The organism is Butyricimonas sp. Marseille-P3923 (assembly GCF_900184685.1).
Classification (GTDB): domain Bacteria; phylum Bacteroidota; class Bacteroidia; order Bacteroidales; family Marinifilaceae; genus Butyricimonas; species Butyricimonas muris.
Map to the genome: position 1 here is coordinate 1211100 of NZ_FXXL01000006.1, position 57671 is coordinate 1268770.

Sequence of the window (57671 nt, forward strand, 5' to 3'; positions counted from 1 at the left end):
CCACTTTGACGACCTTGTTCAGCGACAAGGCTAATGTTAAATTTAATATCACAAATTTATGAAAAAAAGGACGAAACCAAAAGTCTTTTCGGGACTTTTATGCACGTGCAAGAGATCGTTTAGTGTTTTTTCACTTTTCGTGACGGTGCTACTTCTCGGTTCTGCCTCGCTTTTGGCGCAGCAGGCAAATCAGAAAACCATTTCAATTGACTTCAAGGATTTCAGCGTGTTGCGGGCACTGCATGAAATCAACCAACTCGGGGGAAACGTAGTCACCTTCCGGGAAGAGGTCGTGATGAAAGAGGCGAAAAAGATTACTTTGAAACGGGAAAAGATCACCGTGTTCGAGGCGGTAAAGGCTTGTTTGGAAGGGACGGGATTAATTTGTTCACAGCAAAAGAATGGTAAAATTCTTGTGGGGCCAAAAGAGGAGTCGCAAGTGATGACCGTGAAAGGTAAAGTCGTGGATGAGAAAGGGACTCCATTAGCCGGGGCGACAATCGTAATACAAGGAACAACACAAGGTGTGGCAACGGATGCGGATGGTAAATTTTCTCTTCCCGTGCGTCCCAATGACGTGTTGGTAGTTTCTTTTATCGGTTACAAGAACGAGTCTGTGCTAGTGAAGGACAAAACGAATGTTAATGTCCGGATGAAACCCTCGGAAGAGAGTTTGGAAGAAGTGGCAGTTGTCGCCTTCGGGGAACAAAAGAAAGAGAGTGTGGTTTCTGCGATCACGACCGTTCGCCCCATGGATTTGAAATCTTCCAATAGTGATTTAACTACCAGTTTTGCCGGAAAGATAGCCGGTATCGTGGGGTGGCAGACAGGAGGAGCTCCGGGTGCGTTAACTGAAGAGGAGATGAATACCAAATTTTATGTCAGGGGTATTACCTCTTTTCAGTCCGGGGCAAATATAGATCCATTGATTCTCTTGGACGGGGTGGAAGTTTCCAAAGTAGATCTGGCACGTATTGCCCCGGAGGATATCGAGACATTCAGCGTGATGAAGGATGCTTCGGCGACAGCCATGTATGGCGCCCGTGGAGCTAACGGTGTGATTCTGGTGACCACGAAAAAGGGAGAAGAAGGAAGTGTGTATGCTTCCGTGCGTTACGAGGCGATTGCTAGTATGCCTACCAGTAATATTGACGTGGTTGGTCCGAAAACTTACATGAAGATGTACAATCAGGCTTTGTTGAGCCGGGACCCGTATGCCGCTCCGGCGTATTCGGAAGAACGCATCAATCGTACGGGTTCGAGTAAGTATCCCTCTTGGGTATATCCCGCGAATGATTGGTATAAAATCATGTTCAAGGATTATAATGTGAATCATCACTTGGGGTTAAATATCCGGGGAGGTTCTAACGTGATGCAGTATTACGCTTCCGTGAATTACAATTTAGATTACGGTATGTTGAAAACAGACAAATTGAATGATTTTGATTGTAATATAAAAAATGGAACGTTAGGACTTCGTGTAAATTTGAATATAGATTTGGCTGCAGGAATCCGTTTATTGCTTAATTCCAGTGTGACCGTGGACGATTACAATGGTCCAATGATTAATGCGAATAATGCTTATGCGATAGCATTTAACGCTTCTCCCGTGGATTTTGCGGCGGTTTATCCGGCGGATGATACTTATACTTGGGAACATATACGTTTTGGTACGACTGCCAGTAAGAAAAGAAATCCTTACAAAGCATTGCAACAAGGTTATCAAGACCGTAGCCGTTACGCGTTTATCAATAAAGTAGAATATATTCACAATCTTTCTTCTTTACTGAAGGGGTTGGAATTGCGTGCTAGTGTGTCATATGTGAAACAAGGTAATGAAGATAAGGCTTTTAAAACGGATCCATACGAGTATTCTTTAGAAAAATATGACCATGAAACGGGTAAACACCAGTTACAGGCAATGAATCTGGAGGCTGCAAATACGTCTTTATCTTTAGCTAGTTCTAAAGAATCCTCTAAAAAACAAATGACTTACGAACTACGTGCCTTGCATACGGCTGCATGGAACGATCACCAGACAAGTTTGACGGCAGTTTTTAATGCATTGGAAGGAGCGGATACCCCAACCAGTACGGTTTTGCAGTCCATGCCTCATCGTAATTTGGGTTTTTCCATGCGTGGAACTTATGGATTTAAAGACCGTTATTTTGTCGAGGCTAGTTTCGGGTACAACGGTTCCGAGCGTTTTGCCAAGAAGCATAAAATGGGCTTTTTTCCGGCTACCGGTGCAGCGTGGATCGTTTCGAAGGAAAACTTTATGCAATCTGTTTCCGGTTGGTTGCCATTCTTGAAATTACGGGCATCTTGGGGTAAAGTTGGTAATGACGGTATTATCAATATACCCCGTTTCGTGTACTTGGAAGAAATAATTAAACAGACTTCACAAGGTTTTTCTCTGAAACCGGCGGAGAATTCCGGGTCATTTTATATTATTAGTAGTTATGGTAACGAGGATGTGGAATGGGAAATTGCCGAGCAAATAAATTTAGGATTAGAAACAAAATTGTTTGATGGTATCGTGGAGTTTACACTGGATGCTTATCAGGAGATCCGTCATAATATTCTTGCTTTTAGGACCGTTATTCCCAAGGCGGTAGGATTTGAGACTCTACAACAGGATAATATCGGGAAAGCCAGATCCCGTGGTATAGATTTTTCCGGAAAAATTCAGCATGCTTTTTCGTCTGATTTTTGGGTGATTTTGAATGGTACGTTCACTTATAACAAAGCCACTTATATGGAATTGGAAGAAGCTAATGATAAACCCCAATGGCAGCGGAAAGTGGGGCACGAGCTTTCGCAGCGTGTGGGATATATAGCCGAGGGGCTTTTCCGGGATCAAGCGGAGATTGATAATGCACCGACTCAAGGTGGAGATTTAATGCCGGGAGATATTCGTTATCGTGACGTGAATGGTGATGGGAAAATTACTCTCGAAGATGCCGTGCATATCGGTTTTCCGGAAACGCCGCGTGTTACTTACGGGTTTAGCGGTTATTTGAATTATAAGAATTGGGAATTTAATTTTGCTTTCCAAGGGTCGGGTAAACGCGGGTTCTTCATTGAGCCGGCGGCAATTTCTCCTTTCGTTCAGGATAATGCCATGTTGACGGAAATATATAAAAGCCATTGGTCCACGGATAACATGGACAATCGCCCTTTCTGGCCTCGGTTATCCACGAAGAGTATAACGGAACACAACCCGCAGGAGGATTGGAATTCAACAACAAGCGATACGTATCGCAGTACTTATTTTATGCGGGAGTGCCGTTTCTTGCGTTGCACGGCGTTAGAATTGGCATATAATTTACCGGACAGGTTGAAAAACAAGTTGAGAATGAAAAACGTGAAATTTTACGTGCGGGCGAATAATCCTTTCTTGATTTCTAATTTTAAAGTGTGGGATGTTGAATTAGGGGGGGACGGATTCAATTATCCGATTCAAAAGACCTATTCTGTAGGATTGAATTTTAGTTTTTAATGAAAATATATGAGGTATGAAGTTGATTCAGAATATATTGTTGTCTATGGTATTCCTGTTTGGAGGATGTGATTATCTGGATATGGTGCCGGAAGGGGATATCGAAACCACGGATGCTATTTTCACGAATCGGAAGAAAGCCGATACGTGGTTGTATACCGCTCACACGAGTCTCATGTTTTTGCCTAAATTGAACCAAAATCCCGCGTATCTTGGGGCGGACGAGTACACGACGGGTAATTATATGCGAAATAGTTTTCTTGAAGCCAATACCTATAGCGGTTTGTATATCGGTGACGGATTACAGATGTCGCAGGAGCCTTATGGGGATGCATGGAACGGGTATGCTTATTATTCGAGAATACGCTATTGTAATACATTCTTGCAAAAGATATGGAATGTTTACGATATGGAAGAACCGGAAAAGAAACAATGGGCGGCAGAGGTGAAAGCCCTGAAAGCGTTTTATTACTTCGATTTGGTACGCCATTACGGGCCGATCGTGTTGGTGCCGGAGAATATTGCGACGGAAGCATCTATAGAGGAAATGAAAATGCCTCGTGTGCACGTGGATACTTGTTTTAAAGAAATCGTGCGTTTGCTGGATGAGGCTATTGTTGACCTTTTGCCGGATAGTGAAAAAGAACCCAGTCGTAGGGCGTATTTCTGTAAAGAATCGGCGTTGATGCTTAAAGCGAAAGTGTTGCTCACGGCAGCTTCTCCTCTTTTCAACGGGAACGAATTTTACCTGAATTTCAAGGATAAGAACGGGGAGCCGTTATTCAGTGAATCGTATGATCCCGAGCGATGGCGTTTGGCAGCAGAGGCTATTGACGAGGCTGTCGAGACTTGTGAGTTTTATGGGCGCAATCTTTATTCAGGCTCTACGACAGCACGGACAGAATTGCTGAACACGATGCGGGATATTGAGGAGTCGGTACATGACTTGGGCTTTAATAATCCCGAGTGCTTGTTTTCAGTACGGAATTCAGGTAATAATTCGAATGGAGGGGATACTTGGACTCGATTTATAATGCCGTCGTTTGTGAGCACGGACGGTCTTTTCAATTCTAATTTTTTAGGAACTTTGTCACCCAGCATGAAGATGGTGGAAATGTTTTACACGGACAACGGGTTGCCAATTGACCAGGATAAAACGTGGGATTACACGGGCAGGTACGAGATGAATCGGGAAGCGGATTCCAAATATAAAGACGTTGTTTCGTTGGATGAGAATGTTTTGAGTTTACATTTACGAAGAGAACCTCGTTTTTATGCCAATATCGCGGCGGATCGTTGTTATTGGCGTCAAGGCGTGGATGACGTGAATTCCAAGGTAACGAGAAACTATCAAGTTAAAGCTTATAAAAATGAACAGTTTGGGACAAGGCAAGATGTAATTCAAAGCAGTAATCCACAGAATATTAACGGGTACTTTTTGAAAAAATACCTTTATTCTACATTGAAATTTTCAACTTATCCTACCGAGATAAAGGCGTTGGGGGATAATCCGGTACCGATTATGCGAATGGCGGAATTGTATTTGATGCAAGCTGAGGCGTGGAACGAGTACGAGGGACCGAGTGATGACAAAGTGTATGCACCTTTGAATAAAGTAAGGGAACGTGCCGGTATCCCGGACGTGGTTTCGGCGTGGAAAAATTATTCTCGTTCCCCGGAAAAAGTGGACTCAAAAGAAGGTATGCGGGAGATTATCCATCGGGAATACGATGTAGAGTTGGCTTTCGAGGGACAGAGATTTTGGAATTTACGGCGTTGGAAAACGGCTCATTTGGAATTGAATGAAGTACAGATGGGTTGGAATGTTGTGGGCGAAACGGCACAAAGTTTTTATAACAATTTTCAAGGGCCGGTGGTCGTGTGGGCAAAACGTAAATTTGTATCTCCGCGGGATTACTTGTTTCCCTTGAGAAACGAGGAAGTGATGATCTCCTCTTACGTGCAGAATCCGGGATGGTAATAATTAATTTTAGATTTACGATTTTAGATTCATTTATAAATATATGATTATGAGAAATATATTACTAATACCGTTATTTATTTTAAGTCTTTGGGGTTGCACTGACGAAGAAGACGGTTCCTTTGGAACATCTGTTTCGGGGGATAGAATCACTTTCAAAGCTGTTCCCGGCGGAGCTATTATGTATTATGATTTAAAAGGACATAAGGATATTTTTTCTATACGTGCAATGTATACGGATGTGCTGGGGCAAGAGGTCAAGGTTGACGGGACTTATTTGAGCGATTCGTTGAATTTGGTCGGTTTTAACGAGGCTCAGAGAAATATTCCGGTACAAGTCTCTTTTTTTAATCACAAACTAGAAGAGTCCAAGACAATGGAACTGGCATTTGACACGGAAGATTCTGCTCCCGTGGCGTTTTTTGACCACGTGAAGGTGACCCCGAGTTGGAACGGTTTTTCCGTGGTTTACGAGTCGCCTGTCACGACGGGTTTCGCTCACGTGTTTTACTTGGGCGAAAATCCGAAGACGCACGAGATTGATACGATTTGGTTGGAATCCGTTTCAATCCGGAAAGGGCGGGATACGCTTAGTTTTATGCTTCAGCAGGAACGTTCGAGCAATACGGTGATTATTGCAACCGAAGATTTCCGGGGCTATCGGGTAAAACAACAGATTTGGGAAAACGTGGAAGCGTATGCTATTGAGCAGTTTCCTTCATCAAAGATACAAGTGTTAGATCCGTGTAATATTGTAGTGAAAAATGAGAAATTGTGCATGGGACCTGAATATTTGTTTGACGGGGACACGAAGCCCTTGAAGCGCTTGGGAACGTCGAATCCCGAGAGACAGTATTGTATGTTCGGTGCAGGAAAGAATGCTGTGGGACAATATTGGATTATGGATTTGGGGGAAGAGAAAACTATTGCTAAATTGCGTATGTTTGCTCCATATAGATATGGAACATGGCTTGGTTGGGAATGGAGAAGTAGTCATATAAATAAACTCCCGAGCGAGGTGACGGTTTATGGAAGCAATGATCAAGTTTCGTGGACGAAACTGGGGTATTTCTTTCAACCTTATTTGCAACCCGGGTGGGTAGAGGAGGCTAGAACGAGTATTATGGATTACAATTTGTTGCAGGCTGCTGAACCCGTGTATGCCGATATTAATTGCATGGCTTTGCCACAAGGATTCCGGTATGTGAAATTTATGGTGAATAAGACTTTTTATGACGAAAAGTCATACCAAGCATCGTATGCGGATAATCCTGACGGCTACGTCGCTTTAAGTGAATTGGAAGTTTACGTGAAAAAAGAGTAGTTATGATGAAGAGAATATATTTTATATGGATGTTCGGCATCCTGTTTTTAGCCTTCGGGTGTGAGGAACTGGAAGATACTTATAGTGATTATGCCGGTGACGGAATGATTCGTTACGTGGGGAAATGCTCGGACGTGACGGTAAAGTTAGGATGGGAGCGTTTAATCGTGGAATGGAAAAATAATTTGGATCCGGCTATCGAGAATATCCGGCTCACGTGTCAAGTCGGGAAAAATATGATCGCGGATACTTTGTTGGAAGCCTCTGTCACCTCGTGCGAGATTAAGAATCTGGAAAACGAGAATTACGAGATAAACGTGTACGCGGTGGATGGAAACGGCAATATGTCTTTGAGCGAAACCGTGTACGGGCGTCCCGTCACGAGCAAGCACGAGTCTATCGTGAGTTTTACCACGGGTGTGGTAAAATATTTTTTCGTGGGTAACAATATTGCCATGTTTTTTGATAATAACTCGAGCAATATATTGAATATTCAATTGCATTATTACGATATGGAAGGTAACCCCCAAACGATAGATTCGCTTCAGAAACAATTTGGGGAGAAATACATGTTGTTGAGAGACGTCGATGCTTCCCGGGAGGTGACTATAAATCGGGAGGGACGGGTCGGAAATTGCGTGGATGATATCATTCTTCCGTCTTATTCTTTGAAAAAGGACGATTGGATATTTTCTGCAAATTTCCGTAGTTTTCTCAAAATGCGTTATGGGGTGGAAAATATCACGAATGAGTTCGTGGAAGATAGGAAAGTGCTGGAATTCGATTATGATATTATGAGTTTCGAGGATATACTTTACTTCCCAAATTTGGAAAGAATCGTGTTGGGAGGAAATCGTTATATCGAACCGCAATTGTTACAGCTTCCGGCGGAATATCACGTGAACATGACAAGTGAACTTTCTGAAATGGGGAAAAGCGTATTTGCCCTGCAAGTGGCACAGGAATTACGCGGGCTAAAAATTGAACGTTATAATCAGCATTATTTTTCAGATGATATTTTGTCTGATATTGAACTGGATGTGGAAAAAATGGGAAATCCCGTGTTACGGGAACCCGTTTACTTGGACGCCAAGGGTTGGACTATCACTTGTTCCGAACCTTACGACTCTAAGCCGGGAAATCTTTTGGATAATAACTACATGACGGCTTGGAAAACTTCTCCGCATAGTAAACTTACTACTTATGAACTCTTGATAGACATGAATAGTGTTCAAACCGTGAACGGGATGAAAATAGCTCAGGCTCTTGATCTGCAGGCGATGAATTCGTCCCCCAACAGGATCGAGATTCAAGTTTCAGAAGATAATATCACGTGGGAATATTTGACCTATCAATTGGTGAACACGGTCGGGAATTCCCTCGGGGAGATAACGCTTCTTCGCTTGGATAAACCGAAGCAAGTCCGTTATATTAAATTGGGCGTGAGTGACGTGCAAGGAGAATACACGGCAAGTATCGCGCTTGGTGACGTGGCAGTCTTTTAAATAATAATTAATCGTGCTGGAAAGTGAATAGGTATCGTCGTCGGAACGACGATACCCGTTTGCTTGTATTGTCTAAAATTTTTAAATGTAGCTGGAAATGAAATCAATATTATTATTTTTCACGTTGGTATTATACAGTGTCGTAACCCTTCACGCGCAGGAGGGATTCCGGATCACGGGGAAAACGGAAGCCCCGGATGGGAAAGTTTATTTAGTTTCGCCGGCTCTTGGTGGGGCGGATACATTGGGGGGTACCGATATGGTGGGTGGAGTCTTTTTATTGACCGGTAAGGTGGCAACACCTTGTGTTGCTTTCGTGGCAACGGCCGATGGGAAAGGGCGTTTCCCGATTATGCTCGAGAACACGGATTTCAAGGTGACGATGGGGAAAACCGGACTTTTGATTGAAGGCGGTAAAGATCAGCAGTTGTATAACGAGTACCAAGAAATGAACGTGAAATCCGCACGTGAAATAGCGGAAATGGAATCCGAGTATAAGGTGGCGATGGGAATCCAGAATCAAATGAAAATGAAGGCACTTCAAGAGCAGATGAAAAAATATATGCGGGAAAATCAAGAAAAGGTGTCTGCGTGGATGAAGGAGCACGGGAATAGCCATGTTGTTGCTTTTATCATGGCTTCGGTAGCCCAGAAATTAAATTACGATGGATTGAAGTTGCTTTACGATTACTTGGGACCTGATGCACGAGCCAGTTTCTACGGGCAAGTCTTGGAAGCCAAAATGCAGATGCAAAAGAAAGTAGCCGTGGGGGAAATCGCTCCCAATTTTACCGTGGTTACCCCGGAAGGTAAGACCGTGTCACTTTACGATATCAAGGGGAAAGTAAAATTGATTGATTTCTGGGCATCGTGGTGTAAACCCTGCCGGGCTGAAAACAAAAACGTGACGGCGATTTACAAGAAGTACCATAAAAAAGGCTTGGAAATTTTCGGCGTTTCCATGGACAAGGACGCCGCTGCATGGAAACAAGCGATTGCCGACGACGGGTTGGTATGGTATCACGGTTCCGACCTGAAAGGCATGAAACAATCCCCTGTCGCACAACTATACGGCGTAACCGCCATCCCACACACGCTCCTCCTCGACGAAAACAACCGCATCGTGGCTAAAAACCTCCGGGGCAACGCCCTTCAGGCAAAAATCGCAGAGATGTTGAAAAAGTAGTAAATTATGAAAAGGTGGTTATTAATATTAATCCTTTATCAATTATGCATGTGTATTGCTTGTTCGGAAGATGAAAAAGAATTTTTCGAAAGGCAGGATATTTCATTATTGTCTCGTTCTTTTTTAGATAGTATACAAGTACCGTGTTTTGTTAATGATGAATTTGCGGGCGCAATGAATGAAGCATTAAAGATAATAGGTGATTCTATTTTGATTGATTTTTGTTGTAATTCGAGTTATTTGTTTTTTGAAAATGTTAAAGGTGAAGAATCAAAATATCCAGTATCAGCAGAGATTTATAAATTTAGTAGTGGGAAATATCAAATATTGATAATTATTAATAGTGACGCATTGAGTACTTATACATATAGAGGACAGCTTCTTGTTGCTTTACATGAATTATATCATATATATTTGGCAATAACGATGGGAGAAACTGATAATGAATGGGGACATTATTGGATGGTTTATGGTGGAGTATATACAAGGTGGCTTGAACGAGCTTTTAATTGTGGAAGTGATGCAAAATATCTTGCTTATATAGGAACATCAGTATATCAAACTTCTGATGTGAAAAATAAGGTTCATAAAATGTGGGATAAATATAATTTGAAATAACATATGATGGCAAAGACGATATTATTTTTATTATTCTATGGATTAGTAGCAGTGTCAACCTGTCAGGCCGCAAATGATTGTGTGCATTCTCTTGATACTCTTACTCACGGAGGCGTGCAACCTGAAAAAGATGATATTTTTATCATCTTCACTTCGATTTCTGACACAACCCGCAAAGAGGGCGTGTTGAGAAGTGAACTTTGGGATTCTTCGTATATGGATTCACCGAGTATTCACTTCTACCTTCTTGCAGATACTTTCCTGAATGAAGTCAGTTTTACAAACGTGGACTTTAACTTGGATTCGATAAGTAAAATCAGACCAGTGGATATTGCTAGTGATAAAAGGGCAAAATGCATGATGCCTAAAACTTTTTTATCTAAAATTAAGCCGATAGATTTTGATAAACGCAAGGGCATGAAGACAAGGGAAGAGGCACTTGAATTCGAGAAAAGTACACGAGGTAAAACGGTGTGGGTTATCGATAGAAACGACATGACGAGGGATAGTATAAAGTTGATGAAAGTGGATGTACTTGTTCAACCCCTTTTTTAATTTAAATGGTATTAAAAAGAATAGTTATGAAGAAATCACTTTTGATGCTGGAAGTTCTTGCTGGCATCCTCCTCTTGTATTCATGCGGGGGGATGAAGAATGGTTTCACGCAGGAAGAATACCGGGATGTGTTGAAAGAGAGAATCAGTAATAGGAATTATCAATTAATCGTGAGCCGGGAATTTCGGGGCATATCAAGCGATGAATTCTTCGGTGGATACGGTTTCCCGCTTCACGTGAAAGGAGATACGTTATATTCCGATGTCGAGTTGGAAGCGAAGCTGGCAAGAGAACAAGCCCACGTGGCTTTCAAGGGTAAGATATTGAATTACGAGCAGAAAGAATTGCCCCGGGGGCAGATAGAGGTTGCTTTTTCCATAGAGATACTCGATAGTGCACGAAACGAGTTCACAGCTGAGCGGAAAGTGGAGTTCCCGAAATCTTATCGTATCGTGTTCGGTCCTTGGGATGCCGTGAATGTTTATATTGACGGTCGACAATATCAAGGTAAATGGAAAAAATAGACTGAAATGTAGATGTTTAAATTAAAAAGAGTATTGAATGAAAATCGTGTTATTGTTTTTAGGAATTTTTTTCGCGAGCTACTCCGTGGGGTTCTCGCAAGAAGGGTATAAAATCGAGGGGAACATTCCCGGTTTGCCGGACGGCGGCATCGTGTTGGTTGTTCCCACGGTGAAAGGGATTGTTACGTTGGGCAAAACCGAGGTGAAGAACGGCATTTTCGTGTTCGAGGGGCAAGTGGAACAGGGCTGTGTCGCTTTGATTAAAACGGCGGACGGGAAAGAAACCATTCCCGTGATGCTCGAGAACACGGGAATAAAAATGAGATTAAGTGAGGCAGGGCTTGTTATCGAGGGTGGCGAAGCGCAACAATTGTATAATCAATACCTCGCTTTGACGCAAGATATTGCCCGGGGACAAAGCCAGATTCAGACTCAATTTGAATTGGCAATGAAAATGCGGAGCCAAGTGCAAATGGATGCCGTGCAAAAGCAGAGCGACACTTACGCCCGGGAAGCTCGTCAACGGGAGATCGAATGGTTGGAAACGAACGGCAACCATTACGTGGCAGCGTATATTTTGGCGTCGCTCATGGATCAATTGGATTACGAGGATTTGAAGGCTCGTTTCAACCTCTTGGGCTTTAACGGCAAATCCAGTTTCTATGGTCAATTAGTTGCCGCTCGTGTCATGCAGCAGCGAAGCGTAGCCGTGGGTGAGCTCGCTCCGGATTTCACCGTACCTACTTCCCGGGGAGATACCATTCGTCTTCACGAGTTGAAAGGCAAGGTGAAATTGTTGTGTTTCTGGGAATCAAGTAATAGTATTTGCCGTCAATGGAACGTGGAATTGTTGAAACTTTACAACAAATACCGGTTGAAAGGTTTGGAAATCCTAAGCGTATCCTTGGACGAGAGCGCGCAAGCGTGGAAAGCGGCTATCACCGAGGACGGGATGACATGGAAAAACGCTTCCGAGCTGAAAGGTCCCGTCAATTCCGACATCGTTCGCCAGTATTTCGTGAAAAACATTCCTCATACCTTGTTGTTGGACGCTGAAAATCGGATCGTAGCCAAGGATTTGAATGCTGATGAATTGAAGAAGAATATCTCGGAAATGTTGAAAAAGAGCAAGAAAAAGTAATCGTGTTTTTATAATTGGTGCGTGCTAGGGGGGAAGTTCATGTTGCCCCCCTTCTGTTTATTGTCTACGCCCGTCGGTGATTTTTTCATGAGGCATAAATTTAATTGTCAATGAAAACAGATTTATCGGGTGTAAGTGCACCTTTGAGGGTGTCACCGCTGGTGGCAGATGGCTTGTTTATTCGTCAGGACGAGTATTACAAGAAATATTTTTATGCCGAAATCGTTTGGATAGAGGCATCGGGTAATTATTGCTATTTTCATTTTAAAGATAACTCCCGGATTACCGTGGCGTGCCGTTTGGGGAGCGTGGAGTGGCAACTGCCGGACGCCTATCTTGTGCGTGTACACCGTGGTTTTATCCTGAACCTGCGTTATGTCGACACGTGGGCGGGTAACTCCTTGCGAGCCGGGGAGAAATGGTTCCCAATGGGGGATTATTACCGGAAAAGCGTGTTGGCTTGTTTTAATATACTGGATACTTCCCGGGAGAACCCGAAAAGGGGGAACGAGGAGTAATCGTGTAATTTGATATTCACCGGTCTCGTGGATAAATTTATCGACGGGCTCCGGTGAAAGATCATTCATTTTTATCGGGTAACGTGCTTGTGCCTCGAGAATGGCAATGATTGATAAAAGTTATTTGACGTGTTGGGACGTGGAAAATATTGTACTATCTTTGCAATAGTAACTAAAAATCAGATAGAGATGAAGTACCCGATAGGCATGCAGAGTTTTGACCAGATCATAGAGGACGGTTACGTTTACGTGGATAAGACGGAGATGATATATTCTCTCGTGAAAGGGGGGAAAATTTATTTTTTGAGTCGTCCCCGTCGTTTCGGGAAGAGTTTGTTGGTATCGACCTTGAAGAATTATTTCCTCGGTCGGAAGGAACTTTTCAAGGGATTGGCGATAGAGGGGTTGGAGAAGGATTGGTTGGAGTATCCGGTATTTCACGTGGATTTTAACGGAAGAGATTTCACCCTTGAGGGGACCTTGGAGCATGTTCTTGACGATTATGTTTCGAGATGGGAGGAAGATTGGCAAGTGGAGAGGGGAAAAAGTCCGGTCGTGGGTGATCGTTTTATTCGAGTGCTGGAGCAGGCGCACGCTCGAATAGGTAGGCGAGCGGTGGTGTTAATCGATGAATATGATAAACCTATTCTTGATGTGCTTGACACGGGTTTGGAAACGGTGCTGGGAGAAAACCGGATGTTGCTGGAGGAGCGGCACCGTAACGTGCTGAAGGCTTTTTACTCGGTATTCAAGGCGGCTGACGAACACTTGCAGTTTGTCTTCTTGACGGGGGTGACGAAATTCTCGCAAGTGAGCGTGTTCAGCGGTTTCAATCAGCCGAAAGACATTAGCATGGACGGGCGTTATGAAACGCTTTGCGGGATCACGCAAGAGGAGTTGGAAAGCTATTTCGCGGAGGCGATTGTTGCCATGGCAGCGAAAAGGAAGTGTGGTGTAGAGGTGATTAAACAATTATTAAAACGTCAGTATGACGGTTATCATTTTGGCGAAGAGTTAGTGGATGTCTATAACCCGTTCAGTTTGCTAAACGCTTTCGATTCGATGAGAATACAGGATTATTGGTTCCGGAGCGGTACACCGACTTACTTGATACGCTTGTTGAACCACACGCGGGAGAATCTCGACGAGTTGACGGGGCGATATTACGATCCGCGGGAGTTCGTGGATTACAAGGCGGACGTGGAGAAGCCATTGCCGATGATTTACCAGAGCGGTTACTTGACGATCAAGGATTACAACGCCCGTCGTAACACGTTTTTGCTCGATTTCCCGAATAACGAGGTGAAAAGTGGTTTCCTGACAATGGTTGCCTCGGATTACTTGAAACCGAAATCGAGCGTGAACAATTGGGTACTGGACGTGGTGGATGCGTTGGAGTCGGGTGACACGGAACAATTCCGCGTGCTGTTGACCTCTTTCTTGAGCGACATTCCCTACACGATGCGACGAAAGGAGAACGAGCGTGAACGGGAACGTTATTTCCATTATACCTTCTATTTGCTGATGCGTTTAGTGAGTGTCTACACGGTGTACACGGAGAAACAACAGAGCGAGGGGCGTGTGGATTGTGTTATCGAGACGGACGCTCACGTTTACATCTTCGAGTTCAAGCTGGACGGCACGGCAGACGAGGCCTTGCGACAGATCGAGGAGAAGGGTTACGCCCTGCCTTACCTGAATGACCGTCGTCAATTGCATTGCGTTGGTGTTAGTTTCTCCTCGGAAACGGGCACCGTGGACGATTGGGAGGTGATCGAGTAGATATTTTCAGGATATATATTACAATATTTTTGCGTCCCGCTTTATCCTCACGGAAAAGGCGGGACGCGATGTTTATAATATTTCAGCAGGTGAGTTGTGAGGAGGCGGGGAAAATGAATCTCGTGTTTTAGGCGTCTGTGTCAGGTTACAGGGTGTTTATACAGTTATTTGGCTGTCTGTGTCATTTCGTTGGTGGGGGGACGTGGGGGAAATATCTTTGTATCGTTGATTTAAAAATAAAAGATGATGAGAATTTTAAAGAACGCGGTACAAGAGGTCGGAGATACCTGAGGAATTCCCCGGGAAGACGGGGAGTAATCCCGGGGAAGACAGGGAACAAAGTCCTTTTAAAGACCTTCGGGAAGGTTTTTGAAAGGAGAGTGATAGGAAAGAGAAACGAACGAGAGTGTTTATTAGTTATTGTTTTCAATTTAATCAGTATGGCTAAAACAGATAAGTTGATATCGGGAAAAGTCGGGAACACGGTTTTTTATCGGGTAGGAGCGGATACCCGGGTGCGGAGTACCCCGGTGGAATACTCGGACGCGAAGACGCCGGAACAGATGGATTGCCGTTCTCAGTTTATGGTGGCGATTTGTTTTTATCGGCACATGGTGGTGACACCCTTGCGGGAAGTGTGGCGTGTGGCGACAGGGGGGATGTCCGCGAGCGGTTACAATTTTTTCATGAGGCTGAATATGAAGGTTTTTAAACCGGACGGGAAGATTGCCGATTTTTCACGTTTGCAGTTGGCGGTGGGGATGTTGCAGAGGGTGAATAATCTTCGGGGTGAGGTGGATGACCGGGACGTTGTAACCTTGACGTGGGAGGAAAATGTCGGGTTGGCTCCGGCAAGGATGGGCGATGAGTTAATGGTGGTCGTGTTATACGGCGATCGCTCGTTTACTCCCGTGTTTGAAGAAGTGTGTGCGACGAGGGGTGAGAGAAAGGCGATGATCCAATTGAACCGGAAGCGAGGCATGGCGGCACATTTGTATTGCTTTTTCCGGGCGAAAGAGGGAAAGGCGTATTCGTCGAGTCAATACCTAAGAATTTAGTGATTTACGATTTTAGATTTATGATTTTGCGATCAAGTGATCTCATTTTCAATTTTCAACTTTCAATTAAATAGATATGGCAAAAAAAGGATTTGATGAAAAGAAAAAGATGGAAGATGTTTATTTGGAGATTCTCCAACGTTTGGAAGAGTATCACCGGGATGTACGAATAGCGATCGAGACGGTGACACGGGTGCCACACCGCTTGATGAATACGGAAGAGGTATGCAAGGCGATGGATATTTCTCCTAAAACATTGCGTCGATATGCCCGATGGTTCGGTTTTCCGGTACGTAAGGTAGGAAATCGGAATCTTTATTTCGTGGCAGAGATTAAGAATGCCGTACTTAAAGGGTTGGGCTTTTGGAAGGAGTAAAGGGTGTGGTCAAGGCGGTTGGCGAGGTGGTCGATCGCCTGACTCTCCCGGCGAGGGAGAAACGGCAACTGGAATTGGATTTGCTACAGGTACTCGCGGAATGGGAGCGGACTCGGGTAGAGGCGCAATCGGCGGTGTTGGTGGAGGAAGCGAAGGGAAGTTGGTTGCAGCGATCGTGGCGACCGTTGGTGATGTTGGTATTTGCGGTGATCGTGTTGGTCGGAACGTTCACGAACCTGCCGATTCTTGACGATACTTCCCGCTTTTGGGACTTGCTGGAAATCGGTTTGGGCGGTTACGTGGTGGGACGAGGCGGAGAAAAAATTCTGTAAGTCTTCATGCGAAAACGACGTTTTTAATTTTAGATTTATGATTTACGATTTATGAGTTCATTTTCAATTTTCAATTCTCAATTTTCAATTGTCAACCATCGGTTGATGGGCGATCGGGTACGTCATTTGGTTTGCGCGAAGAATACCCGGAAGCTGGTGGGACCGGACATGATTGTCTTGCACTATACCGCCGCGTGGGGAGCCGAGGCTGCCGCGATTTACCTGACAAGACCTGACGTGGGGGCTTCCGCTCATCTGGTAATCGGGCGGGACGGGGAGATCATTCAACTTGTGCCGTTTGACACGGAAGCGTGGCACGCCGGGCGTAGCTGGTACGCGGGGCGGTCGGGATTGAATCGTTATTCCATAGGGATCGAACTGGATAACTTGGGAAAGCTTCGTTTGTCGGGGGGAATGTTCGTTGCCGAGTGCGGGCGGATTGTTCCGGCGGAAGACGTCTTCGCGTACGAATCGGAAGGGAAGTTGACTTACTGGCATCGCTACACGAGGATGCAGGTGCAAACTTTGGCGAAAATTTGTAGCGTGCTGGAGGAGTATTACCCGATCAAAGATGTCGTGGGTCATTCCGCGGTCACGAACCGGAAAATCGATCCGGGGCCGGCGTTGGAGGAAGCGTTTAAAAATTTATGATTTATGATTTACGATTTCATGATTTTTGATTCATGGATTTAAGTGTTTACATTTTCAATTTTCAACTTTCAATTTTCAATTATTATGGCAGAATTTAATTCTTATTTGTTAGGTAAAGCGAGAAAATCAGTAGGTAACATCACGTTGTGTTACACGAGGAGTAAGAACATTGCGAAAGCGAAAGTATTCACGAGGAAGGATAACCCGACACCGGAGATACTGGCACAGCGGGCGAGGATGAAAGTGTTGGTACAGTTGTCCCGGAGTCTTTTACCGGTGATACGGAAAGGCTTCGTGGGGATCGGGAAGGGGTCGACCTCGAATGCTTTCGTGGCGGCGAACATGAAGGCGGTGACGGTGAACGAGAAGAACGAGGCAACCGTTAATTTTGAACAATTGTTGGTGGCTGCCGGGATTATCAATCCGCCGAAGGTGACTGTGACGTACAGCGAGGAAAACCAAAAATTCCTTTTCGAGCAAGAGGGGCAGGAAGAAGAGGACGGGTTCGCGTTGACTGACGACCAAGTGTACGGCGTGTTGTACGAAACGGAACGGGAACGGGCAAGGCTGGTAGTGTTGAGAGCCCGGGGTGAAAGTGGCAGTACTAGTTACGCGCTCCCGGACGAGTGGGATAACACGAAAGTGAAGGTGTATTGCTTCGCCACGTTGAAGAATGGAAAAAGGGCGTCGGACAGCTTATTGATTCAGTGATTTATACTGGATACTTTTCGGGAGAATCCGAAAACGGGGGAGTAGTTGTGTAATTTAATATTCACCGGGCTCGTGGATAAGTTTATCGATGGGTACCGGTGAATTTTAGTACAAGAGTGTATTTTGGGAGAGTACCCAAGTGGAGAATTTTAACTATGATTGGGGTATTTTTGTTTTATTGTTTTATCTGAAAGATGGTACATTTTCGTATCTTTGTTTTCAAGATAAATTAAATATAGATTTGTATGCTGCAATCACGAACTCTTGAAGACGAAAAAATCCATTTTACGGTTATGGCCATAGAGGCTGGGGCGAAAAAAATGGGAATATCGCCCATGGATATGTATCAACGAATGGAAAAAGTAAATCTTGTAAAACGTCTATTATTAGATTGCTATGACGTGATGCATACCCAGAGTTTAAAACATGTGGCAGAAGATGTAGTTGAGGCTTTACTAAATTGGGAAGCGCGGGAAGGAGGTAATAAATGAGGATCATGCTCTACCATGGTTCTACGCTCCCGATAGAGCATCCTTTGGCACAAGTGGGACGTGAGGATTTAGATTTTGGCAAGGGTTTTTATCTAACAGTTTTACGAACACAGGCTGAACGTTGGGCTAAACGTGTGCAATTGATCCGAGCTAGTGATAGTGCTTGGGTTAATATTTATGAGTTTGATATGGATGTCGCTGTGAAAGAGGGGTATCGTGTACTTTGTCTTAAGAGCTATGATTCTCGTTGGTTGGATTTTATAGTTGTCAGTCGAAGTGGACAACAACCATGGAAAGATTACGACATGATCGAAGGTGGTGTCGCTGATGATCAAGTTATTGATACGGTGGAAGATTATATTAATGGCAATATTACAGTGGAGCAGGCTCTTGGGCAGTTAGCTTATGCGAAGCCCAACCATCAAATATGTTTATTGAGTCAAGAACTTATTGATAATCATTTATATTACGTGAATTGCTTTCGGTTGGATAACAAGGAAAGGAGGTTATAAATGAAAGATCAGGTGCTTTGGAGAAAAATAAGTCGCATTATCATGTTGTTGGCTTCTCGTTTGGAAGTCAGCCCGGAGCGAGCATTGGGAATTTTTTATAATACTAAGGTTTGTCGTATGTTACATGATCCTCGCTATGGTTTATACTTGATGAGTGATCTTTATATTGTCAATGACATATTGCATGAGTTGCAAGGTAAATAGTGGATTATTGTAATATGGAGAAATTTTAAAATGTCGAGGAGGAAAAATGAAAGATCTCCTCGATTTTGTTTTTTGTTTTTAGCAATACCTTTTTGATATGTTATATCGTTTGGAGGGACCTTTCATGCACGATAACTACTTTAATATTCTAAATATGATTGTAATTCTATATAAATGTACGATTTATTCTAAATACGGTTGTAATATTTGGAAGTATATTTTTAGTTGATAGAAATTTTTTTTCGTAAAAAGGTTGGGTAGTTGATTTTTTGGTTTTTATTATATATTTTTATGGAGCGTAAAATAACGTTTTTTGTTTCTACGGGATAGAACATTAGGAAAATATATTAATGGTGGGGTGTAATTGATTTATTGTCAGGTGTAATTACGAGAATGGCGTGTAAAGATAACCATTTAATATTTTCGAGTCTTTGAAAGATTGAAGAATCTAGTTTAATGATATGTGCGGAGGAGAAATTATAATCTAAACATTTAAAAATTACAGACTATGAAATTATTTGGTTTTATCTTATTGGCAAGTGTCTTGTTGAGTTGCGTTCGGAATGTTTCGGAAGAAAGTGTTAATGGACGGGAAATTCGTTTTCGTTCTAATATTCAAGACTTGAAATCCGGTAGTTTATCCCGGGTGGATGGGTTTAGTGAAGGGAATAAAATATTTCTTTACATTGCTAAGCGGGAGAGTGCGGATGTTGTTGCTGTTCCTGCAAGTGAAGATCTTTGTAAAATGAACTATGGGCAGGAGGGCGATTTGACTTTTGCGGATGGTGGTGAGCATTATTATCCTGATGGGCGGATAGACGTGTACGGGTATTATTGGGAAAAGGAACATTCGGAACCACAAGAATTGGCCCGAATGAATGTTAGCGTGGAAACAGATCAATCTAACGGTTTGGATAAATCGGATTTTTTGTATGTGAAGGCGGCGGAGGGATATGCAAAAGATGCTGAGCCGATAAAATTGGAGTTTGAACATCTGTTTTCCAAGATCGTGTTGAATATTACGACGGAAACACCTGCTATTATTGATTTGACACAATTGGAAAATGTGAAATTGCATGATGTAGTTACTATCGGGATTCTTAATTTAGGGACGGGTGAAGTCGAGAATGGAGAAGCGAAAGATGAAATTATAATGCCGAAATCCAACAATTCTTCTGTTATTATTTTGCCGCAAGAGATAGAGGATAATAAGAAGTTGTTCTCGTTTCAAGTTGTAGGGATTGAGGAGCCGTTTGAAGTAGAAGTTCCTGCCAATAATTTCGAGCAAGGGAAAGAATATACGTATAACGTGAAAGTGAATAAATACCCGGGTATGGGACCTGTTGAAATGCAGTTTTCGGTGTCGGTAAAAGATTGGTACTCGGAAGAGCCTTATGAGATTGTAATTGAAAAAGGGGAGGAAGTTGAAGTTTTGTTGACGGAGGTCGCTGTGGGAGTGAATATTAGTAAAGCGGATCTTTATCTGTCCTCGGGAGAGGTAAAACGGGAATTGAAAGCGATTGCGGTGGTGGATAATAAGATGAAGTTTGTTTTCCCTCGCTTGGAGGAAGGAGGCAGCTTACGATTGGAGAAAGCGATTTTTTACGTGGCGAATGGAGAGGCTTTTGAGTATTATTTTAAGGATAAAGAGTTAAAAGGTAACAATAATGATGAAGTCGCTTTGCCCGCCCCGAAGGTAGGGGACGCTTGGGCAGGAGGAACGATATTTATAGTTGGAGAGGTTACTGGCTACAATGAAACAGATAATGAATTTGAAACGAATATGGAGGGAATTAAGGCTTACCGGGGAAGGATAGTGGCGAACGAGTCGTTGGGAGAGTTGGAATGGTGTGACTTTAAGTCTAAAGGCTATACAAAGTCAATAGGTGCGACAGATAAGAATAATGGGGCAATTAATACTGATGTCGTGAGAACCTTTATAGAAAACCAAGGTGAAGATATGACTAAATATCCTGCTTTTAATGCGTGTTTAAATAGAGGTGAAGGGTGGTATTTTCCTGCAATGAATGAAATAAAATATATAGTGTCGCAGTTAATTATATTGAATCCCAATATAGTAAAACAAGGTGGAGATTTGATAGATGATAGTACCGTGTATGGAAGTTCTACAGAACAAGGAGAGGGGACTGTATCGGATTATTGGCGTACGGATAGGTTTGATGCTAAGGATAATGCTGCAATAGTTCGAGCAGTCCGTGCCTATTGATAAAACCTTTTGAACTATATGCCGTAATTCTGAAAGAGACCCGTTTGTTCGGTAAGGAATGGATGGGTATCTTTCAGAATTTAAGTTCGTAAACCTTTTAAATTACAGTTTATAAGTCTATATTTGCAAAAAAATTAAAACACAGAACCATGATAATGCATAAAGTTACAACTTTAAATCAATTTATTATTGAGCGGCAGGCGGAGATTCCGGGTGCTACCGGGGAGTTCTCGAGACTTTTACATCATATTGGTATAGCTGCTAAAAAAGTTCATCGTGAGGTGAATAAAGCTGGTTTGGTAGATATATTAGGTAAGGTGGGTTCCATCAATGTCCAGGGTGAGGACCAGCAAAAGTTGGATGTCTATGCCGACAATACTTTTATGGATGAATTAAGGGCAAGTGGTGAGTGTTGCGGGGTTGCAACAGAAGAAAATCAAGATATTGTGGTTTTCGAGGAAGGCTTATGTAGAGATGCCAAGTATGTTATATGTATGGACCCGTTGGACGGCTCGTCGAATATTGACGTGAATGTGTCCGTGGGGACTATTTTTTCAATTTATAAACGTGTTTCTTCGCTCGGGGAACCCTTGACAATGGAGGATTTCTTCCAACCGGGGACGCAACAAGTGGCTGCCGGGTACGTGATTTACGGGTCGTCGACCATGTTGGTGTACACTTCCGGTAACGGGGTGAACGGTTTCACGCTGGATACGTCTATCGGGGAGTTCTGTTTGTCACACCCGAATATGCAGACGCCGGAAAACGGGAAAATCTATTCTATCAACGAGGGTAATTACGTGAATTTCCCCGTGGGAGTGAAGAAATTTATTAAATATTGCCAAGAGAAAGATGATGCAACCAAGCGTCCGTATACTTCTCGTTATATCGGTTCTTTGGTGGCCGATTTCCACCGGAACATGTTGAAAGGGGGAGTATTCCTTTACCCGCAAACCAGCTCGCACCCGACAGGTAAGTTGAGATTGTTGTACGAGTGCAACCCGATGGCATTTATTGCCGAGCAGTCGGGAGGTATGGCGACGGACGGGGAAAGGCGAATCCTTGAGATCGTGCCGGAGGCGCTGCACCAGCGGGTGCCTCTCTATACAGGCTCGAAGAAGATGGTACAGAAGGTTCAGGAGTTTTTGACTTTCTTCAACAATATCTAAGAAACAGAAAGTTCAAATGGATGATGGCACTAGCAATCATCCATTTGAAATTAAAAGAGAAATAAAAATTTATGCTATATGATAACGAAACAGTTAATTGAACCGAAGAGTATCGTGGTCGTGGGCGGCTCGGATGATATACATAAGCCGGGCGGAACCGTGTTGAGAAATTTGCAAGACGGTAATTTCAAAGGAGAGCTTTACGTGGTAAATCCTAAAATGGATGAAGTGCAAGGCGTGAAGTCTTATCGTGACGTGAAGGAGCTTCCGCAAGTGGATTGTGCTATTTTAGCGATTGCCGCTAAATTCTGTCCCACCGCAGTAGAGGTACTTGCCAAACAAAAAAATACAAAAGCATTTATTATTTTGTCTGCCGGGTTCCACGAGGAAAACGAAGAGGGTGCTAAATTAGAGCGTCAGATCGTGGATACGATTGATTCCGTGGGTGGAGCATTGATAGGTCCCAACTGTATTGGGGTTTTGACTAACCATTATAGCGGGGTATTTACCAGTCCGATTCCGGAGTTGAACCCGCAAGGAGTGGATTTGATTTCCGGTTCCGGGGCAACGGCCTTGTTTATCATGGATTCGGGGATGCAGAAAGGTATTAAATTCAATAGCATGTATTCTGTCGGGAACTCTGCCCAGATGGGTGTTGAGGAGATTCTGGAATACATGGATGAATCGTTTGATCCGGAAACGAGTTCCCGCGTGAAGTTGTTGTACGTGGAGAGTATCGAGAAGCCGGAGAAGTTATTGAAGCATGCTTCTTCATTGATTCGTAAAGGTTGCCGTATCGCGGCGGTTAAGTCCGGTGGTTCGGCTGCCGGGAGTCGTGCCGCTTCTTCACACACGGGTGCGTTGGCTAGTTCGGATGTTGCTGTTGAAGCTTTGTTCCGTAAAGCCGGAATCGTGCGTTGTAACGGACGTGACGAGTTGATGACGGTTGCCGGAATCTTCATGCATCCCGAGGTGAAAGGAAAGAATATGGCCGTGGTGACTCACGCGGGAGGTCCTGCCGTGATGTTGACCGATGCGCTCTCCAACGGCGGAATGGATGTGCCGCATATCGAGGGAGAAAAGGCAAAGGAGTTGTTGTCTAAATTATTCGGTGGTTCATCTGTCGGGAATCCGATAGACTTCCTTGCCACGGGTACGGCAGAGCAATTAGGCTTTATTCTGGATGCTTGTGACAAGGATTTTGATAATATCGACGGGATGGCTGTTATTTTCGGGAGCCCGGGATTGTTCCCTGTTTTCGACGTGTACAACGTGCTTGATGAAAAGATGAAGACAAGCAAAAAGCCGATTTTCCCCATCTTCCCGTCATCCAAGATCGTGAAGGCCGAGATCGACGAGTTTGTTTCTAAAGGACGGGTGTATTTCCCTGATGAAGTGTTGTTCGGAAATGCCCTTTGCAAGATATACAAGACTCCCGCGCCTCAACCGGAGCATTTCGATATGCCGGATATGGACGTGAAGAAAATCCGGGAAGTGGTGGATAATGCGCAGAATGGTTATTTGTCACCGGAAGAGATTCATGCTTTGTTGGATGCGGCAGGAGTAGCCAGAGCGAAAGAAGGCGTGTCCGATAACGAGGAGGAAATCGTGAAGATGGCGAAAGAGATCGGGTTCCCGTTGGTAATGAAAGTGGTCGGACCTATTCATAAATCGGATGTCGGCGGAGTCGTGATGAACGTGAACGACGAGGAAACTGTGCGTCGGGAGTTCAAACGGATGATGCAGATCAAAGATACTTACGCTATTATGTTGGCTCAACAGTTGAGCGGTACGCAAGTGTTTATCGGGGCGAAACGCGATGATAAGTTCGGACACATGGTGCTTTGCGGACTTGGCGGAATCTTTATCGAGGTGCTGAAAGACGTGAAAGCAGGGTTGGCTCCGATGTCCAAGTCTGAGGCTCACGGGTTGATTAAAGAACTGAAATCTTACAAGATTATCCAAGGAGTGCGCGGGCAAGAGCCCGTGAACGAAGATAAGTTCGCCGAGGCTGTGATGCGTATTTCCGCGTTGGTAAAAGTAGCCCCGGAAATCTTCGAGATGGACTTGAACCCGCTTCTGGGTAACAAAGACAACGTGGTTGCCGTGGATGCCCGTATTCGGATTGAAAAATAAAGAAATGAGGGTGTGTGTTAATACACCCTCTAGTCCATAAGGTCTATAGAGTCTATAAGGTCGTAAGGTCAGGCGTTATGGACTTTATGGATCTTACGGCTAAATTAATATATAATGAAGAAGAAGGATTTTATTGTTCTGGGGTGTGTGATTTTGTTTCTGCTCCCTTTTTTCGTGTCGGAAACGGTTTATTCCTTTTACAAGACGTTTAATGCCGAGCACGGTATGATTATGAGTTTCCTGAAATTTGGTATTCTGTCGACTTTCGGGGAGTGTATCGGGTTGCGTATCAGCGCGGGCGTTTATAATCGCAAGGGATTCGGGGTGTTGCCGAGAGCTATCGTGTGGGGAATCCTCGGGATGGGAATCAGTATGGCGATGACGATATTCGCGAACGGTGTTCCTGCGTTCTTGAAAACGATGGGGATGGAGAACGCGACGACCGTGATGGGAGAGGCTTTGTCCGGGCAGAAAGTGTTCGTTGCATTCTGTATTTCCGTGGCGATGAATACAATATTTGCTCCCGTGTTTATGACATTGCACAAGATTACCGATACGCATATATTGAGTCATGGCGGTACGTTGGCAGGTCTTTTTACCCCGATACAGATGGGTGAGATTATGGCAAACCTGAATTGGCGGGTACAATGGAATTTCGTGTTCAAGAAGACGATACCTTTTTTCTGGTATCCGGCTCACACGATTACTTTCTTGCTGCCGGGAGATACGCGGGTATTGTTTGCCGCTTTATTGGGTGTCGTTCTCGGAATATTGCTGGCGATCGCCACGCACAAGAAATAAGACGAATATAACTTTTAGACATTTTTGCCGTATAGTTTATAGTTGATACAATAATCACTATAAACTATATTTTTATGGATAAGGTTACAAGGAAAGGTAAAAAGGAGGTCGAAAGACAAGAAGAACCGTTGCGCTTGACTGCTGATCTTGAAGGAAATTATCTTTTGGATGAACGGACAAGTGAAATGAAGTGGTTAGGGATATTTTATTCCCCGGCGGGTGGAAATGTTCATCGGGTGGCTAAAATGCTGAAGAATAAAATCGGTGCCGGTAAAGTGGATATGTTTTGCGTGAATGATGTCCCCGCGGGGAAATTGTTGGATTACAAGAATATGATTCTGGTTTGTTCTTCTCTTGGCAGAAGTACGTGGGAACGGGAGCAGAGAGATCAATGGGCGAAGTTTTTCCCGCAGATGCGTAAGATTTCGTTAAAAGATCGTTTTGTCGCTCTCGTCGGGCTGGGCGATCATATCACGTATCCCAAGAATTTCGTGGACGGGATGGGATACATGGCAGAGTTGGTAACCGGACTCGGTGCGACTTTAGTGGGTAAAACCACCACGGACGGGTACGTGTACGAGGATTCGACAGCCGTGGTTGATGATCTGTTTGTCGGATTGCCTTTGGATGAGGATTTCGAGCCGGAGAAGACGGATGCCCGGATAAACAAATGGTTGGATATGGTGATGCCGGAGTTTGAGGGGGTATAGGTTTTAAGCTGGAAGTTAAAAACTAAAAAGCTAAAAACTAGAAGTGCGGAAAATACGTCAACTTTTAGTTTTTAGCTTTTAGTTTTTTAGTTTTCTTTGAACGGTGGGTATTGTTTTCATTAAAAATGTTTACTTTTGAGGCAAATGACTTCATGGTTTATTGGTCTTTACCGTGATGATCGTTATTTGTAAAACGCAAAATATTATTGACATGACGAGATGTATTGTATGGATACTGCTCCTCTTGATTGGGAGTAGTGTGTTTGCCCAAAAGGCTGATTTTAAAGCTTGTTCGAGGTATTCGGAAAAAAATCTAAAAAGTCGTATTCACAGTTTATCGGTTTATCCTTCATGGATAGGGAGGACGGATTTCTTTTGGTATTATTACACAACGGACGAGGGGATGAAGTATTATCTGGTGGATGCCGGGAAAGGGAAAAAGCAGGAATTATTTTCAATAAAGGAGTTTGCCGCTAAATTGGCTGAGTTGACAGGAAAGACGGAAGATGTGAAGAATCTTCGGTTGGCGGGTTTTCAATTTGAGGGAGATAATCCCTATCGTTTTACTTTTTCAAAATACGGGAAGAGTTTCGAGTATAACGTGAAGACCGGAGAGCTGAAGGAATTCCGGAAGGAAGAAGTCAAGAGAGAGTTCGAGAGGAAGATTTATTGGCAAAACTGGTCGCCTGACGGGAAATATATGGTATACGCTTACAAGCATAACGTGTATTTGCAGGAGAAAGACGACACGATGGCTTTTCAATTGACGACGGACGGGGAGCGTTCTTATTCTTACTCTTACCAGCGGGATAAGGATTCGGATAAGAAGGAGAGTGCTGCCATCACGTGGTCGGGAAATTCCAAGGTGTTTTATTGTTTGCGGCAGGATCGCAGAAAAGTTGAGGAGGGATGGTTGATAGATCATCTGGCACAGCCTCGTCCGACATTGAAATCTTATAAATTCCCGATGCCGGGGGAGAAACACGTGTTCACGTATGATTTGCATTTGTTTTACCCGGAGAAGAAATTGCATGTCAAGGTGGATATCGGGAAATATCCGGATCAAGAGGTGAAGATGATGCTTTTCGATTTAAAAAAATACCCGGATTATCTTTATTTCACGCGTAAAAGCAGGACGTGTAATCAAATGGATCTTTGCCGGGTGGATGTGAATACAGGAGAGGTGTTCGAGGTGATACATGAAGTGTGTGATCCTCATTTCACGGAACAATTGTTCGAGTGTCGTATTTTGAATGGTGGGGAAGATATTGTATGGTGGTCGGAGCGTTCGGGTTGGGGACAATATTATCTGTATAACAAGGACGGAAAGTTGAAGAATCGGGTTACTTCCGGTGATTTCGTGGCAGCCCGAATTTATGAGATGGATACGACAGGACGGAGTTTTGTTTTTGAAGGCTATGGGCGGGAGGAAAGTATTAATCCTGAGTACAGGCTTTTTTACCGGGTGAATTTTGATGGTTCCGGGTTCACGTTGTTAACCCCGGGTGACGGTTACCATTCAATAGATTTGTCTAAGAACGGCAAGTATCTGGTGGATAATTATTCAAGAGTGGATATGGCTCCGGTTGCAGAATTGAGGGATGCGCGAGGGCGTAAAATCATGGCGCTGGAGAAGACGGATTTGCGATTGTTGTATGAAACCGGATGGAAAGAACCCAAGAGGATAAAAGTGAAGGCTGCCGACGGGATCACGGATCTGTATGGGGTGATGTACCAACCGTTTAAGATGGACTCGACTCGTGGGTATCCTGTCATCGTGAATGTTTATCCCGGGCCACAGGAGAATCTGGTTCCGCAGGCTTTTAGTATTGATGATAACGGCAACGAGACATTGGCTCAGTTGGGGTTTATCGTGGTAAATGTCGGTTTCCGTGGCGGATGTCTCACGAGAGGGCGTAATTTCCATTGTTTCGGTTACGGGAATTTGAGGGATTACGCATTGGCGGATTGTAAGTTTGTTGTCGAGCAGTTGGCTGATAGATATTCTTATATAGATATCGATAAGGTTGGTATTTACGGTCATTCCGGGGGTGGATTTATGGCGGCAGCTTCTATTTTGACTTATCCCGATTTTTATAAAGTTGCCGTGGCTGCTTCGGGGAATCATGATAACAATATATACACGAAATGGTGGGGAGAAACTTATCATGGCGTGAAGATGAACGATAAGAACGTGTTTGAATCCAAGATTCCCACTAATATTGAATTGGCGAAGAATCTGAAAGGGAAGCTGTTGCTGATAACGGGGGACATGGATATAAATGTACACATGGCTCACACGATCCGGTTGGCAGATGCTTTGATAAAAGCGAACAAACGTTTTGATTTGATGATACTTCCGGGGGCGGATCACGGGTTGGCAGGCGATTACTACCTTAATTTGATAAGGTATTATTTCGTGGAGAATCTAATGGGACAGAAAATGGATAATATCAATATGGGGGGAGTGGATTGACTATGAATAAACGATCCTTTTTTGAGTTTCGATTAAATGAAGAGAACCTAAGACAAGTACAAAAATACTCTAATACCAACTATTTGATAATTAGTACAAATAAAAAATGATATATTTTGAATATTAATTAAATTCTTCGTATTTTGAAAACTCAAAAAAGGATCGTTTAATGACAAGAGAAAGTCACGGGAATATTGAATTTTTGAACGGGGAAGTGATTGGTTTTGAGTGCTTTTTTAAAGAGTGTTTTGCCAAGTATAACGCTTTCGCATCCCGTTTCGTGGATGATGTTTTCGTACGAGAAGATGTCGTGCAGGAGGCTTTTGTCGCTGCTTGGTCGAATCGTTCGGGACAATTTGAATCGGAATTGGGACTACACTCTTTTATGTATAAGATGATCCGGAATAAATGTATTGATTATTTGAGGCATGAAAAGGTAAAAGAGCGTTTTTCCAGTAAGTATTCGAGTGAACAGGAAATTGAAGAATATTCCATGCAGGCAATCATCGACGAGGAGAGTCGATTCTTGATTCATAAAGCGATACAAGCTTTAACTCCTCAGGTGCAAGCCGTGATTAAATTGCACTTAGAGGGGAAAAAGAATAAAGAGATTGCGGAGGAACTGGAAATTAGCGAGGCTACTGTAAAGTTTCACAAGTCTGTTGCCTATAAACGATTGTATCATTCGTTGAAGAGTTTAATCCTGTTTATTAGCGTGTTAAAATAAATTTCAAAAAAAATCAATTTTTCACCTATACTGTTTTCCATCTCAACCGTTTTTCTTTTAAACAGCAAAAGGAATGGAAGATATAAAACAGTATATAAGTGTAGCCAAGCTGATTTGTAAAAGGAAGCTTTTTAGGTTGAGCGATTCGGAAGAAAAGCTGTTAGATGCGTGGAGACAGGAGGCAGAAATAAAGGAGCGTGTGTTTTTGAATTTGCAGAATATCTCTGTCGATGAACTGGAGAAGCGTTACGAATTACCGGATGTGGATGAGAAATGGGAACATTTCAAAAAGATCCGTTCAAGGAAACAAAGACGATTGGCATGGGGTTTTGGTGTTGCGGCAAGTATCTGTTTGTTAGTGGCGGTTGCTTTGGGATACTGGACGCAACGTCCCGTTGAGAAAAAATCATTATTGGTGGAAAACGAACGTCCGAATCGTGTCCGTCTTATCTTGTCAACCGGGGAAACGGTTGATGTTTCTGCCGAGTCGGAGAAGATCGTTGCTTTGAACGAGGGAACAAAGCTTTACATGGAAGGGCATTTGAAATATGTACATGATTCTGTACCCGTGAAAGAATTGGAGTATAATGAGTTGATTGTTCCGCGGGGGACATTTTATCATTTAGTGCTTTCTGATGGGACGAAGGTGTGGTTGAACGCGGATTCCCGGATAAGGTATCCGATAGCTTTCGGCAGCGCGGAGCGTAAAGTGGAATTGTACGGAGAGGGGTATTTTGAAGTGGCGAAAGAGGAAGGACGACCTTTTATCGTGAACACGGATAGGATGGATGTTCGGGTGTTGGGAACAACTTTTGACGTGAATACCTATGAAGATCGGGGGATGGTGTATGTTGTCTTGAAGGAAGGGCTTGTGGAAGTGGTGGCGGGAGGAAACAGCTCTCGGATTATAACTCCCGGATATATGGCATTATTGGATGTAAGTGATCCCCGGGGACAGATACAAGTGGAAAAGTGTGATGTGGATGTGTATACCGCATGGAAACAAGGAAGTTATAGTTTTCGAAATATGCCGTTGACAGAGATACTAAAGCAAGTGACAAGGTATTATGATGTAACGATTGTGTACGAGCAAGGATTTGAGGAGGAGTATTACACGGGCGATATATCACGGGATATTTCCTTGGAGTCGTTGTTGTCCGTGATAGAGGCATCAACATCCGTGTCATTTAAAGTGGAACGCAAAATGGTTTATATACAAAAGAAAAGAGATTAGGCTAATTGGTCTTTTCCTAATCTCTTTAACGCAAAATGTTATATAGACATAACATACAAATATAGATAAAAATGATGGTAGAAAAGTTTTTTTTCAGGAAATTCAACAAGAGTTGTGCTTTTTTGGTATTGCTGTTGTTCGCATCAAGTCCCCTTTGGGCGGGACACGTGTCGGAAAAGATTACATTGAAGGTAACGAACGAGAAGTTGGTAAAGGTGCTTGAGGAGATTAAACGTCAGTCCGGGTACAGTTTCATTTACAACGAGAAGTACGTGAAAGATTTAGGCGGGATTACCGTGGATGTAAAAGAAGTATCGTTGGATAGTGTGATGAAGCTGGTGTTGAAAGGTACGGATTTACGTTACCGGATACAAGATCGGATTATTATGTTGGAAAAGGTATCTTCGGATGATGCCGTTCAAAAGTTTAAGGTTATCAAGGGTGTGGTGAAAGATGATCGGGGAGAGCCATTGCCGGGTGTAACCGTTTTGGTAAAGGGAACCACAATCGGCGTATCGACAGATGCCAATGGAAATTTCGCTTTGAATATGCCGGAAGGTTATTCCATTTTGCAGTTTTCTTTCATTGGTATGGAAACAAAAGATGTGAAGTTGGTAGAGGATCAAACCGTTGTAAACGTGGATATGAAAATGACCGTGGGGGAGTTGGATGAGGTCATTGTTTCTACCGGTTACACGCAGACAACGCAAAAACGGACGACAGGTTCTGTGGCGGTAGTCGGTAGAGAAGTTTTCGAGAACAGGGTACCCACGAGTATCGACCAATTATTGCAAGGTCAAGTGGCAGGAGTCAGTATCGTGGCTAAATCCGGACGACCGGGAGAATCCGCAAAGATTCGGATCCGGGGAACAAACACGCTTACCGGGGATGCCGAGCCTTTGTGGGTAGTTGATGGGGTACCTTTGCAGCGCAATATCCCAAGTATTAGAGGGGGGCAGATTAAAGCAGGAGATTTTAATGATATTTTTGCTAACGGTATAGCGGGAATAAACCCGAACGATATAGAAAATGTAACTATATTGAAAGACGCTTCTGCCGCTGCAATTTATGGTTCAAGAGCAGCGGGAGGTGTGATCGTTGTCACAACAAAGAGGGGTAAAGCGGGAAAAATGTCTGTTAATTATTCTGCAAACTTTTCTGTCGTGATGAAACCTCAGCGTGATGGTAATTTAATGAACTCGAAGGAAAAATTGGCTTGGGAACAAGAATTGTGGGATGAGTTTTCAGTAAAGGGATATAATTCTCCTGAAGAAGATAAAGAATGGTATCCGGTGATCGGTATTGTTGGAATGTTGCGTGCCAATAAACTAGGGAAGGATGGTAAAGTTTGGACAGATGAAGGTTTTGAACCCATGAATACGGCGGAGCAGGATGCATATATTGCCGATTTGTCCAAAACAACAACGAATTGGTTTGATGAATTGTTCCGGACTGCATTTTCTATGAATCATTACCTTTCCATGTCCGGAGGGTCGGATATTGCAACTTATTATTTGTCTTTAGGATATTCCAAAGATAACGGGATTTTAAAAAAGACTTCTTATAACCGGTATAATGTATCGGCGAAAATGAATCTAAAACCTCATGCCCGGGTTACAGTGGATTTTGGGGTTGATTTTTCACAACAGAAATCAGATGGCTCTTCTTTAAATGTGAATCCATTTCAATATGCTTATTTTGCAAATCCTTACGAGAAACCTTATAATGAAGACGGGTCATATCGTCCGGACTATACTTATTTTAATTTGAATCAGATTAATGGTGGAAGAGAAGCGATACTCCCGCCGAATGGCTATAATATTATGCGGGAAATTGATGAAACTTCAAGTGTCGCAGAAGATTATTCGGCCAATTTGCAATTAAACCTGAATTACACGATTTCATCAAAATTCCGTTTTTCTGGTTTGGTTTCTTATAGTTTTATAAATAATAAGTCGGATAATATTAATGGAATTGAAACTTATGCGGCTTTTGTGGATAAACCGAGTGTTTTGGATGGATGGAATAGCCGGAGAACGTATGGTTCTATCACCCAAGCGTCTGCTAATAATACAAATTATAGTGCGAGAGGACAGTTGAATTATTCGGATATTTTTAATTCGATACATCGATTGCAGATTTTAGCGGGGGTAGAAATTCGAGGTTCAAAGGCAAAGAGTATTCAAGAAAAGCGATATGGCTATGACCCTGTTACAGGTAATTCATCTACTCCGGCTCCCGAGAAGAAAGGGGAGCAGGTGGACTATACAGAATTGGTAAGCATGTCTACTTTTATAGATGGACTCTCGGGGCAAAGCATAGAAGAAACTCGTTTCGCATCATTTTATGCTTCATTGGATTATAGCTTGTATGATAAATATATTGCCAGTCTTTCTTTTCGGACGGATGGTTCCAATAATTTTGGTAGTGATGAGCAATTTAACCCGACTTGGTCTTTGGGATTGGCATGGCATGTCGGGGATGAGTCTTTTATGGATAGATTACGACCTGTGTTGAGCCGATTGAAATTGAGTGTAGCCATGGGATACACGGGAAACGTGAATAAAAGTGAGAAGCCAGAATTAATCATGTATTATTCAACATCTTATAGAAAAACCGAAACTGAAAATTTACGGATTGGTAATGTAAGGGCTGCCCCTAATCCGCATCTACGTTGGGAAAAAACACGAGATATGAAGGTCGCTTTGGATTTCGGACTTTTCGATAATCGGATTAATGGATTGGTAGAAGCTTACTATCGTTTAAGTAAGGATCTGGTAACTTCAGTTACAGTTCCATATGTAACCGGATTCTATAATCAGGGGTATAATACTTCAGAAATGGAGAATAAAGGGATTGAGGCTACTTTACAAGCGGTTGTTGTGAAATATAAGGATTTTAAATTTAATGTTTCTGCGAATATTGCTTGGAATGGTAATAAATTGAAACGTTATACCTCTCCTATTAGTTATGTTGCAAATAATGTAGTGGGTTACCCACAGGGAGCCGTTTTTGCAGGAAAGTCACTAGGTATAGATCCTCAAACCGGGTTATATAAATATAAATTACGCTCGGATGCAGATATACTGAAGCCATCAGATTTGAGTGATGTGAATAATTATATTTTTTATAAGGGGACCATGACAGCTCCTGTGACCGGAGGTTTCAATTTTAATATTTCATATAAAACACTTACCTTGAGCGTCGGAGGAGTGTACTCGTTAAATGGAAAGATTGTGGATGAAATAACTTCTCCGGTGAGTTATAATACATTAAGTGCTGGAACTTCAGCTGGAGAAAAAATTCCAACGAGTCAAAATGATTTGTATGTAAATCATTTAAATGTACGAAAGGATGTAACCAATCGTTGGACTGAAGAACGTAGGACGGGAGTGAAATATCCCAGAATTATTGATTATTACAAGGCTCTTACTGATCATGACGGGAAACCTCTTAATTATAGTTTGATATATCCAACTTCAAGTACTATTACGCGAGCATCTATGATGGAGAGTCTTTCTTACTTAAGAGTAAAAAATATGTCATTGTCTTATGCTTTGCCACAGGATGTAGTAAAAAAGATGGGAGTGTCTTCATTGAGTTTCTCTTTCATTTTGACGAATTTATTCACGATAACGAATTATTCGGGGATAGATCCGGAAACACCGGGAGCGACTTATCCTTTGGCTCGTTCCTGTTCGTTTGGACTTAGTTTGGGCTTTTAATTTGTACGATTATGAAAAAGATAAAATATATAAGTTTAGTGATGATGGTATTTTTTGCATGTGTTTCTTGTAAAGAATATTTGGACATAAAACCTAAAGGAGAGGTGATCCCCAAAACTGCAGAAGAGTTTGCAGCTTTGTTGAATGGCCATTTGGAAGAAATCGATAATGGTTATGACGAATATATTTTGGGGAATGCAATGGAAAAATACGAATTTGAATGTTTTGGAGATAATTTGGAAAATAGTTTGACCAAAAACGTGACCGGAATGGGTGCGGTTCCGAAATATATAGGGGATAGACTGAATTCGTTTAGAACACAATATAGTAAGTTATATGTCTTAATCAGGTCATGTAATTTAGTTATCCACGAGATGAAAGAAGATGACACTGATATGGCAAACGCTTGTTATGCTACGGCTTATGCCATGAGAGGAATTGCTTACTATAATCTGATGCGTCTTTTTTGCGAACCTTATAATAAAGAGAAGGCGGATGACCAGTTGGGGCTTTCTATTGCAACGCGCTTTGATATGGAGGCTCGTCCCAAACGCTCTAGTTTGCGAGAGGTGGCATCGCTTATCGAGGAGGATTTGAAGAAAGCGATTTCTTACAATTCAAAATCAGAAATCTTTCGTTATACTGTGGATGTCGTGAAAGCATATTTGGCGAGGTTGTATTTCTGGACGCAAAATTGGGAACAAGCAATCCCTATTGCTAAGGAGATTTTGGATGCTTACCCGTTGGTTGAAGGGATAGCATATACGGATATGCTGTCGGCACAACATGCCCAAAAGGGGAATATTCTTTTGCGGGCATATTTATATTCAAATTCAAGTGGCGATCAAAATTATAAGTCGGCACAAGGGTATTTGACGGTAAAACCTATTAGTAAGCGGTTTGTTGATTTATTCGTGGAAAAAGACAAAGATATTCGTTATGCGTTTTCATTTGATAATAAGCGAGTAGCAACGAAAGTACCGATGGCTTGTGTCAGAAGTGCGGAAATGTGTTTGATTTTGGCTGAATCACATGCTTATTTGAATAATACGAAAGAGGCCCTTGAATATTTGAATCTGCTTCGTTCGAAACGAATATCGGATTATACGCCTTATACAATGGGAAATTTGCCTGCCGTGGATGAAAAAGCTCTGGTTCGTGAAAATGCAGAGGGAAAAGCTTTTACACCTCTGTTGTGGGCGATACATGTTGAACGGCAGAAAGAATTATTTATGGAGGGAGATCGTTGGTTTGAATTGAAAAGGAATGGGTGTCCTGAATTTTGGTGTGCCAAAGATGGTTTTAAATACGAAACAAAACAATTTATGTATACGGCTCCAATCCCTTCGCAAGATATTGATTTGATACCGGGTATGATTCAGAATGAAGGATACGTGAAATAAAAAAGGAGGTAGTTATGAGAACAAGAATATTATTGGGATGTTTAGGATTTATGTTATTGATTTTTTTAGGTGGATGTGATAAACCGGATGGAGAGCCCCCTCGCATATTATCCGAGGGGCAGGATTACCAACTGCCGGAAATAAAACTTCTAACATTGGAAGAACGGGAAGAAATCCGCTTGTTGAAAGAAGAATACAAGAATGCGATTAAAGACTTGTAATTGTTTAAGATATAGCGAAATATGATGAGAAATATATTTATATTGTTTATTTGTCTGACCTTTTCGACGTGCTTTGTTGCATGTCATAGTGATGATAAGGAGGAAAAAGGTCCACAATTGGCTTTTTCACAATTGATTTATACATTGGAGGCTGAAAATCCTTTGGAAATAGAAGTGCAAGTTTCTGAACCTGTGCAAGTAAATACCTCTATAAAATTTAATATACGAGGGGCTGCCATACAAGGTGAAGAATATGAACTTTCAGCTGATGAATTCGTGATTCAGGCAGGAGAGAGTAAGGCGACTATAGCGGTAATTCCTAAAAATAATTATGATGCAGGAAAGACAATAAAGTTAGAATTGTTTCCTGTTGAGGGATATATATTGGGAGAGTTTAGTTTTACATTGATTGAAGTGCAGACAAAAGGACAGTTAATTTGTTCTTTTGCCGAGGAAAATTATGTGTTACCGGGAGAGATCACAGTTCGGATGGATGTAAAAGATGCAAATACCGGTAAATATTTTTCAGCAAATACGGATACTAAAATTCCTTTTATTGTCGGAGAGAATTCGACGGCGATAGAACATGTACATTACGAATTTGTAGATAATCTCGATAAGGAATTTGTTGTCCCGGCTAAGAGAAGTTATGGTACGATAAAAATTAAATTTTTAAAGTGGGAAGAAGGTAAAACAACTTTGTTTCTACTCGTACCGGAGGGGAGTAATCGTTTTTTGCCTGGTGATGTTGACCAAACGGAGGTTTATATAAAGGGAATGACAATGCCGGATCGCTTGGAAGGAAAGTGGGCTTTTAAAGAGGCAACATCAATAGATTATTTGAGAGTAAATAATTGGTACGGAGGACCGGAAGAGGTTGAGCATTTACCGGAAAATAATCTGCCAACCGATATGTTAGAGTTTGTAAATGGCGGAACTCAATTGAAAGTGCATGCAACAGGAGATATGGCACATTATTTTAGAGATTGTAATGTGAAATTCTTGAAAGAGCAACAATTGTATCTGTATGAATCTGCTGGAATCGGTAGACCGCCTCTTGTAACGGCTTCTATGTTTGAATTAAGTCAAGCAAATGTAAACTTCTCCGGGGCACATGAAAAGCTTAGAGCTGTTCAAGTAGGATTCAGGTTATTGGAGGATAACGAAACATTAGAAGTTACAGTTTTGGATTATGAACCTACGGACTTCTTATATGATACATATGAAAGTTGTGCTGCCTACGCTCAAGAGGGGGAGTTCCCAATGGATTTCCACATGGTTCGATATCATTTTACAAAAGTGAAGTAACAGATGAAGTGGGGTATATTTTTATGGATTGCATGCCTGTGGGCGTGCAATCCTAATAATGAAGTAAAGATTGCGGGAGATTTACTGAATTATAAAGGAAATAAGTTGTTTTTTGAGATTTGTACTCAAGACACAACGATATCAGTGGTGTTAGACAGTACCGGTTTTTTTAAGGTGCAACTGCCTTTAAAAGAGGCTGGATATGTGCGGTTGGTGAATGGTAAAGCTGCCGTGCCTCTTTATTTGAAACCGGGGGACGATGTTAAAATAAAAATGGATGTGAAGAGAGTACAGGAAGGGAATTATGAGTCCGTTGAATTTCCCGAAGGAGATCGTGCGGAAACACGTATGATGCTTGATTATTACGGGAAACAATGGTTCCCGTCAACACAAGAGATGTTCGTGTTACCACCCGTCGAGTTTAAAGAGATGATGGATTCTATCGTGCGATATAATGATGCGATAATTTCCGAATTCGTGAAGAAGAATCCTTGTGATCCGGAATTCGTGCGTTTGTTTCGTATTCAGGTGAAAGTCCCTTTGGCTGCTTCTTATTTTTATTACCCTATGTACCATTCTTTATTGAATCGGGAAGATCAAAGTGAGGAACCCGATGATTTCAATATCTTTGACAAGACACTGCCCAAGAATGATATTGAGGTCTATCGGAAAGTGTATCGCTATAAAGTCTACGAGGTTTCCTATTGGAATAATCTGTTAGGGGGAAAATTGGCAGACCTGATGAGCGAGCCAGTGCAATTCGTGAATGCCTATATTGACGAGTTGAATAAATTAGGTTTGAACCAACAGATTCGGGATGATATCGGGAACAATTTTGTAATGCAGTATTATAAAGAATTGCCGACGGAGGCTCAGAATGTTTTAAAAGACAGGCATAAAGAAGTTGTCGAAAATGTAAAATACCGTTCTGTGATAGAGAAAATGATCTAGGAATTTTCAATTTTTCAATTAAATCACTATCTTTGCGCCGCCTATCGAGAATAGGTAGTAATTAATAAGTTAAAAGTAAAAGAATGGCAACTAAAATTAGATTAGCAAGACACGGTCGTAAAGGCCGTCCGTTCTACCATGTAGTGGTAGCAGATAGTAGAGCGCCGCGTGACGGTCGTTATATTGAGAGAATTGGTTCTTACAATCCGATGACTAACCCGGCTACGATTGATTTGAATTTTGACAGAGCATTGTATTGGTTACAAACCGGTGCGCAGCCGACCGATACCGCGAAGGCAATATTGTCTTACGAGGGTGTTCTTTTGAAGAAACACTTGTTGGAAGGAGTGAAGAAAGGTGCGTTTGATATGGCTGCTGCTGATACAAAGTTCGAGGCTTGGAAGAAAGAGAAAATCGCTAAGATTCAGGCTAAGATTGCGCGTTTGGCTAACGAGTCTGAAAGTGAATACAAAGCTCGTCTGGAAGCTGAGGCTAAAGTAAAAGAAGCTAAAGCAGAGATTGTAGCTAAGAAACAAGCTGAAATTGCAGCGGCAAAAGCTGAGGCAGAGGCTGCAGCAAGAGCAGAAGTAGAAGCTGCCGCTACAGAGGCTGTTGCAGCGGAAGTAGCTCCGGAGGCTCCGGAAGAAACTCCAGCAGCTGAATAATTTATGATCAAGAGGGAAGATTGTATAAAGATCGGCGAAATCGGTAAGACTCATAACTTACAGGGTGCGTTGATTGTTTACACGGAAAATGATCTTCTTGAACAATACATGGATGAACCGGTGTTTCTTCTTCTGGAAGGAGCACCGGTTCCCTTTTATATCGCGGAAGATGGTCTGACGGCACGGAACCATACTTCTTATATCGTCAAATTTGATTTTGTTGACTCGAAAGAACAGGCAGACCGATTGGTGGGGAGTGATTTGTTGATGGACAAATATCTGCTTGAAGAGGAGGATATGCCTTTGGAACTTTCTGATCTGATCGGGTTTTCCGTGGTTGACGAACCGACAGGTGAAAAAGGGGAGGTTGTGCAGGTTGATAATTATTCGGGAAATGTAGTTCTTTCTATCCGGATATTCTCGAAAGAAATTCTTCTTCCGGTATCCGATGAATACGTGACAGACATTCTTCATGATGAAAAATTGCTGCATGTAAATATTCCTGAAGAAATCAAAGAACTTTATTAAACCTTTTTAGGAATACAAACGTAAGCAGATGTGATTTTTCTATCATCATAGTGTCTTATTGGTATTTCCTTGGTAGAGTCGAACTCTCTAAAACTTCAATTTTTATTAAACCAAAATTTTCTACGATTTTTATTTCTACTTTAGAACAAATTTATATTTGGAAAATTTTTCAAGAAAAACAGAATTATTAATCGCCTTATTGTCAGTGTTATGACTAATAATTTTGGAAAACTTGCAACAAGTGTTAGTAAAAATATTTTTCTAAGAAGTTTTTTTTCCATAGTTTTGTTCTGTTGGAAAAGGGACCAAAAAGAAAATTTATTATATACGCTAAATGGAACAAACTACAAAGAAAGTGGAGAAACAGAAACAGGCTGTGAACCAAAAGAAAGTGTACACGCAAGAAGAAGCTTATAGTAGTTCTCTTGATTATTTCAAGGGTGACGAGTTGGCTGCACGTGTTTGGGTGAGCAAATATGCTTTAAAAGACTCTTACGGGAATATTTTTGAGTTGAACCCGAATGATATGCACCGTCGTTTAGCTTCAGAAATCGCACGCATCGAAAAGACTTACGCCAACCCGATGAGTGAGGAGGAGATTTTTGAAGTTTTACGTGACTTCAAGTATATCGTACCGCAAGGAGGTCCAATGACCGGAATCGGTAACGATTATCAGATTGCTTCATTGTCTAACTGTTTCGTGATCGGTCACGACGGGCCTTCTGACTCTTACGGGGGAGTGATGAAGATAGATCAGGAGCAAGTACAATTAATGAAGCGAAGAGGCGGGGTGGGACATGACTTGTCGCATATTCGTCCCAAGGGCTCGCCGGTAAAGAATTCGGCCTTAACGTCAACAGGTATTGTTCCCTTTATGGAACGTTACTCTAACTCTACGCGCGAGGTTGCACAAGACGGTCGCCGGGGAGCTTTGATGTTGAGTGTGTCTATCAATCACCCGGATTCCGAGAGTTTTATCGATGCCAAGATGACGGAAGGTAAAGTGACCGGAGCAAATATTTCGGTAAAGATTGACGATGAATTCATGAATGCCGTTGTTGAGGAACGTGATTATATACAAAAATACCCGGTTTATTCCGATGAGCCGAAGAACGTGAAACAGATCAATGCCGTTAAGTTATGGAACAAGATCGTGTACAACGCTTGGAAATCCGCTGAACCGGGAATCTTATTCTGGGATACGATTATTCGGGAAAGTATACCGGATTGCTATGCGGACTTGGGATATAGAACGGTATCTACCAATCCTTGTGGGGAGATCCCTTTGTGTCCGTATGATTCTTGTCGTTTGCTGGCGATTAACTTGTATTCATACGTGGTAAATCCTTTCACGAAAGAGGCTTATTTCGATTACGATTTATTCAAAAAGCACGTGGCTATCGCTCAACGGTTGATGGATGATATTATTGATCTGGAGCTTGAGAAGATTGATGCTATTTTGGACAAAATTAGTGCGGATCCGGAAGACGACGAGGTTAAGGGTGTTGAAATCCGTTTGTGGGAGAAGATTAAAACGAAAGCCAGAGAAGGACGTCGTACTGGAGTGGGTATCACTGCCGAGGGCGATATGCTGGCTGCTTTGGGTTTGCGTTACGGTAGCGATGAGGCTGTTGATTTCTCCGTGGATATTCACAAGCGATTGGCTATTGCCGCTTACGGTTCTTCTGTCGAGATGGCAAAAGAACGCGGGGCTTTCAAGATTTTTGATGCCAAGAGAGAGGAAAACAATCCGTTTATCACTCGTTTGAGAGAAGCTGATCCGGAGATGTACAAGGATATGGTGAAATACGGACGTCGTAATATTGCTTGTTTGACGATTGCACCCACGGGAACGACCAGTTTGATGACGCAGACGACTTCCGGTATCGAACCGGTGTTCTTGCCCGTTTACAAGAGAAGAAGAAAGGTAAACCCGAATGATAAGAATGTGCGTGTGGATTTCGTTGATGAGACGGGAGATGCTTACGAGGAATTTATAGTATTCCATCATAAGTTTGCCCTTTGGATGGAGAAAAACGGGTATGATGTACGCGAACGCTATACGGATGAGGAAATCGATGAGATGGTTGCCAAATCTCCTTATTATAAGGCTACATCCAATGATATCGATTGGGTAGCTAAAGTGCGTATGCAGGGGCGTGTGCAGAAATGGGTAGACCACTCTATCAGTGTTACCGTGAATCTGCCGGCAGACGTGACGGAGGAATTGGTGGGACAGCTTTATATCGAGGCTTGGAAGAGCGGTTGCAAGGGATGTACGGTTTATCGCGACGGTTCTCGTGCGGGAGTACTGGTTTCCAATAAAGATAAGAAGGAAGAGGGTGCGATGCCGTCAAAACGTCCGAGAGAGTTGGATGCGGAGATCGTGCGTTTCCAGAACAACAAGGAAAAATGGATTGCTTTCATCGGTCTTTATAATGGTCGCCCTTACGAGATATTCACCGGTATTGCTGATGACGAGGAAGGTATCATGTTACCGAAAGCCGTGACGGATGGTAAGATTGTCAAGAATACGGACGAGGATGGTAATAGCCGTTATGACTTCCAATTCTCTAACAAGAGAGGTTTCAAAACAACGGTTGAAGGGTTGTCTTACAAGTTTAACAAGGAGTACTGGAATTACGCCAAGTTGATTTCGGGAGTCTTGCGTTACGGGATGCCGATCAATCAAATCGTGGATTTAGTGGCAGCCATGGAATTTGATAACGAGAATATCAACACGTGGAAGAATGGTGTCGAGAGAGCTTTGCGGAAATTCATTCCGGACGGAACCGAGGCTACTGGTTCAGTGTGCGAGAATTGCGGTTCAAAATCTGTCGTTTATCAGGAAGGTTGTTTGATCTGTAAAGTTTGCGGGTCATCCAAGTGCGGTTGATGCTTGATGATAGAAAAATAAAACGGGGAGTTTTTGAACTCCCCGTTTTATTTTTTATTTCTTTTTGCGGTTTCCTTTTCCACTTTTCCGGCCGGAAGCTGCATCTCCCCGTCGGCCTCGGCGGAATTTACGTTCCGGTTTTTCACGTCGGGAGGCAGGTGTTTGGGGCGTAACGGCAGGAGTGGTATTTTTACTTTCGCTTTCCACGAGGGCAAAATCGAGTTGGCGGGCAACGAGATTTGCTTTGGCTACTTTCACGAGTACTTGGTCCCCAAGCTGGTAAACTTTCCGGTGGTGGCGTCCCACGATACAGTAGTTTTCTTCGTCAAATTCATAGTAGTCACCTTCCAGTTCATTGATGGAAACCAGTCCCTCGCATTTGGTGTCATTCAGCTCCACGTAGAATCCCCATTGCGTGACACCGGAAATCGTTCCCATGAAATTTTCTCCTAATTTGTCACTCATGAACTCGACCTGCTTGTATTTGATCGAGGCTCTTTCCGCATTAGATGCCACTTGTTCCATGTCGGAACAGTGCTTGCACATCTCCTCGTATTTTTCGGCATTGGCAGAACGTCCCCCGTCCAGATACCGTTGCAACAGTCGGTGAGTCATCACGTCGGGGTAACGACGGATGGGTGACGTGAAGTGCGAGTAATAATCGAAAGCCAGACCGTAGTGTCCCACGTTTACCGTGGAGTAAACGGCTTTTGCCATAGTACGGATAGCTAGTGTTTCGATCATGTTCTGTTCCGGACGGTTTTGTACATCTTCCATTAATTTGTTCATGGAAGAAGATAGTTGCCGGGGAGAGGTCGTGCGTATTTTATACCCGAATTTTGCTATGAAACGACCGAAGTCTTCCAGTTTTTCGGTATTGGGTTGCTCGTGGATACGGTACACGAAAGTTTTTGCTTTTTGCCCTTCTTTTGTTTTGCCGATTCTTTCGGCTACTTTTTTGTTGGCGAGCAGCATAAACTCTTCGATCAACTTGTTGGCTTCTTTCGAGCGTTTAAAATATACTCCCGTGGGTTTACCTTTCTCGTCAATGTCGAAGCGTACTTCAATGCGGTCAAACGCGATAGCGCCGTTTTGGAAACGGGCAGCCCGTAGCTTCTGGGCAAGATCGTTCAGCGTTATTATTTCGGTTTTGAAATCGCCGTCTTCGCCCTCGATCATGGCTTGCGCTTCTTCATACGTGAAGCGTCTGTCCGATTTGATAACCGTCCGTCCGAACCATTGTTTAATCACTTCAGCGTTCTCGTTCAGTTCGAAGACTGCCGAGAAACAGAGTTTTTCTTCATTCGGACGCAGGGAACACAGTCCGTTGGATAAATGTTCCGGTAGCATGGGTATCGTGCGGTCCACGAGGTAAACAGAGGTTGCGCGGTTATACGCTTCTTTATCCAAGGTCGAGTCGGGTGTCACGTAAAAGCTGACATCGGCAATGTGTATGCCTACCTCGTAGTTCCCGTTTTTTAATTTTCGGAACGAAAGGGCGTCGTCAAAGTCTTTGGCGTCTTTCGGGTCGATCGTGAATGTCGTGATATCCCGGAAATCTTTTCGGTTTTTGATTTCTTCCTCGGGAATAGCGTCTTTTATTTTTTTCGCGGCTTTCTCCACCGTGGTGGGGAATTGAACCGGAAGTTCGAATTCTGCCATGATGGCGTTCATTTCGGTATCATTATCTCCCGGGGTACCCAGTACTTGGAGTACTTTGCCTATCGGGTTCTTTTGGTTTTCCGGCCATTCGGTAATCTTGACGATGGCTTTCTCCCCGTCTTTTGCCCCGTTCAATTCGTTCAACGGGATAAAGATATCGTAAGGCAGTTGTTTGCCGGTCGGTACGAGGAATGCGTATTGTTTGGAGCATTGGATGATACCCACGAAAGTTTCTTTCTTGCGTTCCAGAATCTCTACCACTTCCCCTTCCGGGCGACGTCTGGAACTTCGAGCGTAGAGCAAGACCTTTACTTTGTCCCCGTTCAAGGCATGGTTCAAACCGACCTGCGGGATAAACACGTCTTCCTTGCATTCGTCGGAAACCAAGTAGGCAGTACCCTTGGCAGTCAAGTCGATGATTCCCGTGACGTAAACGGTACTTATTTTGAATTTAAATTGTCCGGTTGATTCTTCCGAGAGCATATTGTCGTTTTTCATCTCGTAGAGAACCGTCATGATCAACTGTTTCGCGTTCATGTTTTTGATCCCCAATCGCTGCGCCAACTGTTTGTAATTAAAATGTTCGTTGGGGTTTGCGGAGAATATATCGTATAACATCCGGCGTATTTCTTTTTTACCGATGTCTCGCTTTGTTTTTTTTTCTTTTCTTGGCATATTTTGAATTTAAATATAGGCTTGATTCCTGATCGTTGATTAAAACGAGGCTACTAATATACTAACTTTTTGTTTGAGTTTATACGTTTCTTCACGAGAGAATGATCCGTGTATAACTCTTTTCAGTGCTTTAATTATTATGAAATTTAAAAAATACTGAATTGTTGTACCCATTTTTTGTTTTTCTTTCGTTATGGACATGAACTTAATGGATTTTTTTTTACCAAAAACAAACATTTTTATGAAGAAAAGTATTGGATATTTTTTATGGGTGTCTTTTATCTTTATGCTGTTTGGTTGTGCTGAATTGTATAAAGGTGATGAGGATGAGCAAGTGGAGGTGATACTTCCTCCGGGGCCGACTTACACGGCTGAAACAGAGCATACTTTAAATGTAGTGTATTATGTGCCTGCCGATGAATACGATCGGGAATATTGGCATTGGCGTCTATCCGGCTTCGCTCTTGACATGCAGAAGTATTTTGAATTGTGTTTGCAGAGAAACCGGATTCCCAACAAGAAATTCGGTTTGATCGTGAACGAGAATCCCGATTACGTGAAGATGCACTATATCAAGAGTACTCGGACGACAGAGGAGATGACGGAAAAGAATATCGCTGCGATGGCGGAAGAGGTGTTGGCTTATTTCGAGCAGCACCCGGAGGAAAAAACTAGCGATAATTACTTGGTATTTATGCCTGAATACACGGGTAGTTTCTGTGCACATTATAGTTTGGGAACTTATTCCGGTATTGCTTTCTGTGGTGTGGATCACGAGAAATTTAGAGTACGTTATTTGACTTCAAGCCGGGGACGTGAAGCGCATTTGGCTTCTTACGGGGAGGTGCTGTACACTTTGGCACGTTCTTTCGGGGTTCCGTTGGAAACGCACAAAAGGAGTTCCGCAACATTCTCTCTTTTGGGATCGGTGGAGGCAAAGACTTCTAATAATGCTTATGCATGGCGTTGGTATTACACGCGTTATTGTAGTCAGTTGGCATATACGACAAGTGTGCCTAAAGGTGGTCTTTTGGACAAAGTGATTTTGCCGGAGGCTTCGGCACGGTTGTTGGAAAAACATCCGTTGTTTAATAATGCTGCCTCTGTGGAACCGGAACCGTTGGAAGTGGAGATTGACGAGTGGGATATAAAGAGCTTGCCGGGAAGCCCGACGATACTTGACGATTCTGTCTTTATTTCTTGCACATTCCATAGTAATAAACTTGTCGATGGGGTGATACTTTATAATGACCCATGGTGCTCTTTTGATGTTACTGTTCCATACTCTCCGGTAAATGCAGCAACTTATGCTCTGTGTCGCAAAGCGGGAATAGCTTTGGATCGTAATGAAAATTGGGATGGAGGTAACGACGCTTATGGGGTTTATAAAAGTACGTTGCTTGCGGAAGATTTAGGGAATAATACTTATCGTGTCAATTTTAATATAGCGATGGGTGATTTACTTTTAAAGTGGAAGCCGTTTTACACGGGATTCGCTCCCAAGTGGTATTGGTCGGAATTCCGGTTTAAATTTATCGGGAAAGATGGATCCCGCTGTCCCTCGTATCCTTCTGTGAAAGGACCTTTGACCAGTGAAACGGAGGGGGATTACAGACGTTTGTATCAATTGGAAGGGATTGGAGAAACTGCGAAACACGATATTGCAAAGCGTTATGGTGTCAAGGGGAAATAGATATAATTGATTTTTAATTATCAAATACAAATTATGAAAGAATTGAGTTTTCGTTTCAGGTTTCGAGGGAGTCCGAAACCGATAGAATGGATACGAATTATGAAACTATTCGTTTTATTTGTTATGTTGTCATCGGGTTCTCTTTTGGCTACTGCGAAGGCACAGCAAGTGAAATTGAATTTAGAAATAGAGAATAAATCGTTGATCGAGGTAATGGATTTGTTGAAAGAGAAGGCCGGGGTACAATTCGTGTATTCTGGTGCGGATGTGAAAAACGTGAATAATATCTCGGTATCCGTAAAAGATAAAAATGTGATTGAAATATTGGATATGGTGTTGAAAGGGACCAAACTCACGTATGTGCAAGAAGGGAATTTAATTATTTTGCGTCACGCTACTCCTATGCGGGCGAAAGACGAAAAGCCAAGAGTCGTGACGGGTACCGTGACAGGTGTGATGAAGACTGATACCCTTGCGGGTGTGACCGTGCAAATCAAGGGTACTACAATGGGAACGGCTACCGACATCAAAGGACGTTATAGATTGACTCTTCCTGCCGGTAGCGACGTGGAATTGATATTCTCCTTTATCGGGAAAAAAACCAAAACGGTAAAATACACGGGGCAGACCGAATTGAACGTGATTCTGGAAGACGATGCCGAAACGTTGGATGAAGTGGTCGCCTTGGGATACTTGAACACGGACAAAAAGAAATTGACAAGTGCGGTAACCACCTTGAAAGCGGAGGACATTATGATGCCGGGAGTATCTTCTCTCGATAAGATGTTGGAAGGGCGCGTACCGGGATTAATCTTTATGCAAAATTCCGGGCAAGTTGGAGCTACGCCTCGTTTACGTATCCGGGGAACTTCCACGGTCTTGGGGAGCCAGGAGCCTTTGTGGGTACTGGATGGTGTTGTATTGAGTGACCCGGTGAATGTTGATCCGGATGACATTAATAATTTGGATTTCGTGAACTTGTTGGGAAATGCCATTTCCGGCTTGAACCCCTATGATATCGAGGATATCAACATATTGAAAGATGCCTCTGCCACCGCTTTGTACGGGACAAAAGCTGCCAATGGGGTAATTGTTATAACCACGAAAAAAGGGAAAGTAGGGCCTTTGCGCATGAATTACCACGTAGACGGGAGTTTTGCCCGCCGTCCGCATTATTCGGATCGGGCGATTTACTTGATGAACTCTCGCGAGCGTGTCGATTACTCCCGCGAGGCGATCGAGAAAGGGATGAGATACAATAATACCGTGGATGGATGGACCGGCTATGAGGCTTTGGTAGAGCAATACAATAAAGGTTTGATCAGTTTCGATGAGTTTCAAGAAGGGACTACTCGCTTCGAAACCATGAATACTGATTGGTTGGGAGAGATCACTCGTAATTCTTTTTCACACAATCATACCCTCTCGTTCTCCGGAGGTTCAGAGAATATGAGATATCATGCTTCCGTGGGTTACGGTCGGGAGAATGGTGTATTAGTCAAGGAATCGGCTGACCGTTATAATTCGGTATTGAACTTGAATTTCACGCAAAATAAATTTAGCGCTCAATTCAAATTGTCTGCTAATGTACGTGAGCAAAAGCATACTCCTGCGGATGTAGGTTTGTTGGATTATGCTTACGGAACTAGTCGTGCGGTGCCTTTATACGATACGGATGGGACATTACATTATCATAAGATTTCAAAAAATGGTCAGTCTGTTTATTTTAATGTGTTGAATGAACGGGATAATTCGTATAACACGGTAAAAGGTCATTCGGTGAGTTTTATGACTAATTTGTCTTACGAGATAATTCCCCGTTTGAAAGCACAGGCCACTTTCTCTTATATGTTATCCGACACGGATAACGAAACCTATCATGCTGAAAATACGGCGTACGCATACAGTTATTCTTACTTCTATAAGGACCCGCGGTACAATGATTTCGTTTCCAATAGACTATCCTACTTGCCTTTGGGAGGAGAATTACAAAAGGATAACACGAAAAACAATAGCTATACCCTGCGCGGACAAGTTAATTACCACCATTATTTGGATGAATACGAGCAGCACATGGTGTCTGTAGACGTGGGGGGGGAGTTGAATTCTTCTAAATATACGGGATTTGCTAAAACTATCCGTTGTTATTTACCGGATCGCGGTTTGACGGTCAATAAAGTGGATGAAAAAGTGTATATAAAGTATGCCGAATGGTTGGCTTCAAATCCCAATGCTTTAGGGAAATTGAAAGATAAAACTTCCAACAAAGTCGGTTTGTACGGGTCGTTGACCTATAGTTTCCGCAATACTTACATTTTCAATATGAATGCTCGTTTAGATTTTTCCAATGAATTTGGAAATTTAACAAATGACAAGATTCTTCCGATTTGGTCTTTTTCAGGACGTTGGAACTTGAAAGAGAATGTGCTTGCTGGTGTGAATTGGGTGAACGACGTGGCGTTACGTGCCTCTTTCGGTTATCAGGGAAACATCACCAACGAAGCTACCCCGGAATTGATTATCCAGAAAGGGGAGGTAAATCAGATATTCAATGAGTATCAATCCACGATTAAAACATTTCCGAACCCGGATTTAGGTTGGGAGAAGACAGCTTCATTCAATACGAGTCTTGATTTCTCCTTGTTCAATAATTCGATCAAAGGTATGGTTTCCTATTTCTACAAGAAGACTAAGAATGCCTATCTGACCAAAAAGGTGGCTCGCGTAAACGGAGTTTCCTCCTACAAGGTAAACGAGGGTACAGTAGAGAACTCGGGTTTTGAATTCAGTTTCAATATCGTGCCCATGAACCGCATGCTTTCCAGTATCAGCGCCGATGGCGAGCGTAAGGGATTCCGTTGGAGTATCGACCCGCAATTAGGTCAAGTGGTAAATAAATTGATCAACAAATTAGGTCGGGGGGATGATTTCGATCCCTTGCACGATGATTTTACCTACCAGGATTATTTGAATGGAAAGGCTTACGTGAGCGGACGTCCGTTGAATTCCTTTTTCTCTTATGAATTCACGGGATTAGACCCGTCAGATGGGCGACCCACCTTTGCCCGTGTGGAAGAGGACCTTTGGGACCAATACATTGATATGTCGAAGAGTAAGGTGTTTACCACCGTAATGCAATACTCCGGTTGTCGGGTTCCTTATTTGCAAGGTGGTGTTTCCAATACTTTCGAGTATAACAACTTTATCTTGAGTTTTAATCTTGCTTATAGTATCGGTTCCAAGGTGCGTTTGTTGAAATTGTATGATGGTGCTTCCGGGGAATCGCTTGTTCCACAACCGATAAAAAATATGCGTAAGGAATTCGTGCGTCGTTGGCGACGTCCCGGGGATGAAGAAATTACCAATATTCCGGGAATGTTGGAAGCAGGGGCTTTTAAAGCTTCGTTGACACCTTGGTGGAACAATGAGCCGTTTAAGTTTGCCGATAATATTTGGCAGATGTATGACTTCTCTAATATCCGGGTGGTAAGCGGTAACTATCTGAAATTGCAATCTTTGAGTTTGCGTTACGTGATGCCGCAAAAGATTTGTAAGCACTTGCACGTGAAGAACATGTACGTGTCTCTCTCGGGAACGAATCTGTTTACATGGAGTGCCAAGGAGTTGCGCGGGCAGGACCCGACCTCTCAGTCCGGATCGGCCGACCGTATTAACTTGTCCGTGCGTCCCACTTATTCCTTTAGTATAGATGTATCATTCTAAAAATATAAACCTATGAAAAAGAGATATACATTCCTGATTTGCTTGTTGGGTTGCCTATGGGGAGCTTGTGGCGATTTCCTAACGGAAGAGTCCCACGAGTTGATGTATGCCCGTGATTGTAAGGATATGGAAGAGTTGCTGATCGGTAACGGGTACATGAAGGCGTCCTTGGCGGCCAACGTTGCCACCTATGACGTGTCGGCTGTTAACTCCTATTACTCTTGGTTGTTTGCGATGGACGATGATGTACAGGCAGCCATTGCTGGGCTGGAGATAACCAAAGGTGTGTTTACTAATGAATTGCGGGCTTTTTACAAGTGGGAAGCCGCCCCGTTTAATATCAAGGGAGATGCTTTCGAGGATAAGAATTGGGCAACACTGTACGAGCATATTGCGGTGCTGAACGTGATTTTGGATAAGGTCGAGGAGTTCACGCACGACACGGAGGAGGACCGTAACAGCGTGAGGGGGCAATGCCATTTTCTGCGTGCGGCATATTATTACTTGTTGGTGAATATTTACGCTAAACCTTACGATAAAGTGACGGCATACAGTGATTTGGGAGTACCCTTGAAATTATCCCCCGTGGTGGAGGACAAGAATTTCACCCGTACTCCAGTGGATTCCGTTTACAATCAAATCGTGCATGATTTGCAAATGGCGGTCGATTACTTGGAAGGAATCGAGATGCCTTCCGTCAACCGGGCGAACCAAGATGCGGCACGCCTTTTGTTGAGTCGCGTGTATTGTTATATGGGTAAATGGGATTTGGTTCCGGAGCTTTGCCGGGAAATTTTGAAAGGGAAGTATTCCTTGATGAACATGAAAAGTTCGGGGCAGGCAACATGGTTGTATAACGGTTGTCCCGAGATTATTTTTACCCAGGGACAAAGTTTAGGAGCGGGGGTGTTCTATCAGGAAAATAATGCTGATATGGTGGACGCTTTAGCGATTTCTCCCGGGCTGTTAGAGGTATTCTCGGAAGAGGAAGGTGATGTACGTAAAGATTTGGTGTGTAGAGAGCATAAGTATGGTGGTTTTTTGTTACCGGCAAAATTAACAGGAAAAGATACGCTAACCTTGAACTCTATGAAAACCTACGTTTCAGATTGTTTCTTGTTGCGTTTGTCTGAAGTGTATTTGAATTTAGCGGAGGCATTGGCAATGACCGAGCGGGACCCCGAGGCAAGAGAAGTACTTGCAGATTTGATGGAAACCCGTATCCACGATTTGCGAACCTTGACGGAATCCGGTGAGGCTTTGGTAAAATTGATTCGCAAGGAGAGAAGAAGGGAGTTATGCTTCGAGTGCCAGCGTTGGTTCGACTTACGTCGTTATGCGGTCAGTCCCAAGTATCCGGAAGCGATTTCTGTCCACCATGTCATGTTTGAACACAATGCGGGAAATGCAAGTACGAAAGGGGACTATATCGGGTATTACGAGTTGCCTGCTTATCCGGATGGCAGTTGGGTGATGCCGATTCCTACCTACGAGATCGAGCAAACCGAAGGAGCTATTATACAAAATGAACGTGTGGATTGTTTTTTAAAAGATGAATAAGATGATGAAAAATATATTGTTAAGCCTTGTGATAGCCTGTGGCCTATTTATGGCTTGTTCCGATGATGAAACACCAAATCCCTCCTATGCGGAGCGGGATTGGTGGTCACTCGCCTACGATCCGGATGCAGATGAACTGGATCAGTTAATCTATGAGATATACGAAGAAAGTGGTTTGCGTTTTTTCTATAACGATACCTTAGGATCGGAAATTCGGTATAATAATGGAGTGCCTTATACTCATTATCAAACCTACAAGATGGGATATAATTTTACAACTTCAGGGGTAACAACTTCTGCTAACTATCGTTTGTCATACGATCGGGAGGTAATCAAAGATTTTGTCGATTACTATTTTTTAATTGTGGATCCAGTATTGAACACTTCGTCTTTTTCCTATAAACGTTTTTTTGTAGTGGATACGGTATTCAAGGGCAAAACAAATGCTGAAGTCTTGTCTTATTGGAATGACATAGCTAATAACACTGTTGTGGTTAGTATGACAGATGTGACTAAGAAGCATTTCAACACGTTGTCGGCTGAAGAAAGAAGGGGATTGATGATTAATGTTTTGTTGAATCAAGTGTACGATATGTTTGGAGGAGGAGCCTCAAATACTGAAGAGTTGCAAGATTTCTTTGATATAACGAAAAACTCGGCTACTTGGCCGACAACGATAAATGCCACTAATGCTCCTTACGCTAAAGGTTTTAGAATAAAAGGAGCCACTTTGGATTTTTTTCCGGATGGAAGCATATTAGACTACGAGAATATAGAGAAATACGGGGCGTTGAGTTTGGGTGCATTGAATGGAAATTATCAATATTTCGTGTCTACAAATGTTGATTTTATGGATTATTTAAGATTGATTTTTACTTGTACGGATGCTGAAATTCGAGCACGATACGGGGAACACGAATTGATAATGCAAAAGTACGAATACTTGAAAACTCTATTGGAAAAATATGGTTTAGAAAAGTTTTTTGCATACCGCAAAAAACTGGATGAAGTAGAAGATTAATCGTGAACAGATAAACAATAAAAAATCCGGGTCTTCAAACCCGGATTTTTTATTTACTTGAACAAGGAATTACTTTATCAATCCCTTGTCAAATTTCTCTTTCACTTTTACCAACATATCATTGGTCATGCTGGTAAGGTCGTATTTCGGTGCCCAGCCCCATTCCTCACGGGCGCAAGTGTCGTCCATGCTGTTTGGCCAGCTGTTGGCGATAGCTTGTTTTACCGGATCGATTTGATAATCCATTTTGAAGTCCGGGATATGTTTGCGGATTTCTGCTGCGATTTGTTCCGGCTCGAAACTCATGGATGCGATGTTGAAGCTGTTCCGGTGTTTCAGTTTGCTGGGGTCGGCTTCCATCAAAGTAACCACGGCGTTCAAGGCGTCCGGCATATACATCATGTCCATGTAGGTGCCTTCCTGCACGTTGCAAGTGAATGAACCTTTCCGGATGGCGTCATAGTAGATTTCCACGGCGTAGTCCGTGGTTCCCCCGCCGGGAAGAGTCACGTATGAAATCAATCCCGGGAAGCGTACGCTACGCGTGTCTACCCCGAAACGGTGGAAATAATAGTCGCTTAGAAGTTCCCCGGTTACCTTACAAACACCGTAAATCGTGGTGTTTGAACGTTGCAGGGTATCCTGCGGGGTTTTGTCTTTCGGGGTGTCGTTACCGAAAGCACCGATAGAACTCGGCGTGAACACGGCGCAATTGTTGTCCTTCGCGATATACAGGGAGTTTGTCAACGCCCCGATGTTAATATCCCATGCCAGTTTCGGGTTTTTCTCTCCCGTGGCAGACAATAAGGCAACCAGGTTGAAGATGGTATCAATATTGTATTTTTTCACGATGGCACTGAATCCCTCTCCGTCAAGAGCGTTCAATTCCTCGAAAGGACCCGCTTCTGCCAATGCTTTGCATTTTTCAGCACTGATATCGGCTGCCACTACATTGTTATCTCCATAGATAGATCTCAGATAAGGAACCAGTTCGGAACCGATTTGTCCCCCTGCACCAACGATTAATATTTTCTTCATCTCGATAGTTTTTTATGACGAACGATGTTATTTTTCTATATTAGATTGTAGCGCGAAAATAATTAATTTAAAACGTTAGAGAGTAACAAACGGGATTTTTTTTTATACTCCCGCTTCATAATATTCATCTATCTGTAAGTTAGGGGCTTTGTAGGCGGCAACGGCGAGTTGGTCGCAGCGTTCGTTTTCAGGTATATTGGCGTGTCCTTTTATCCAGACGAATTTCACGTTGTGTTTGCGATAGAGTGCTAAAAATTGTTGCCACAGGTCGGGATTCTTTTTATCCTTGAATCTTTTTTTCTCCCACCCGAACACCCAACCTTTCTCGACGGCGTCGACGACGTATTTCGAATCAGAGTATATCGTGACGTTGCTTCCCGGGAAGCGCAGGGCATTCAGCCCGATGATAACGGCAAGCAATTCCATGCGATTGTTCGTCGTGAGCCGGAAGCCTTCCGACAATTCTTTCCGGTGCGGTCCCGCCATAAGCACGACCCCGTATCCCCCGGGACCGGGATTCCCGCTGGCTGCACCGTCTGTGTATATCGTGATATCTTGTGGCATATGTAATATTTGAGGACGTAAAAGTAAAAAAATCATTTGACATTTCAGGTATGTAACCGGTAAGTCATCGCGTATTCCTTCTGTCCGGTAGCCTCGTCTTCCTGTTCTCGTGTAATTTTGAAGCCTTGGTGTTTATAGAACGTGACGGCTCGTGTGTTTTCCCGGTAAACGTTTAGCTCCAGTTCGGGTTTTAGTGTTTTCACGTAAGTCATCAATGCTTGCCCGATTCCTTTACCTTGTCGGGCGGGAGCCACGAATAGGGCGGCGAGGTAATTTCCCGATAGGGAAATAAATCCGGTGATTTCTCCGGTTGTATCATCCGTGTGAACGAAAGTTTCGCTTTGGGGTATATATATTTCGCGCATGCTTGCCGTGTTGTTTTCCCAGTAGGAATGGGGAATGAAATAGTGGGCGATGGCGGATGCTTCCAGCCATATCCGGATAACGGCATCTTCATCTCGTGGTTGGAATTTTCTAATCATGGACTTTCGTGTGTTATGTAGGAACAAATGTATATAAAATAATTTGTAATCGTTGATTATCTTTTAAGCATGGGTTTTACTATGGCATTGCACGGGTTTTGGGTGACTTTTGGGTGACTTTTAGGCGGCATCGCCTACTCTTTGCCCGTACTTCGCCTACACTTCGCCCACGTTTTAGCAAAGAATATGCTTTTTTAACACACGCGGGAGGAATGTTGTTGCCGGCATTAGAAACGCGGGAAATAGGCGAGCTTTACGCTTTACCATAGGCCATTCCCTTGAAATGTTTAGTATAACTATTTATCATTTCATGATGTTTTTACGCGCATGAGAGCATATTTTCGAAAAAAAGTCCTTTCTTTGCATAGTGGTTAATCGGGAGGGGGTGATTTCATGTGCCTTATTATCATGAAAAGTTGATGTTCACGGAAGTGCGCTTGTTTAAATGTATTTACGATGATGAATAAGATTGTAAAAGATAAGTCGATTGATATCGTGACTCTTGAGCGTTTGTTTGAAGAGGTATGTTTCACGGGGGAGGAAGCGGAAGTTCTTGAGAAGTACACTTGTGATTATGATTTTACCTCTGTCGAGAAACAGGGGCCGGAGTGGATTTTTTCTTTGTTGAATGTCATTCGGTCGGAACTGGCGGGAGAGGAAATCGTGATAGAGGATTATCGTTACCTGAACGGCGTGTTTATTCGTGTTCTGGAATGGTTGATCGAGGGGTCGACTTATTTAAAATGTTACGAGGGCGTCAAGTTGAATGACCAGCGGATGCTGGTGGAACGTTACTTGGATGAGGCTCTTGCGTCGAGAGAGGCGATCCGGTTGATAGACACGGAGGGCGAGGGGGATTATGTGACGGATAAGTTGCGGAAGTTGACCTTGTCGGGCTATCTGTTTAAAAAGTCGTTGGTGTGGATTACCCTGTCAACAATCGTGCGTTTCAGTCCCCGCTTGCATCTTTTACCGGCAGAAGGTTTTGTGCTTTTGGTGTATCACACGTTGAACAAGAATTTCCCGCGGGTGACAGAATGTATGAACGAGCGGGTGGCATTGATGCGGGAACAAGATGATATTTTAAGTTTCGAGGGTAGGACGGAAGAACAGCTTCAAGATACGGTTTGGATTCTCGGCGCGAAATTGTTGTCGGGAGTTCCCGTGCAGGAAGAATTTGCCTGCCTGCGTTCCATGTTTTTCAGGTACCTGTATATTTTAGGGGAGAAAAAAGAGGAGTTGTTCCGGGAGAACGCTTTCAATTCCCTCTTGTTTAACCAGAAGAATCCGGTTTTCGCTTGGGAGGATTTGTTGAAATTTTCGCTTGCCGACTTGAAAGCCGTGATAGAGGAGAAGTCGGTCGCGGCTTTGAGAAATTGTCAAGGACGGATGTTTGACGGGAAGGGACAGGTACTGGTAGACAACAAGGCAATCACTTTATCTGCACCGACTTCCACGAAATTCGACATGGTGGCGGAGATTAACGGGATGGCGTTGAAAGTCGGGAGTAACAAGAGAAAATTGGTTTTCGACGGGGAACTTGCTGAAGTGACAAAGTCATGGAGAGGCGTGTTCGCCGATTTCTCGGATGAACTCAAGAAGAATGTTTTGAAGAAAAGACGTCCGCCCGTGGGCGTGAGCGTGACGATAAAGATAAAATTGATATATAACCAGAACCCGACGTTGGCGTTCGTGTCGGTTGTGGACGACCAGTACGAGGGGAACGGAGTGCTGCACGTGAGCCATATTACACGGGCAAAACTGGATACGATTGAAGATATTTTGCATCCCGGCGATTTGCTGCAGGCGACCGTGGTCGAGTCGAGCGAGGAGAAACTTCAGTTTTCGATTTGGGAGGAGTTGAATCGTTCGGCAGCCGTGCGTCTGGATGCCGGGGACGAGTGCAATGCTTTGTTCCTGTACGAGAAAAACGAATTGTTGATTTGGCTTTCTGAAAACGGGTATATCGTTTACACGAGTGTCCCGGAAGGAGTGGAGATAAAAGAGAATGATTGTTATTTATTGAGAATAACCGATATACCGACCCGGGGACGGATAAGGGGTGAAATGGTTCAGGCCTCGACCGAGTCTTTTGATCGGCATGATGCCGTGTCGAACCTCGTGTACGAGTACTTGGGTGATTGTAAACGTTTTAGGGAAGGCGACGTGCAGGCGAATTTTAACATGGGCAAGATAGAACGGTCTGTGGATATTTCGCACGGGTACGTGAAGGAATTGATTCGTTTGTTACAGTTCTATTTGACACGGGAGGTTAGTCTGGGTAATCTTAATTTGCTTTATTTTATTCGGTTGCTCTCTCACGTGTTGGGCGATAATCGGTTGAAAACTTATTACGATTGCTTGATAAATTATTTGATCATAAGATACGAGTTCGTGGAAGAAGGGGATGTCAGGAAGATCGATTTGGATTTTTTGGAACGTGATTTCCAACGTTTCCCTGCTTTGGAGCGACAGTGGACAATTATCAAGATTCTCGCGGCATGTAAAGACGGTTCGTGCGCGGATGAGCTGGCGCGTTACTCCCGTTCGGGGGATGAAGATGTCGCAAATGTTGCGAAGTATATACTGGAAAAGGAGTTACCGGGACATACGGTTGGGACTTCCCGCTTGATACATGATGAACTTTTGGCTTTACTATCTTTCAAAAAGGAAGAACAGGAAGAATTGACGTTTGGCGAGCGGAATTTCGTGAGGGAGTTTATGGAGTCAATCGTGTATCCCGCGGGTTCGAGAGGTGCGGACGTGGAAGCACAAATCGATATGATGATGTGCGCGATATGCGGTTTCTTGAATGAACAGGGCGGGGTGGTCTATATCGGGGTGAATGACGAGGGCGAACCTGTCGGTGTACACGGCGATCTGGAGTATTTGTATTGCGTACCGGACAAGTACGAATTGTTCCTGCATAAGAGAATTATTGAGGCATTCGGTGCTAATATAGATAGCTTGACTTTGATTAGATACCGGGAGGTTGATGGTTGTTTGGTTTTTGCTGTATCAGTTCCGCCTTATCATCAGGTGGTAGAGTATGATTCCATTGTTTGGGAAAGGAGAGGGGAGGAGTTGTTGGAAATGCAGGGGGAA

At 43.1% G+C, this 57671-nt stretch carries 44 protein-coding genes (1 of these 44 only partly in view); 40 read left to right on the top strand and 4 right to left on the bottom strand.

Features of this window, described 5'->3' with window-relative positions; all coding sequences use genetic code 11:
- Positions 1 to 58: 58 nt before the first annotated feature.
- The 35 genes from CS948_RS10780 (at position 59) to CS948_RS10950 (ending at position 42148) form a co-directional block, all read left to right on the top strand.
- A complete protein-coding gene (locus tag CS948_RS10780; RefSeq protein ID WP_099291673.1) occupies positions 59 to 3502 on the top strand; it encodes a TonB-dependent receptor in 3444 nt (1147 codons plus the stop codon).
- Positions 3503 to 3518: 16 nt separating this feature from the next.
- Positions 3519 to 5483, top strand: coding sequence for a RagB/SusD family nutrient uptake outer membrane protein (locus CS948_RS10785; RefSeq protein ID WP_099291674.1), 1965 nt, complete (start codon positions 3519 to 3521; stop codon positions 5481 to 5483).
- Positions 5484 to 5532: 49 nt separating this feature from the next.
- Positions 5533 to 6807 (top strand): DUF4959 domain-containing protein, encoded by a 1275-nt coding sequence (locus CS948_RS10790; protein ID WP_176555014.1) that lies wholly within the window; start codon positions 5533 to 5535, stop codon positions 6805 to 6807.
- 2 nt (positions 6808 to 6809) lie between these two features.
- The gene (locus tag CS948_RS10795; RefSeq protein ID WP_099291676.1) at positions 6810 to 8312 is read left to right on the top strand and encodes a DUF4998 domain-containing protein; all 1503 of its coding nucleotides are present in this window, start codon (positions 6810 to 6812) and stop codon (positions 8310 to 8312) included.
- Between the two features lie 97 nt (positions 8313 to 8409).
- Positions 8410 to 9498, top strand: a complete 1089-nt coding sequence (locus tag CS948_RS10800) for a TlpA disulfide reductase family protein (RefSeq protein ID WP_099291677.1) — start codon at positions 8410 to 8412, stop codon at positions 9496 to 9498.
- Positions 9499 to 9504: 6 nt separating this feature from the next.
- Positions 9505 to 10116, top strand: coding sequence for a hypothetical protein (locus CS948_RS10805; RefSeq protein WP_099291678.1), 612 nt, complete (start codon positions 9505 to 9507; stop codon positions 10114 to 10116).
- A 6-nt stretch (positions 10117 to 10122) separates the two neighbouring features.
- Positions 10123 to 10671, top strand: a complete 549-nt coding sequence (locus tag CS948_RS10810) for a hypothetical protein (protein WP_141560933.1) — start codon at positions 10123 to 10125, stop codon at positions 10669 to 10671.
- Positions 10672 to 10697: 26 nt separating this feature from the next.
- Positions 10698 to 11195, top strand: coding sequence for a hypothetical protein (locus CS948_RS10815; RefSeq protein ID WP_099291680.1), 498 nt, complete (start codon positions 10698 to 10700; stop codon positions 11193 to 11195).
- Positions 11196 to 11232: 37 nt separating this feature from the next.
- Complete coding sequence (locus CS948_RS10820; protein ID WP_099291681.1) at positions 11233 to 12336, top strand: TlpA disulfide reductase family protein; 1104 nt, start codon at positions 11233 to 11235, stop codon at positions 12334 to 12336.
- A gap of 110 nt (positions 12337 to 12446) precedes the next feature.
- A complete protein-coding gene (locus CS948_RS10825; RefSeq protein WP_099291682.1) occupies positions 12447 to 12854 on the top strand; it encodes a LytTR family DNA-binding domain-containing protein in 408 nt (135 codons plus the stop codon).
- 189 nt (positions 12855 to 13043) lie between these two features.
- Positions 13044 to 14636 carry an ATP-binding protein gene (locus tag CS948_RS10830; protein ID WP_099291683.1) on the top strand — a complete coding sequence of 531 codons (1593 nt, stop codon included), beginning with the start codon at positions 13044 to 13046 and terminating at the stop codon, positions 14634 to 14636.
- A gap of 440 nt (positions 14637 to 15076) precedes the next feature.
- Entirely contained in the window at positions 15077 to 15694 is a 618-nt protein-coding gene (locus CS948_RS10835; protein ID WP_255301959.1) for a DUF6266 family protein, read from the top strand.
- Positions 15695 to 15770: 76 nt separating this feature from the next.
- Positions 15771 to 16070 carry a helix-turn-helix domain-containing protein gene (locus tag CS948_RS10840; RefSeq protein WP_099291684.1) on the top strand — a complete coding sequence of 100 codons (300 nt, stop codon included), beginning with the start codon at positions 15771 to 15773 and terminating at the stop codon, positions 16068 to 16070.
- A complete protein-coding gene (locus CS948_RS10845; RefSeq protein WP_099291685.1) occupies positions 16058 to 16402 on the top strand; it encodes a 3TM-type holin in 345 nt (114 codons plus the stop codon). Before CS948_RS10840 ends, CS948_RS10845 begins: the two co-directional genes overlap by 13 nt.
- Before the next feature lie 51 nt (positions 16403 to 16453).
- Positions 16454 to 17053 (top strand): N-acetylmuramoyl-L-alanine amidase, encoded by a 600-nt coding sequence (locus tag CS948_RS10850; RefSeq protein ID WP_099291686.1) that lies wholly within the window; start codon positions 16454 to 16456, stop codon positions 17051 to 17053.
- A gap of 84 nt (positions 17054 to 17137) precedes the next feature.
- Entirely contained in the window at positions 17138 to 17764 is a 627-nt protein-coding gene (locus tag CS948_RS10855) for a DUF6266 family protein (RefSeq protein ID WP_099291687.1), read from the top strand.
- Positions 17765 to 18009: 245 nt separating this feature from the next.
- On the top strand, positions 18010 to 18255 hold the full coding sequence (locus CS948_RS10860; protein ID WP_099291688.1) for a DUF3791 domain-containing protein: 246 nt from the start codon (positions 18010 to 18012) through the stop codon (positions 18253 to 18255).
- The gene (locus tag CS948_RS10865) at positions 18252 to 18767 is read left to right on the top strand and encodes a DUF3990 domain-containing protein (RefSeq protein ID WP_099291689.1); all 516 of its coding nucleotides are present in this window, start codon (positions 18252 to 18254) and stop codon (positions 18765 to 18767) included. The genes CS948_RS10860 and CS948_RS10865 overlap by 4 nt, the downstream gene beginning before the upstream one ends.
- Entirely contained in the window at positions 18768 to 18971 is a 204-nt protein-coding gene (locus CS948_RS10870) for a DUF3791 domain-containing protein (RefSeq protein WP_099291690.1), read from the top strand.
- Between the two features lie 508 nt (positions 18972 to 19479).
- Positions 19480 to 21198, top strand: coding sequence for a fimbrillin family protein (locus tag CS948_RS10875; protein WP_099291691.1), 1719 nt, complete (start codon positions 19480 to 19482; stop codon positions 21196 to 21198).
- A 149-nt stretch (positions 21199 to 21347) separates the two neighbouring features.
- Positions 21348 to 22367: a class 1 fructose-bisphosphatase gene (gene fbp / locus CS948_RS10880; protein WP_218014301.1), complete on the top strand. Its 1020-nt coding sequence runs from the start codon at positions 21348 to 21350 to the stop codon at positions 22365 to 22367.
- A gap of 78 nt (positions 22368 to 22445) precedes the next feature.
- Positions 22446 to 24503: an acetate--CoA ligase family protein gene (locus tag CS948_RS10885; protein ID WP_099291692.1), complete on the top strand. Its 2058-nt coding sequence runs from the start codon at positions 22446 to 22448 to the stop codon at positions 24501 to 24503.
- A gap of 114 nt (positions 24504 to 24617) precedes the next feature.
- Complete coding sequence (locus CS948_RS10890; protein ID WP_099291693.1) at positions 24618 to 25304, top strand: hypothetical protein; 687 nt, start codon at positions 24618 to 24620, stop codon at positions 25302 to 25304.
- A gap of 74 nt (positions 25305 to 25378) precedes the next feature.
- Positions 25379 to 26014, top strand: coding sequence for a flavodoxin domain-containing protein (locus CS948_RS10895; protein ID WP_099291694.1), 636 nt, complete (start codon positions 25379 to 25381; stop codon positions 26012 to 26014).
- A gap of 211 nt (positions 26015 to 26225) precedes the next feature.
- On the top strand, positions 26226 to 28490 hold the full coding sequence (locus CS948_RS10900; RefSeq protein WP_176555015.1) for a DPP IV N-terminal domain-containing protein: 2265 nt from the start codon (positions 26226 to 26228) through the stop codon (positions 28488 to 28490).
- Positions 28491 to 28659: 169 nt separating this feature from the next.
- Positions 28660 to 29217: an RNA polymerase sigma-70 factor gene (locus CS948_RS10905; RefSeq protein WP_099291696.1), complete on the top strand. Its 558-nt coding sequence runs from the start codon at positions 28660 to 28662 to the stop codon at positions 29215 to 29217.
- A 73-nt stretch (positions 29218 to 29290) separates the two neighbouring features.
- On the top strand, positions 29291 to 30451 hold the full coding sequence (locus CS948_RS10910) for a FecR family protein (RefSeq protein ID WP_099291697.1): 1161 nt from the start codon (positions 29291 to 29293) through the stop codon (positions 30449 to 30451).
- Between the two features lie 71 nt (positions 30452 to 30522).
- Positions 30523 to 34176, top strand: a complete 3654-nt coding sequence (locus CS948_RS10915) for a SusC/RagA family TonB-linked outer membrane protein (RefSeq protein ID WP_255301960.1) — start codon at positions 30523 to 30525, stop codon at positions 34174 to 34176.
- A gap of 11 nt (positions 34177 to 34187) precedes the next feature.
- Entirely contained in the window at positions 34188 to 35579 is a 1392-nt protein-coding gene (locus CS948_RS10920; protein ID WP_099291699.1) for a RagB/SusD family nutrient uptake outer membrane protein, read from the top strand.
- 14 nt (positions 35580 to 35593) lie between these two features.
- The gene (locus CS948_RS10925) at positions 35594 to 35800 is read left to right on the top strand and encodes a hypothetical protein (protein WP_099291700.1); all 207 of its coding nucleotides are present in this window, start codon (positions 35594 to 35596) and stop codon (positions 35798 to 35800) included.
- Between the two features lie 21 nt (positions 35801 to 35821).
- Positions 35822 to 37108, top strand: a complete 1287-nt coding sequence (locus CS948_RS10930) for a hypothetical protein (RefSeq protein ID WP_099291701.1) — start codon at positions 35822 to 35824, stop codon at positions 37106 to 37108.
- Between the two features lie 3 nt (positions 37109 to 37111).
- A complete protein-coding gene (locus CS948_RS10935) occupies positions 37112 to 38059 on the top strand; it encodes a hypothetical protein (RefSeq protein ID WP_099291702.1) in 948 nt (315 codons plus the stop codon).
- A gap of 83 nt (positions 38060 to 38142) precedes the next feature.
- The gene (locus CS948_RS10940) at positions 38143 to 38724 is read left to right on the top strand and encodes a 30S ribosomal protein S16 (protein ID WP_099291703.1); all 582 of its coding nucleotides are present in this window, start codon (positions 38143 to 38145) and stop codon (positions 38722 to 38724) included.
- A 3-nt stretch (positions 38725 to 38727) separates the two neighbouring features.
- Entirely contained in the window at positions 38728 to 39252 is a 525-nt protein-coding gene (gene rimM, locus CS948_RS10945) for a ribosome maturation factor RimM (protein WP_099291704.1), read from the top strand.
- A 334-nt stretch (positions 39253 to 39586) separates the two neighbouring features.
- The gene (locus CS948_RS10950) at positions 39587 to 42148 is read left to right on the top strand and encodes an adenosylcobalamin-dependent ribonucleoside-diphosphate reductase (protein WP_099291705.1); all 2562 of its coding nucleotides are present in this window, start codon (positions 39587 to 39589) and stop codon (positions 42146 to 42148) included.
- Positions 42149 to 42202: 54 nt separating this feature from the next.
- Here the strand turns inward: CS948_RS10950 and rnr are convergent, their stop codons facing one another.
- Complete coding sequence (gene rnr, locus CS948_RS10955) at positions 42203 to 44485, bottom strand: ribonuclease R (protein WP_099291706.1); 2283 nt, start codon at positions 44483 to 44485, stop codon at positions 42203 to 42205.
- Positions 44486 to 44726: 241 nt separating this feature from the next.
- On the opposite strand from rnr, the gene CS948_RS10965 reads away from it, so the two are divergent.
- Genes CS948_RS10965 through CS948_RS10980 form a run of 4 tightly spaced genes read left to right on the top strand, consistent with a single transcriptional unit; the run spans position 44727 to position 52482 of the window.
- A complete protein-coding gene (locus CS948_RS10965; RefSeq protein ID WP_099291708.1) occupies positions 44727 to 46178 on the top strand; it encodes a hypothetical protein in 1452 nt (483 codons plus the stop codon).
- Between the two features lie 33 nt (positions 46179 to 46211).
- Complete coding sequence (locus tag CS948_RS10970; protein WP_099291709.1) at positions 46212 to 49901, top strand: SusC/RagA family TonB-linked outer membrane protein; 3690 nt, start codon at positions 46212 to 46214, stop codon at positions 49899 to 49901.
- A gap of 12 nt (positions 49902 to 49913) precedes the next feature.
- Positions 49914 to 51461 (top strand): RagB/SusD family nutrient uptake outer membrane protein, encoded by a 1548-nt coding sequence (locus tag CS948_RS10975; protein ID WP_099291710.1) that lies wholly within the window; start codon positions 49914 to 49916, stop codon positions 51459 to 51461.
- A gap of 1 nt (position 51462) precedes the next feature.
- Entirely contained in the window at positions 51463 to 52482 is a 1020-nt protein-coding gene (locus CS948_RS10980; protein ID WP_141560935.1) for a hypothetical protein, read from the top strand.
- 69 nt (positions 52483 to 52551) lie between these two features.
- Here CS948_RS10980 and CS948_RS10985 read toward each other — a convergent pair whose 3' ends face one another.
- The 3 genes from CS948_RS10985 to CS948_RS10995 all read right to left on the bottom strand — a co-directional run bounded on the left by CS948_RS10985 (position 52552) and on the right by CS948_RS10995 (position 54566).
- A complete protein-coding gene (locus CS948_RS10985) occupies positions 52552 to 53520 on the bottom strand; it encodes an NAD-dependent epimerase/dehydratase family protein (protein WP_099291712.1) in 969 nt (322 codons plus the stop codon).
- A gap of 102 nt (positions 53521 to 53622) precedes the next feature.
- On the bottom strand, positions 53623 to 54084 hold the full coding sequence (gene rnhA, locus CS948_RS10990) for a ribonuclease HI (RefSeq protein WP_099291713.1): 462 nt from the start codon (positions 54082 to 54084) through the stop codon (positions 53623 to 53625).
- 44 nt (positions 54085 to 54128) lie between these two features.
- Positions 54129 to 54566: an N-acetyltransferase gene (locus CS948_RS10995; RefSeq protein WP_099291714.1), complete on the bottom strand. Its 438-nt coding sequence runs from the start codon at positions 54564 to 54566 to the stop codon at positions 54129 to 54131.
- 456 nt (positions 54567 to 55022) lie between these two features.
- Between CS948_RS10995 and CS948_RS11000 the strand changes: the two genes are divergently transcribed.
- Positions 55023 to 57671: the 5' portion of a helix-turn-helix domain-containing protein gene (locus CS948_RS11000; protein ID WP_099291715.1), read on the top strand. 93 nt of this gene lie beyond the right edge of the window; the window shows 2649 of its 2742 coding nt (coding positions 1–2649); its start codon is at positions 55023 to 55025; its stop codon lies beyond the right edge, outside the window.

Bases quoted from the DNA above. Each gene is read 5' to 3' on its own strand.
- CS948_RS10950 (WP_099291705.1), top strand. From the start codon at position 39,587: ATGGAACAAACTACAAAGAAAGTGGAGAAACAGAAACAGGCTGTGAAC.
- CS948_RS10885 (WP_099291692.1), top strand. From the start codon at position 22,446: ATGATAACGAAACAGTTAATTGAACCGAAGAGTATCGTGGTCGTGGGC.
- CS948_RS10895 (WP_099291694.1), top strand. From the start codon at position 25,379: ATGGATAAGGTTACAAGGAAAGGTAAAAAGGAGGTCGAAAGACAAGAA.
- CS948_RS10835 (WP_255301959.1), top strand. From the start codon at position 15,077: ATGGCTAAAACAGATAAGTTGATATCGGGAAAAGTCGGGAACACGGTT.
- CS948_RS10855 (WP_099291687.1), top strand. From the start codon at position 17,138: ATGGCAGAATTTAATTCTTATTTGTTAGGTAAAGCGAGAAAATCAGTA.
- CS948_RS10785 (WP_099291674.1), top strand. From the start codon at position 3,519: ATGAAGTTGATTCAGAATATATTGTTGTCTATGGTATTCCTGTTTGGA.
- CS948_RS10985 (WP_099291712.1), bottom strand. From the start codon at position 53,520: ATGAAGAAAATATTAATCGTTGGTGCAGGGGGACAAATCGGTTCCGAA.
- rnhA (WP_099291713.1), bottom strand. From the start codon at position 54,084: ATGCCACAAGATATCACGATATACACAGACGGTGCAGCCAGCGGGAAT.
- CS948_RS10830 (WP_099291683.1), top strand. From the start codon at position 13,044: ATGAAGTACCCGATAGGCATGCAGAGTTTTGACCAGATCATAGAGGAC.
- CS948_RS10805 (WP_099291678.1), top strand. From the start codon at position 9,505: ATGAAAAGGTGGTTATTAATATTAATCCTTTATCAATTATGCATGTGT.
- CS948_RS10780 (WP_099291673.1), top strand. From the start codon at position 59: ATGAAAAAAAGGACGAAACCAAAAGTCTTTTCGGGACTTTTATGCACG.
- CS948_RS10940 (WP_099291703.1), top strand. From the start codon at position 38,143: ATGGCAACTAAAATTAGATTAGCAAGACACGGTCGTAAAGGCCGTCCG.
- CS948_RS10800 (WP_099291677.1), top strand. From the start codon at position 8,410: ATGAAATCAATATTATTATTTTTCACGTTGGTATTATACAGTGTCGTA.
- CS948_RS10925 (WP_099291700.1), top strand. From the start codon at position 35,594: ATGAGAACAAGAATATTATTGGGATGTTTAGGATTTATGTTATTGATT.
- CS948_RS10890 (WP_099291693.1), top strand. From the start codon at position 24,618: ATGAAGAAGAAGGATTTTATTGTTCTGGGGTGTGTGATTTTGTTTCTG.
- CS948_RS10815 (WP_099291680.1), top strand. From the start codon at position 10,698: ATGAAGAAATCACTTTTGATGCTGGAAGTTCTTGCTGGCATCCTCCTC.
- CS948_RS10910 (WP_099291697.1), top strand. From the start codon at position 29,291: ATGGAAGATATAAAACAGTATATAAGTGTAGCCAAGCTGATTTGTAAA.
- CS948_RS10875 (WP_099291691.1), top strand. From the start codon at position 19,480: ATGAAATTATTTGGTTTTATCTTATTGGCAAGTGTCTTGTTGAGTTGC.
- CS948_RS10840 (WP_099291684.1), top strand. From the start codon at position 15,771: ATGGCAAAAAAAGGATTTGATGAAAAGAAAAAGATGGAAGATGTTTAT.
- CS948_RS10795 (WP_099291676.1), top strand. From the start codon at position 6,810: ATGATGAAGAGAATATATTTTATATGGATGTTCGGCATCCTGTTTTTA.
- CS948_RS10930 (WP_099291701.1), top strand. From the start codon at position 35,822: ATGATGAGAAATATATTTATATTGTTTATTTGTCTGACCTTTTCGACG.
- rnr (WP_099291706.1), bottom strand. From the start codon at position 44,485: ATGCCAAGAAAAGAAAAAAAAACAAAGCGAGACATCGGTAAAAAAGAA.
- CS948_RS10995 (WP_099291714.1), bottom strand. From the start codon at position 54,566: ATGATTAGAAAATTCCAACCACGAGATGAAGATGCCGTTATCCGGATA.
- CS948_RS10980 (WP_141560935.1), top strand. From the start codon at position 51,463: ATGATGAAAAATATATTGTTAAGCCTTGTGATAGCCTGTGGCCTATTT.
- CS948_RS10820 (WP_099291681.1), top strand. From the start codon at position 11,233: ATGAAAATCGTGTTATTGTTTTTAGGAATTTTTTTCGCGAGCTACTCC.
- CS948_RS10905 (WP_099291696.1), top strand. From the start codon at position 28,660: ATGACAAGAGAAAGTCACGGGAATATTGAATTTTTGAACGGGGAAGTG.
- CS948_RS10965 (WP_099291708.1), top strand. From the start codon at position 44,727: ATGAAGAAAAGTATTGGATATTTTTTATGGGTGTCTTTTATCTTTATG.
- CS948_RS10865 (WP_099291689.1), top strand. From the start codon at position 18,252: ATGAGGATCATGCTCTACCATGGTTCTACGCTCCCGATAGAGCATCCT.
- CS948_RS10870 (WP_099291690.1), top strand. From the start codon at position 18,768: ATGAAAGATCAGGTGCTTTGGAGAAAAATAAGTCGCATTATCATGTTG.
- CS948_RS10970 (WP_099291709.1), top strand. From the start codon at position 46,212: ATGAAAGAATTGAGTTTTCGTTTCAGGTTTCGAGGGAGTCCGAAACCG.
- CS948_RS10975 (WP_099291710.1), top strand. From the start codon at position 49,914: ATGAAAAAGAGATATACATTCCTGATTTGCTTGTTGGGTTGCCTATGG.
- CS948_RS10915 (WP_255301960.1), top strand. From the start codon at position 30,523: ATGATGGTAGAAAAGTTTTTTTTCAGGAAATTCAACAAGAGTTGTGCT.
- fbp (WP_218014301.1), top strand. From the start codon at position 21,348: ATGATAATGCATAAAGTTACAACTTTAAATCAATTTATTATTGAGCGG.
- CS948_RS10900 (WP_176555015.1), top strand. From the start codon at position 26,226: ATGACGAGATGTATTGTATGGATACTGCTCCTCTTGATTGGGAGTAGT.
- rimM (WP_099291704.1), top strand. From the start codon at position 38,728: ATGATCAAGAGGGAAGATTGTATAAAGATCGGCGAAATCGGTAAGACT.
- CS948_RS10790 (WP_176555014.1), top strand. From the start codon at position 5,533: ATGAGAAATATATTACTAATACCGTTATTTATTTTAAGTCTTTGGGGT.
- CS948_RS10920 (WP_099291699.1), top strand. From the start codon at position 34,188: ATGAAAAAGATAAAATATATAAGTTTAGTGATGATGGTATTTTTTGCA.
- CS948_RS10825 (WP_099291682.1), top strand. From the start codon at position 12,447: ATGAAAACAGATTTATCGGGTGTAAGTGCACCTTTGAGGGTGTCACCG.
- CS948_RS10860 (WP_099291688.1), top strand. From the start codon at position 18,010: ATGCTGCAATCACGAACTCTTGAAGACGAAAAAATCCATTTTACGGTT.
- CS948_RS10850 (WP_099291686.1), top strand. From the start codon at position 16,454: ATGAGTTCATTTTCAATTTTCAATTCTCAATTTTCAATTGTCAACCAT.
- CS948_RS10935 (WP_099291702.1), top strand. From the start codon at position 37,112: ATGAAGTGGGGTATATTTTTATGGATTGCATGCCTGTGGGCGTGCAAT.
- CS948_RS10810 (WP_141560933.1), top strand. From the start codon at position 10,123: ATGGCAAAGACGATATTATTTTTATTATTCTATGGATTAGTAGCAGTG.